At 35.3% G+C, this 57,671-nt stretch carries 55 protein-coding genes, 1 other RNA gene, 2 riboswitches and 1 other annotated feature (2 of these 59 running past the window's edge); of the genes, 16 read left to right on the top strand and 40 right to left on the bottom strand.

The annotated features are described in order from the left end of the window. Window positions 1-164, top strand: partial view of a LysM peptidoglycan-binding domain-containing protein gene (locus BJL90_RS19590; protein ID WP_070972178.1) — the final stretch only. The gene continues 718 nt to the left of window position 1, outside the view; the window shows 164 of its 882 coding nt (coding positions 719-882); its start codon lies beyond the left edge, outside the window; the stop codon is at window positions 162-164. A gap of 549 nt (window positions 165-713) precedes the next feature. Here BJL90_RS19590 and BJL90_RS19595 read toward each other — a convergent pair. The 8 genes from BJL90_RS19595 to BJL90_RS19630 form a co-directional block, all read right to left on the bottom strand. Further along, window positions 714-2,510 (bottom strand): cobaltochelatase CobT-related protein, encoded by a 1,797-nt coding sequence (locus tag BJL90_RS19595; protein ID WP_070972181.1) that lies wholly within the window; start codon window positions 2,508-2,510, stop codon window positions 714-716. Window positions 2,511-2,523: 13 nt separating this feature from the next. Beyond that, on the bottom strand, window positions 2,524-3,447 hold the full coding sequence (locus BJL90_RS19600) for an AAA family ATPase (RefSeq protein WP_070972183.1): 924 nt from the start codon (window positions 3,445-3,447) through the stop codon (window positions 2,524-2,526). Between the two features lie 376 nt (window positions 3,448-3,823). Further along, entirely contained in the window at window positions 3,824-4,114 is a 291-nt protein-coding gene (locus BJL90_RS19605) for a hypothetical protein (RefSeq protein ID WP_070972185.1), read from the bottom strand. Between the two features lie 49 nt (window positions 4,115-4,163). Then, window positions 4,164-4,853, bottom strand: coding sequence for a radical SAM protein (locus BJL90_RS19610; protein ID WP_070972188.1), 690 nt, complete (start codon window positions 4,851-4,853; stop codon window positions 4,164-4,166). An 18-nt stretch (window positions 4,854-4,871) separates the two neighbouring features. Continuing rightward, entirely contained in the window at window positions 4,872-5,579 is a 708-nt protein-coding gene (locus tag BJL90_RS19615; protein WP_070972190.1) for a B3/B4 domain-containing protein, read from the bottom strand. 65 nt (window positions 5,580-5,644) lie between these two features. Then, entirely contained in the window at window positions 5,645-6,973 is a 1,329-nt protein-coding gene (locus BJL90_RS19620; RefSeq protein ID WP_070972193.1) for an MATE family efflux transporter, read from the bottom strand. Between the two features lie 563 nt (window positions 6,974-7,536). Further along, window positions 7,537-7,836, bottom strand: coding sequence for a hypothetical protein (locus BJL90_RS19625; RefSeq protein WP_070972196.1), 300 nt, complete (start codon window positions 7,834-7,836; stop codon window positions 7,537-7,539). A 31-nt stretch (window positions 7,837-7,867) separates the two neighbouring features. After that, window positions 7,868-8,062 (bottom strand): hypothetical protein, encoded by a 195-nt coding sequence (locus tag BJL90_RS19630; protein WP_070972199.1) that lies wholly within the window; start codon window positions 8,060-8,062, stop codon window positions 7,868-7,870. A 268-nt stretch (window positions 8,063-8,330) separates the two neighbouring features. Here BJL90_RS19630 and BJL90_RS19635 point away from each other — a divergent pair, with 268 nt between their 5' ends. Both BJL90_RS19635 and BJL90_RS19640 read left to right on the top strand, forming a co-directional pair. After that, complete coding sequence (locus tag BJL90_RS19635) at window positions 8,331-8,597, top strand: type II toxin-antitoxin system Phd/YefM family antitoxin (RefSeq protein WP_070972201.1); 267 nt, start codon at window positions 8,331-8,333, stop codon at window positions 8,595-8,597. Then, on the top strand, window positions 8,590-8,901 hold the full coding sequence (locus BJL90_RS19640) for a type II toxin-antitoxin system RelE/ParE family toxin (protein ID WP_070972205.1): 312 nt from the start codon (window positions 8,590-8,592) through the stop codon (window positions 8,899-8,901). The genes BJL90_RS19635 and BJL90_RS19640 overlap by 8 nt, the downstream gene beginning before the upstream one ends. 476 nt (window positions 8,902-9,377) lie before the next feature. On the opposite strand, the gene BJL90_RS19645 is transcribed toward BJL90_RS19640, so the two are convergent. The 7 genes from BJL90_RS19645 to smpB all read right to left on the bottom strand — a co-directional run bounded on the left by BJL90_RS19645 (window position 9,378) and on the right by smpB (window position 15,682). Then, entirely contained in the window at window positions 9,378-10,406 is a 1,029-nt protein-coding gene (locus tag BJL90_RS19645) for a cation transporter (protein ID WP_081562122.1), read from the bottom strand. 267 nt (window positions 10,407-10,673) lie between these two features. Further along, window positions 10,674-11,441, bottom strand: a complete 768-nt coding sequence (locus BJL90_RS19650; RefSeq protein ID WP_236904964.1) for a transposase — start codon at window positions 11,439-11,441, stop codon at window positions 10,674-10,676. Between the two features lie 375 nt (window positions 11,442-11,816). After that, window positions 11,817-12,851: a retron St85 family RNA-directed DNA polymerase gene (locus BJL90_RS19655; protein WP_236904965.1), complete on the bottom strand. Its 1,035-nt coding sequence runs from the start codon at window positions 12,849-12,851 to the stop codon at window positions 11,817-11,819. 250 nt (window positions 12,852-13,101) lie between these two features. After that, complete coding sequence (locus BJL90_RS19660) at window positions 13,102-13,446, bottom strand: hypothetical protein (protein WP_070972211.1); 345 nt, start codon at window positions 13,444-13,446, stop codon at window positions 13,102-13,104. A gap of 2 nt (window positions 13,447-13,448) precedes the next feature. Then, complete coding sequence (locus BJL90_RS19665) at window positions 13,449-14,387, bottom strand: phosphoribosyltransferase (protein ID WP_070972214.1); 939 nt, start codon at window positions 14,385-14,387, stop codon at window positions 13,449-13,451. Between the two features lie 456 nt (window positions 14,388-14,843). Next, window positions 14,844-15,196, bottom strand: a transfer-messenger RNA (tmRNA) gene (gene ssrA / locus BJL90_RS19670). 18 nt (window positions 15,197-15,214) lie between these two features. Continuing rightward, a complete protein-coding gene (gene smpB / locus BJL90_RS19675; RefSeq protein ID WP_070972217.1) occupies window positions 15,215-15,682 on the bottom strand; it encodes an SsrA-binding protein SmpB in 468 nt (155 codons plus the stop codon). A gap of 199 nt (window positions 15,683-15,881) precedes the next feature. On the opposite strand from smpB, the gene BJL90_RS19680 reads away from it, so the two are divergent. Next, window positions 15,882-16,571 (top strand): TrkA C-terminal domain-containing protein, encoded by a 690-nt coding sequence (locus BJL90_RS19680; protein ID WP_070972219.1) that lies wholly within the window; start codon window positions 15,882-15,884, stop codon window positions 16,569-16,571. 46 nt (window positions 16,572-16,617) lie between these two features. Here BJL90_RS19680 and rnr read toward each other — a convergent pair whose 3' ends face one another. The 24 genes from rnr to BJL90_RS19810 form a co-directional block, all read right to left on the bottom strand. Continuing rightward, entirely contained in the window at window positions 16,618-18,738 is a 2,121-nt protein-coding gene (gene rnr / locus BJL90_RS19685) for a ribonuclease R (protein WP_070972222.1), read from the bottom strand. 276 nt (window positions 18,739-19,014) lie between these two features. Beyond that, window positions 19,015-19,332, bottom strand: coding sequence for a DUF1294 domain-containing protein (locus BJL90_RS19690; protein ID WP_070972225.1), 318 nt, complete (start codon window positions 19,330-19,332; stop codon window positions 19,015-19,017). Window positions 19,333-19,500: 168 nt separating this feature from the next. Next, window positions 19,501-21,513, bottom strand: coding sequence for a sodium-translocating pyrophosphatase (locus BJL90_RS19695; protein WP_070972229.1), 2,013 nt, complete (start codon window positions 21,511-21,513; stop codon window positions 19,501-19,503). 45 nt (window positions 21,514-21,558) lie between these two features. Continuing rightward, the gene (secG, locus tag BJL90_RS19700; protein ID WP_070972232.1) at window positions 21,559-21,786 is read right to left on the bottom strand and encodes a preprotein translocase subunit SecG; all 228 of its coding nucleotides are present in this window, start codon (window positions 21,784-21,786) and stop codon (window positions 21,559-21,561) included. Window positions 21,787-21,953: 167 nt separating this feature from the next. After that, window positions 21,954-23,246, bottom strand: a complete 1,293-nt coding sequence (eno, locus tag BJL90_RS19705) for a phosphopyruvate hydratase (RefSeq protein WP_070972235.1) — start codon at window positions 23,244-23,246, stop codon at window positions 21,954-21,956. 27 nt (window positions 23,247-23,273) lie between these two features. Next, complete coding sequence (gpmI, locus tag BJL90_RS19710; protein ID WP_070972238.1) at window positions 23,274-24,809, bottom strand: 2,3-bisphosphoglycerate-independent phosphoglycerate mutase; 1,536 nt, start codon at window positions 24,807-24,809, stop codon at window positions 23,274-23,276. A gap of 47 nt (window positions 24,810-24,856) precedes the next feature. Further along, window positions 24,857-25,603: a triose-phosphate isomerase gene (gene tpiA / locus BJL90_RS19715; protein WP_070972241.1), complete on the bottom strand. Its 747-nt coding sequence runs from the start codon at window positions 25,601-25,603 to the stop codon at window positions 24,857-24,859. 15 nt (window positions 25,604-25,618) lie between these two features. Then, a complete protein-coding gene (locus BJL90_RS19720) occupies window positions 25,619-26,818 on the bottom strand; it encodes a phosphoglycerate kinase (RefSeq protein ID WP_070972244.1) in 1,200 nt (399 codons plus the stop codon). Window positions 26,819-26,955: 137 nt separating this feature from the next. Further along, complete coding sequence (locus BJL90_RS19725) at window positions 26,956-27,966, bottom strand: glyceraldehyde-3-phosphate dehydrogenase (RefSeq protein WP_070972246.1); 1,011 nt, start codon at window positions 27,964-27,966, stop codon at window positions 26,956-26,958. Window positions 27,967-28,067: 101 nt separating this feature from the next. Continuing rightward, the gene (locus tag BJL90_RS19730) at window positions 28,068-29,096 is read right to left on the bottom strand and encodes a sugar-binding transcriptional regulator (protein WP_236904966.1); all 1,029 of its coding nucleotides are present in this window, start codon (window positions 29,094-29,096) and stop codon (window positions 28,068-28,070) included. A gap of 179 nt (window positions 29,097-29,275) precedes the next feature. Continuing rightward, window positions 29,276-30,664 carry an RNA polymerase factor sigma-54 gene (gene rpoN / locus BJL90_RS19735; protein ID WP_070972249.1) on the bottom strand — a complete coding sequence of 463 codons (1,389 nt, stop codon included), beginning with the start codon at window positions 30,662-30,664 and terminating at the stop codon, window positions 29,276-29,278. 156 nt (window positions 30,665-30,820) lie between these two features. After that, a complete protein-coding gene (gene grdD / locus BJL90_RS19740) occupies window positions 30,821-32,008 on the bottom strand; it encodes a glycine/sarcosine/betaine reductase complex component C subunit alpha (protein WP_070972252.1) in 1,188 nt (395 codons plus the stop codon). A 12-nt stretch (window positions 32,009-32,020) separates the two neighbouring features. Further along, window positions 32,021-33,559 (bottom strand): glycine/sarcosine/betaine reductase complex component C subunit beta, encoded by a 1,539-nt coding sequence (gene grdC, locus BJL90_RS19745; RefSeq protein ID WP_070972255.1) that lies wholly within the window; start codon window positions 33,557-33,559, stop codon window positions 32,021-32,023. Between the two features lie 93 nt (window positions 33,560-33,652). Then, the gene (grdB, locus tag BJL90_RS19755) at window positions 33,653-34,963 is read right to left on the bottom strand and encodes a glycine reductase complex selenoprotein B (protein ID WP_081562123.1); all 1,311 of its coding nucleotides are present in this window, start codon (window positions 34,961-34,963) and stop codon (window positions 33,653-33,655) included. A 41-nt stretch (window positions 34,964-35,004) separates the two neighbouring features. Beyond that, window positions 35,005-35,481, bottom strand: a complete 477-nt coding sequence (gene grdA / locus BJL90_RS19760) for a glycine/sarcosine/betaine reductase complex selenoprotein A (protein WP_081562124.1) — start codon at window positions 35,479-35,481, stop codon at window positions 35,005-35,007. Window positions 35,482-35,547: 66 nt separating this feature from the next. Continuing rightward, entirely contained in the window at window positions 35,548-36,834 is a 1,287-nt protein-coding gene (locus tag BJL90_RS19770; RefSeq protein WP_070972271.1) for a glycine/sarcosine/betaine reductase component B subunit, read from the bottom strand. A gap of 81 nt (window positions 36,835-36,915) precedes the next feature. Continuing rightward, the gene (trxA, locus tag BJL90_RS19775) at window positions 36,916-37,233 is read right to left on the bottom strand and encodes a thioredoxin TrxA (protein WP_070972274.1); all 318 of its coding nucleotides are present in this window, start codon (window positions 37,231-37,233) and stop codon (window positions 36,916-36,918) included. A 26-nt stretch (window positions 37,234-37,259) separates the two neighbouring features. Next, a complete protein-coding gene (trxB, locus tag BJL90_RS19780) occupies window positions 37,260-38,207 on the bottom strand; it encodes a thioredoxin-disulfide reductase (protein ID WP_070972277.1) in 948 nt (315 codons plus the stop codon). 68 nt (window positions 38,208-38,275) lie between these two features. Continuing rightward, window positions 38,276-38,653, bottom strand: coding sequence for a GrdX family protein (locus tag BJL90_RS19785; protein WP_070972281.1), 378 nt, complete (start codon window positions 38,651-38,653; stop codon window positions 38,276-38,278). Between the two features lie 171 nt (window positions 38,654-38,824). After that, window positions 38,825-38,900: riboswitch (glycine riboswitch) on the bottom strand. A gap of 3 nt (window positions 38,901-38,903) precedes the next feature. Next, window positions 38,904-39,025: riboswitch (glycine riboswitch) on the bottom strand. A 262-nt stretch (window positions 39,026-39,287) separates the two neighbouring features. Then, the gene (locus tag BJL90_RS19790) at window positions 39,288-40,139 is read right to left on the bottom strand and encodes a DegV family protein (RefSeq protein WP_070972284.1); all 852 of its coding nucleotides are present in this window, start codon (window positions 40,137-40,139) and stop codon (window positions 39,288-39,290) included. Window positions 40,140-40,257: 118 nt separating this feature from the next. After that, the gene (gene trmL / locus BJL90_RS19795; RefSeq protein ID WP_070972287.1) at window positions 40,258-40,728 is read right to left on the bottom strand and encodes a tRNA (uridine(34)/cytosine(34)/5-carboxymethylaminomethyluridine(34)-2'-O)-methyltransferase TrmL; all 471 of its coding nucleotides are present in this window, start codon (window positions 40,726-40,728) and stop codon (window positions 40,258-40,260) included. A 501-nt stretch (window positions 40,729-41,229) separates the two neighbouring features. Further along, window positions 41,230-42,222, bottom strand: coding sequence for a TAXI family TRAP transporter solute-binding subunit (locus BJL90_RS19800; protein ID WP_070972290.1), 993 nt, complete (start codon window positions 42,220-42,222; stop codon window positions 41,230-41,232). Between the two features lie 148 nt (window positions 42,223-42,370). Further along, entirely contained in the window at window positions 42,371-44,332 is a 1,962-nt protein-coding gene (locus BJL90_RS19805) for a TRAP transporter permease (protein ID WP_070972292.1), read from the bottom strand. 214 nt (window positions 44,333-44,546) lie between these two features. Continuing rightward, window positions 44,547-44,752 (bottom strand) — a binding site (T-box leader). A gap of 353 nt (window positions 44,753-45,105) precedes the next feature. Further along, window positions 45,106-45,804, bottom strand: coding sequence for a DUF421 domain-containing protein (locus tag BJL90_RS19810; RefSeq protein ID WP_070972295.1), 699 nt, complete (start codon window positions 45,802-45,804; stop codon window positions 45,106-45,108). Between the two features lie 271 nt (window positions 45,805-46,075). Here BJL90_RS19810 and BJL90_RS19815 point away from each other — a divergent pair, with 271 nt between their 5' ends. From BJL90_RS19815 to BJL90_RS19870, 12 genes are all read left to right on the top strand, one after another. Further along, on the top strand, window positions 46,076-46,282 hold the full coding sequence (locus tag BJL90_RS19815; RefSeq protein ID WP_070972298.1) for a spore coat protein: 207 nt from the start codon (window positions 46,076-46,078) through the stop codon (window positions 46,280-46,282). A 17-nt stretch (window positions 46,283-46,299) separates the two neighbouring features. Next, complete coding sequence (locus BJL90_RS19820) at window positions 46,300-46,701, top strand: spore coat protein (RefSeq protein ID WP_236904967.1); 402 nt, start codon at window positions 46,300-46,302, stop codon at window positions 46,699-46,701. A gap of 18 nt (window positions 46,702-46,719) precedes the next feature. Then, the gene (locus tag BJL90_RS19825; protein ID WP_070972301.1) at window positions 46,720-47,865 is read left to right on the top strand and encodes a zinc-dependent alcohol dehydrogenase; all 1,146 of its coding nucleotides are present in this window, start codon (window positions 46,720-46,722) and stop codon (window positions 47,863-47,865) included. Window positions 47,866-47,913: 48 nt separating this feature from the next. Then, window positions 47,914-48,174: a hypothetical protein gene (locus BJL90_RS19830; protein WP_070972304.1), complete on the top strand. Its 261-nt coding sequence runs from the start codon at window positions 47,914-47,916 to the stop codon at window positions 48,172-48,174. Window positions 48,175-48,212: 38 nt separating this feature from the next. Continuing rightward, window positions 48,213-48,506 carry a spore coat protein gene (locus BJL90_RS19835; protein WP_070972307.1) on the top strand — a complete coding sequence of 98 codons (294 nt, stop codon included), beginning with the start codon at window positions 48,213-48,215 and terminating at the stop codon, window positions 48,504-48,506. A 184-nt stretch (window positions 48,507-48,690) separates the two neighbouring features. Next, window positions 48,691-49,188 (top strand): YsnF/AvaK domain-containing protein, encoded by a 498-nt coding sequence (locus BJL90_RS19840; RefSeq protein WP_081562125.1) that lies wholly within the window; start codon window positions 48,691-48,693, stop codon window positions 49,186-49,188. Between the two features lie 101 nt (window positions 49,189-49,289). Then, the gene (locus tag BJL90_RS19845; protein ID WP_070972310.1) at window positions 49,290-49,802 is read left to right on the top strand and encodes a YsnF/AvaK domain-containing protein; all 513 of its coding nucleotides are present in this window, start codon (window positions 49,290-49,292) and stop codon (window positions 49,800-49,802) included. A 307-nt stretch (window positions 49,803-50,109) separates the two neighbouring features. Beyond that, complete coding sequence (locus tag BJL90_RS23165; RefSeq protein WP_070972313.1) at window positions 50,110-50,952, top strand: methyl-accepting chemotaxis protein; 843 nt, start codon at window positions 50,110-50,112, stop codon at window positions 50,950-50,952. Between the two features lie 318 nt (window positions 50,953-51,270). Beyond that, on the top strand, window positions 51,271-52,863 hold the full coding sequence (locus BJL90_RS19855) for a spore germination protein (protein WP_081562126.1): 1,593 nt from the start codon (window positions 51,271-51,273) through the stop codon (window positions 52,861-52,863). 6 nt (window positions 52,864-52,869) lie between these two features. Beyond that, on the top strand, window positions 52,870-53,970 hold the full coding sequence (locus BJL90_RS19860) for a GerAB/ArcD/ProY family transporter (protein ID WP_070972316.1): 1,101 nt from the start codon (window positions 52,870-52,872) through the stop codon (window positions 53,968-53,970). A 54-nt stretch (window positions 53,971-54,024) separates the two neighbouring features. After that, window positions 54,025-55,224, top strand: coding sequence for a Ger(x)C family spore germination protein (locus BJL90_RS19865; protein WP_070972319.1), 1,200 nt, complete (start codon window positions 54,025-54,027; stop codon window positions 55,222-55,224). 276 nt (window positions 55,225-55,500) lie between these two features. Further along, on the top strand, window positions 55,501-56,676 hold the full coding sequence (locus tag BJL90_RS19870; RefSeq protein WP_070972323.1) for an iron-containing alcohol dehydrogenase: 1,176 nt from the start codon (window positions 55,501-55,503) through the stop codon (window positions 56,674-56,676). A 74-nt stretch (window positions 56,677-56,750) separates the two neighbouring features. Here the strand turns inward: BJL90_RS19870 and BJL90_RS19875 are convergent, their stop codons facing one another. After that, window positions 56,751-57,671, bottom strand: the 3' portion of a protein-coding gene (locus BJL90_RS19875) for a GMC family oxidoreductase N-terminal domain-containing protein (RefSeq protein ID WP_236904968.1). Its footprint extends 786 nt past the window's final position; the window shows 921 of its 1,707 coding nt (coding positions 787-1,707); its start codon lies off the right edge, out of view; it ends in the stop codon at window positions 56,751-56,753.

The following is a 57,671-nucleotide window of genomic DNA, read 5'->3' on the forward strand; positions in this document are numbered from 1 at the left end:
CTCCTGGAACAGCGATCATAGTCGAACGATGGTATATTCCCAGCCCTATTGGTGAAGACTTTCCACCAGCTGGACTTGCTGTTTGGGATTATGTAAGAGTAATAGCCACAGGACAAACTGGTTTCCTTCTTCGAGTAGGTTACAACCAAACCCTACTAATATAGACTTGTATCAGGGACAAGAGGACAGATTCATCGTCCCACCATTGCTCATTTGTCAAATTATTTTGCGTATATTGATACTCCGAGTATTGAATTCTTTTAATATACTTCCTCATATTATTACAAATTTCTCCTTTTTTCTATGCCTTATTTCGACATTAGAAAATTACCATCAATATTTACGCAAAAAACAAATATCATTTTTTAAGGCATCTATTTTGGCTGGTGGAGACCACCACCACCCAATAAAACCTTTAAATGCAAAAAAGCCGCATAAAAAGCGACTTCGAAGCTATCGTAGATCTAATTGGTGGAGGCGATGCGTGGTGTGTGAAATCCACGACGATATATTTACCTCTAGACAATTCGTGAACTAGCTCTGGTCCACTTTTTCAAAACGAGTCATTCAGAACCGTCTCCTTTAGCCACCAGAATAATCAAATGCTACGCATAATTTTGAAATTTAACTAATTATGCATAGCATTTATTAATGCTAAAAAGAAAAGAGATATCTTTTCCTTGATTTAAAAAATCAGTTTAAGACAGCTCCTTTTAATAATTTTCTATAATTCTTTTTAAATAGGTTCCCACTATGTCAGAAAATTTCTCTATATTTCTAGTATATACAAAATCTTTCCCATAAATTAATTTTTCCGCCTGAAGTTCTTCTTCTTTTCCCGTAAATACACCAAAAAGTAAAATGCCATTTTTTCTAGCCTTTCTTACTTCAAGTGCAGTATCCTTTATTGCCGTCATTCCTTTATAGAATGCTTCTCCTCTTATGGTTCTTATATTATCTTTTGAGATTTTTACATCATTGGGTTTTCCATCACTTAAAACAATTAATATTTTATTTTCTTCACTTCTATTTAACAGACCTTGAGATACGGCTTGAATGGCCAACCCATCCCTATTGTTTCCAGCAGAAAAGTATTCAAATATATTTTGATTTTCACTTTGTGGAGAGGTATAATCTCTAAATCTTCTAAGAATGGTATAGTCTAAAAAATTACAAAAACTCATTACCCTATTTGGAATTCCTGCAAGGGTTAATGCCTCTGATATAATATATCCTTGAGAAGCCACTTTTCCTTGTCGTGCTATTTGAGAGCCACTTGCATCTAGTAAAATATCTACCACATATCCACCTTTTTGATTGTCTATTACTTTTGTAAATACTTTTGGTTTTTCACTTCTTCCAACTCTCCAAAGCTTATTTACAGCCAATACACCATTATCAGAAGGAACGATTGTCTTTTCTTGCTCTGCTGTTAATGTTTTTATGATCACTTCTTTTAGTTTCATAATGTTTCTTTTGTGAACTTTTATATTGTCTCTAAAATCAGACAAGTTTTTCTCCTTTTGCCTTGTCACATACTTTATTTGAAATGCATTATCGCAAGGAGATCGTAAAACCCCTTCTGTAAAATGAACTCTACACCCTTCATGTACATTTCTGCAGACTTTTTTTTCAATTTTCTTTTGCTCTTCTTTTGTAATACAGGATTTACCATGATAGTGTTCTATTTTTTTATAAATTTTCTCTACCATTTCTTGATCAATGGATAGAACTCTGTTTTCATTTGGATTGGTAGGAACCTCCTGCTTTAAGTCTCCTATAGACTCTATTAGAAGAGAAGATTGCATTCCATCTACTACCTCTGAAATGACAGTGTCTTCTTCATATAGTTCTTCATACATAAAAGAAGTAAAGCTTTGCTCTTTTGTAGATTCCTCTTCTTTATACGCTTCTTTTAATTCATTTTCTTCTTCCATTTCATATAGAAAAGTTTGATTTTCTAGCATCTCTTTAAAATGGGTAAGATATAAAGCATCTATATTTTCTAATAGTGCTAAAGTGTCCTCTACATCTTTACACTTTTTTATATCTGAAAGTAATTTTTTTACTTTTAAATCAAAACTTGCATGCTTTCCCATTTGTTCTAATACAAGGGCATACTTTACTTTTTCCATAAAGGTGTTTAGTTTTATTTTAAAATACCGCTCAAGTAGATCGTCTAGTCCTTTCTTCCTTATATCTTCTATTCCAGGTCTTTCCTTTATAAGCTTTTCTTCAACCATTACGTCAGCACACATCTCCACAAGGGGAACAATCAAGTCTTGATCTGCGCCCTTTTGTATTCTATGCTTTAAATACTTTTTTATCATGTTCCAGTCTATGTATTTTCTTCTGGCGCCTGCCTTAGCAGCATAATACACGGCTAAATCTTTAGAGGTTTTTGTAAACTTTTCTAATTCATCTAATTCCTGATCATAATCTCCGCATATGGTCCACATCAGATTTGTAAGCCTATTTTCAAGATCGTATTCTCCATATATCCACTTCATAGTACCCCCCCCATTAACTAGATGGAAAAATATCTTTTGCTTCCCATTTTTCCGGTATTCTAGTTCTTATTACATCTTCTACAATTTCTTTTTCAAATTGATCAAAGGTTTTCCCTGTTACTCCCATATTTATGGCAAGTCTAGGCCTAAGTCCTCTCTTTACGGTTTTAATACTAGCTATTATTCCTCTTAAATCAACAGCTTTTGTAGATATTTCAGAGTTTTGCGCTTTTGTTTGAAGATCTAAAAAAATCCCTGCAAACTGGTTTAATTTATCTTCATGAGCATCTTTAAATTCTAATTTTAGTATGGTCATTAATTTTTCTTCTTCTATTTGTGGTATATCTATCACCATAAACCTGGAAACCAATGCTTCATTTAATTCTTTCGTTCCTGCATACTCATAATTCATTGTTCCAATAAATCTTGTTGCTTCATGAAGCTTAATTTTTTCATAGCCTGGAACATCTATAATCTTTCTATAATCTAGCGCCGAGTGCAGTACAACAATGGCATCATTTTTTGCCATATTAATTTCATCAAATACGCCAAATCCCCCATAGGTTGCACATTCATAAACTGCACCTCTTCTTAATCTTACCTCGTTGTCGATAAATGTATCGGTTCCTATAAGACTTGAACTGTCTGTATTGACATGAAAAGATACATTCCATTGAGGTCTTGCAAATATAGCACATAAATTGTCTGAAAGGACATTTTTTCCTGTTGCTTTTGGTCCTGAAAGCAAAATGTTTTCTCCTTCTAAAATTGCAGCAATACACATAGACCATATTTCTTTTCCATAGAAGAAATTTCTAGGATCAGGAATTCTATCCTTTACCGCCTCGTCTATCTGATAATACTTTCTAAAATAAAGCACATCTTGTATCAACTTTTCCTCTATCTCTTGTTTTCTTAAAAAATCAAATATATTCATAGTAGTCCACCCTCTATATTAGTTAATTTTTTTGCTCATCTCTAGTACTTTTAAAGGCACTTTACATTTTCAAAATCCAGAAAATACTTTGCATACTCCCTATTTTAGAAAGTACATTTTCTTTAAGGTATAAGCTTACTTGCACTAACAATATTCCTATTAATATCATTACCCCTATTATTAAGGATTGAAACTCATTTACATTACCCAAAAATCTCTTGTTTTTTAATGTTATTTTTTTATCTATCTATACATAGTATATCATACCTTCTCTAATTACAGAATTCATTTTTGATAATTATTATCATCATTATTCAATACATATTTAATTAGTATAAATTTTATGGATTGTCGACATTAACTAATTACCATAGAGTCACCTACACAGAGGAACCAATACACTTTTAAAGCCAAATATTATGACTGTTGAAGCCACCCTCACCCAACAAAATCTACACATGCAAAAAAGCCGCATAAAATGCGGCTTTTTTGCTATCGTGGTTTTGAAATGAATACATACTGGTATATCCCATAATTCAGAGCTTAATAACTGATCCAACTGATCAAATGCCCATGAGTAAGAATAATAGACTTTGTCCGCCATTTTTTCTAATTGTTTTTCATTGATTGTAATAAAATCTACAGAATTTTCAATACCTGTATCCACATGTACCCATTCATATTTTTGTTATCTGGGTTTCCTACTAAACAGGCATTTACAAACTAAGCAATTCATTTAAAATCTCTTCAAATCTTTCATCAGCAATACCGAGTTTTTTCTTGAATACTTCATCTTCTAATCTTGCAATAATAACCTTGTCAAGAGATATTTCCTTAATGATGTTTTTTATCTTCTGAATTGACTCTTCATCATCGTTATAACCCTTAATGATAGTAATTTCGAATATAAATACTCCATTATACTGTTTACTAAATGAAGCCATATTTGAAATATATTCTTTCAATGTATACCCCTCAATAGGTCTTTGTATTTTACGAAAATCTTCTTCTTTAATAACTTTTATCTCTCCAACAACCTCATCACATTTATTAGCGATTCTGATATATTCATCTCTACCAAGTAAATAGCCATTGGAAAACAGTCTTACATGTAAGCCTTTTCCTTTGATAAAGTCAATAATATCACCAATTTTATCATTTACTAACGCTTCTCCTTTTGAGTTAATAAAGACTAATTCCGCCTTTGTGCTTTCTATCATTCTATCTAATTCAGCCAATGAACTCTCATATCCATCAAATGACCTTTGGACATCTACTTTATTTTGCGATTTTCCGATGGGGCAAAATATGCAATCAAAGTTGCAGTACTTTTCTGGAAGTATATTAACTTCCAACACCCTTCCTCCATCTTCAATATAAATATCTTTATAAGTGAAACCACTCATAACCTCATCCTCCTCAAATTAGCCTATCGATACTTGCTTATTATTAATATCAAGAATTGTAATCTTATATGTCCCCCCAATATGATCCTTCACTGATTTTGCTAAATCATTTAAAGCCATCTCAAGTTCTTTCAATCTTCTTTCATCAATTAATTCAATACATAAAAAAGCATTCTTTGTATTTTCAGTGAGCATTGTTCTTACTGATTCCCGCCAATTCCAACACCTGCAAATAGCCCCTTCATTGTCTTTGTATATTATTTCGCCTTCATAGGGTGGTGCACTTTCATCTGATCCCAATGTAATAAAATCTTCACCTCCAACTGCTTTAGTTAATCTTATATTACCAACAAAAGTATCTATATCCTCTCCACCGCAAGGCAATGCATATTTAAGTGAAATAGAGTTGTAGATATCAACAAGGGGATTGATAGTGCCTATAGGATCTCTCTTATGCACCCGTTTGAGTAAAGCTTCGATGGATGACCTTGCACCTTTTTTGGTTTTAAACTTTTGGAAAGCATCTCTCCATACTTTTATCACCTCATTGCTGCTGAACTCTTCATTTGTCAAGTACTTTAAAGCTTCCTTTTCTGAAGTGCAAATCATTTCCTTATACTTTTCCTTATCTTTTATAGAGTTATCTATACTGTGGAAAGTGACAACCCCAATCTTTGCTTTTGGAAACAAAGTCCAAAAGTCGTCTTCAATAATAAATTTTTTCATAAAATATGCCTCCTTGTATAATAAAATAAAAATTTATAAAAATATTATTAAACAACTCGCAAATTTCATCCACCTGTGTAGGTATCCAACTGTATGTTTTCTCTCGAACGATAGATATGGGTTAAATAGGTAAAGATAGTTACTAACAACTCTGCTACCATAAAAGATGCCCATATCCCATAAGCCTTAAAAAAGAAACTCATAAACAATATGGTAGGTATCAGGATTATACTACTTCTTAATATTGATATTACCATTGCATTGACGGTATTAGATATTGCACTTAAAAATGATATTATAACGATGTTTATTCCTGCAAAGATAAACCCAGTAAAATATATCTTTAACCCAACTCCTGCTATCCTTGCAAGTGCTTCATTGTTTTCGCTATTAAATATTAAAATAATGTTGTCTGAAAATACTAAGATTATAAAATAGATAGTTATCGATAGAAAAAACGACGTTATTAAGCTATATTTTAATATGGTCCTTAATCCACCTTTATCAGAATTGGCAAAATAATTACCTGCTAGAGGCTGTATCCCTTGAGCTAATCCTGTAAATAGTGCCGTTGCGATTGTTGCAACATTAGCAATTGCACTGTAAGCGGCAACTCCAACATTACCTGCTATTCTCAAAATAACTATATTAAAGGTAAATAGAGTAATTGATGATGCAAGCTCAGTTACAAATGAGGGCAGACCAAGAGTTATTATTCTTATTAGTCTCTTTATTTCTATTCTACACTTGCACAAATGAAAACCAATGCTATTCCTTCTAAAATGAAACGTTAAAATGCATAAACTGATTATTGGAGATAGACCTGTGGCGAATGCTGCTCCGAAGATCCCCATTGATAACGGAAACATAAAAACATAATCCAATATGATGTTAGAAAAGCTACTTACAATCATGGCTGTCATGGTTAGTCTTGGGTTTTTATCATTTCGAACAAATGCTAATCCTATATTGTTTAGAATAAAAAAGGGAGAAAATCCTAATATTGTAGTTAAGTAAGTCTTTGTTGGAGACAGTATCAACTCATCTGCACCAAGAAATAGTGATATTTGAGTTGAAAAGAAAACCCCTAACAAAATAAAAATTACAGAAAACAATGATCCAATGAATAGAGCATTCACGAAAGATTTATTACCTAAATTACTTCTTTCAGAGTCTCCGATACTAAAATCTATAGCGCCCCCTATTCCTATCATGAGTCCAACCCCTTGAATTAGTGTGAATATGACAATGCAAAAATTTAGCGCTGCAAGTCCTATTGCCCCAAGGGCTTTTGAGATAAAATAAGTGTCTGCCAGTATATAAAGCGATACTCCTACCATAGCTAAAACATTAAGTGATGTATATTTTAAAAAATCCAATCTTAATTTTTTCATGAATCCCCTCCTCCTAAATAAAAAAGTGCCAAAAGTACTTCTTCTAAGACCTAATGAAGTACTCTTGACACTTTTTATACTTACCCGGTGGCAAGTATATGTGCAATTAAATTTATTTTCTTACTAAAATACATTAATCTTTAGCTTATGTCAAGTCTTTATGAATTGTTTTAATTAATTGTTGTGTTGTTGAACTGTGATCCGCTAAAGGGTACATCTATTTAACCTAGTTCCTCATTGATAGGATGACTGGTGCTATTATCTCTTTCTCGAACAAATATAATGTACACGTTTGTCAAGACACGAAATTTAATTTTTAAAGATAAATTTCCTCCTTTCTTGTTTTACCTGCATATAGCTAAAGGGGGAAGCTAAGGGACGGCAGACTGCGCAAAAATGTTATTGGATGGTTTTTCCATGCCCACTTTTGGATGTATTTTAAATTTATTCAGGGATTCAACCTCAAACTTCGTTCAATTTGGTATAGTTTGGCTCCACTTTCAAAAAAGTCAATGATACTTTTATCCGTTTTGTCGCAGCCTGACGGTTCTCATGCTTCCTTTCTATGCTTTAAATACCAAACTAGCCGAAACTTCTAAAATCCTTGCTAACTGTCGCTGTGTTACCCCTTCTATTCCTTTTAGTCTAATGATTAGCTCATCCCGTTTTTCCTTTGGAAGGGTCTTTACCTGTGCAAGTTTTATCTGTGGCATAAACTTCTTAATTTCTTCTTTTCTTTCTTCGTCCGTTAATCTCATAGGTTTATTATCTTCATTTTTAGTTTCATTAAACTTTTTAAATCTGATTACTGCAGTATCTTTATCTTTAGAAAAAACCTCTAGTATCAACTTGCTATCTAGCAAATTTTGATAGCATGCTTTCTCACCGTAATATTCAAGACAACTGCTCTATTTCGATTCTTTTTACCGTCCCTGCTTTTAAAGGATTTTGATGTATATACCTTATCACTGTTAACAAATAATCTTCTTTCTCTATCTTCTCACTTCTAAATCTATCTTGAAATAGATGTCCTGTGGTTTTATACTTCCAATTATAATACCATACATAACTTACGCCTATTTTCTCCATAATACTAAGTATTTTGGTTCTCTACTTATTTGTACGCTTCACCTTTACTGTCGCCAGTATTGGCGCACTAACGTTTCTAGACTTAGCGATGTCAGACTTTCCCTTAAAACCCTCTTGCCGATATCTGCTAAGACTCTGTTAGATGATGATTTTCCTGTATCTTTAAACACTATAACTTTCAAGCATTTAATTGTATTAAAAATTCCATTTACTGTATATCATAATTATGATATAATTTAATCATAATAAGTATAGAAAGGTGATATTCATGCCAAAAATTCTTCCGATTTCTGACTTAAGAAATAATTTTAATGCTATATCTGAAGCATGCCATAAAGAAGCAGAACCAATATACATCACAAAAAATGGCAAAGGTGATTTGGTAGTAATGAGTTTAGCATACTTTGAGCAACTTAAAGCTAAATTAGATTTATATGAAAAACTTGCTATTGCAGAAGTTGAAAAAACAAATAATGCTTCTACTATTACTCATGAAGATTTTATTAAGTCTTTGAGGAGTAAATATCATGTCTAGCTCATATAAAATTGTATACTATTCTACTGCTACGGAGGACATCATTGGTATTTTAGACTACATCTCCATTGATGATCCTCCTTCTGCATATAAGCTTATTGACAAAATAAATACATCTATTGGAGCTTTAGCTTTATTCCCTTATAAAGGAACGGCTCCTAGAGACTTTCTTCTAAAGTCAAAAGGGTATAGAATGCTAATCATTAATTCTTACATAGTATTTTACCTCGTCAATGACTCTTCACAGTTAATAGAAATAATGAGAGTTGTTTCAAGTAAACAAAACTACAAAACCTTTCTTTAAGCCCTATAGGAATTCCCCACCTCTGGCACCCTTGCGGAAATTCTGAGTTCTACGACGTATGCTGCCCCCGGTACAGTAGCGCCACGGACGGCGCTACCTTAAATTGTCCCTTTTACTATTCCCGTATAATATGTTAAAAAAGTATGTAATTAGATATGTTATTAATAAAAATATTGTTTCTTTTAATCCCTCATCAACCTTTCTTTTTATGATTATACCTTATGGACTTTATCCTCTAGTCTTCTTGCTTTAGTTGGATATGACAATCAAAACATCCCCTTGGTTACAGTGATTGATGCCCCCGTTCAAGGCTGTAGTAGTGGATATAAGCATCAATTCCCTGGCGGAGAACCTTTGGTGTTTCATATTGCATGATGTAGAGTGCTAAAGCTGCCACTATTGTAGGGGCTTTTGGCGTATATTACTTGAATGTTTATACGCATGTGACTAGGTTACATTTAGTAATCAAGATGATATTATTTGTTTTCATTAGGCCTTTTTTCTTGAATCGGTTTACCTTCAGGGATTATATCCAGTGACAAATAGGGATGGTCCTTGGAAAGAATGCCTGTTATCTTATCCTTCGTTTCAATAATATCCTTTCTTGGATAGACTGCTTCATCGGTTGAAATATAAATCAGTACGATATATTTACTACCGTTTTTACTTATAAAGATGTCTTCGATGTTAAAAGTTTTAGGCATATTCAAATAAACAGCCCTTTCAAATGCTTCACGTTTCTCTTTATCTTGCAATGTTCCACCGGCGAGTTCAATCACTGATTCTCTAATAATTGCCAAAGGTTCTTTGATTAGTATAGATACAAGAATCAAGACGAAGAAAGAGTCTGCCAAATAAGGAATAAATCCGAATTTACTACCTGCTCCCCCTGTTGTTAAAAAGAAAATACCTGCAGCGATACCGAGAGAGAGGGTGCCATCGACAAAAGTTGCTTTCTGTTCGGTTTTCAAAAGAATACTACTATTCCCTATGGAACGATTCTGTTGATAATAGAAGAAAGAAACGCTATAACAGATGATGGAACAAACTAAAGCGTAATAGAGAATTGGGTCTGGGATTAACATTGGAATACTGTCTGTTGATCCGGTAAAGTACATGACGATACGAGCGATGGCAGTCGATAATGACATTATAAGGACACCGAGGATCATCAGTCCTTTGATAAAGCCATACAGGGATTCATAGAAAAACTGTCCAAGAGGAAACGTTTTTGTTCTACGAACTTTAACTGTTACAATTTTCAGGGCTACTATTACGCCTAAAAACATAATAAAACTGTAGTTACCGTCTAGAAGAATCGCCCCGGAATTCGACAGATAGTAAGTAAACCAAGCAAGGGCTGCCATAATAAGATTGGCCACAGCACCAATGAGAAGAGCACGATTTTCTTTGTGATCTTTTTTATTAAAAAAAAATTTTTTTATTAGTAATTCCTCCTTTTTAACGAAGCTAGGGGGACGTTTTGTTTGACTTGTCCCTATCAAGCTTTTTGTATGATGTTCCTGCCAATGCCCAGCACTCTTTCAAGTTGTCTAATGCTGGCTCCTGTCTCATTCTTTATTCTGCTTAAAACGATATTTCTTGTTTTTATCTCCATCAGTGGTAATTTTTCTATCTCTATGATTTCTAAAATTATTTGTCTTAAATCATCATCAGTATATCTTTTTTTCTCCTCATAATCTAAGCATTTATCGTGGGAAGCTAGGGGGTCGTTTGGAAGCTAGGGGGACGTTTTGTTTGACTTGTCCCTATCAAGCTTTTTGTATGATGTTCCTGCCAATGCCCAGCACTCTTTCAAGTTGTCTAATGCTGGCTCCTGTCTCATTCTTTATTCTGCTTAAAACGATATTTCTTGTTTTTATCTCCATCAGTGGTAATTTTTCTATCTCTATGATTTCTAAAATTATTTGTCTTAAATCATCATCAGTATATCTTTTTTTCTCCTCATAATCTAAGCATTTATCGTAATTTTTTTGGTTATTAAATTCTATAAAACTTTCGGTATTAATAAAATATCCTTCAAGAATATCCTTATCTGTGATAGTGTTTTTATTAATCAAATAATCATTATAACTACTCCATCTATAATCCTTAATATTCTTGACAATACCTGCTTTTAAAGGATTTTGGTGTATATACCTTGAAACTATCAACAGGTAGTTGTCATCGTCAACAGGTTCACTTTGATACCTGTTTTGAAATAAATGACCTGTTCTTCCATGAGTACTATTATGATATTGGGCATATCCCACAGCAATTCTTCTAATAAAATCTCCTATTTCTTCTTTTCCCTCTTTTAAAAGCATGTGCACATGATTAGTCATTAAGCAATATGCTAATAGAGAAATTTCACTTTTTTCTTTAGCTAATTCAATATAATGTAAGAATTTTTTATAATCATTTTGTGTCAAAAATATATCTCTTTTATCTATCCCTCTAAGCATTACATGATATATCCCTATTTGACTTTTTTCTCTAGCAGATCTTGGCATTTTTATCACCTCAATTAATTCTAACATTGGAATATTAATAAGTCAAACAAAGCGTCCCCATGGCTTACGTCCCCATGGCTTACAAGCGTCCCCATGGCTTATGCATTTCCTTGCTATTAAATAAATACTTATTAAGATGTAAATCTCTAAAGTATTTATATTGTTTTTTTAAATTTTCTTTCATTTTTCCCCCTTAACGTCAATACAATTTATAAAATTCCCTAAATAATCGTAAAATCCTCCAATTATCACTCGATTATTTTCGATAAAACTTTAAACGAAGCTTAGTAGTATTTTAAAATCTGTATTCAGAACATATTACCCTTTAACTGCGTTGCTTTTACCGAAATTTGGCGACTATCACTAAAAGTTGAATTATTCCCATGCTACTATATTTCATCCTTAATAATCCCATACTATAGTATTTAATTCTTCTAATAGACTAGTTCCATAATCATTTTCTACCATCTTAATAAAATAGGCTATTCCATAAAGATACTCCTTGTAGTTCGACCTAATAGATTTAATATGTTCTAAATGTCTGTCTACACCAAATTTCTTACAGTAATAGATTTGTTGTCTGATATATTTCTTAGTCTGAATAGGAACACTAATTTTTTCATTAACAATAATTCCAGTAACCATTTGCCTATCTGGTTTATTTTGAACTCTAAACTTTTTTTCATTTACTATGAATCTTTCATCTTGAATAATTTCTTTAAATAAAGGTACATATTTTACAATCTTTTTATCCCCTGAAACCGTTAAGTCATCTGCATATCTTGAGTAGCTGGCATTTAAATCGCTTAACTTATTTACTAAACTATTAAATCTTTTATCTAGCTTTAGACTAACTATATTAGATAAGTATGGGCTAGTTGGTGCTCCTTGTGGTAACTTACCCTCATAAGTACAGAGTTTTGCAAGTACATATGACATTTCTTTGGTATATCCATAATAATAGAATAATCTAAATATGGTCTCGAAAGAAATTGTAGGAAAGAAATTCTCAATGTCTATTGTTATCACACATTCCTTATTAACGTGGGGTCTTGCATTATCTACAATTGAAAGACCTTTAACAAAGCCTGTTGCCTGTGAAGACACTCGTATATTATAGAGAATATTATCTAATATCCATCGTTGCACATACTTTAAGTTGACAGTAGGTATCGAAATTTCTCTCTTTCCGCCAGATTTCTTTGGTATACTAATAGAATTGTATAAACTATCTGTTAAAAATATCATTTTCCCTAAGTCTTGTGTTGTCATTCCTAGCAAAAGAGAAAAGTGGATGTTATCAAATATTACAGGAAGTCCATTCTGTAATAGTCTAGTACAATACTGTTCACATAGATATATGTATCTTTTTCCATACCCTTGCTTTATTAGTTGTTCACGTAATCTTTCTATATAATCCATTCTATAACACTCCAATGCAGTTATATAGAAATGATTAAAGCCCTCTACGAAAACTATAATTGCAAACTCAGCCTAAAAAGGTTTTGCAGTTTAAACCTTTTTAGGCTGTATATTGCGATGATTTTCCGCAATATACATGGAACTAAAATTCGACCCTCGAAACCTTACTCTCAAGAAGATTTTAGTTCCATGAGATATTTAGAAACTTTAAATAACGAACAGCGATTCGCTGTTCAAATTCTAGAGGGCTTTAGTCATTAACTACTTACTCATATCCTGAAAACTTAGTTGTAAACCGTTTTGGCACATATATATCGTTAATATCTATTTTTTTATTATTAAATGTATCTTTATTAATCAATTCATCTTCATAAATACTGAATATATCAACGTTATAAAAACCATTACTTTTTAGCAATTTTATCCCTTTATCATTAATTACAATTACTTTATTTTCGTTATAACTTAGATACCCTTCAGTCATGATAGAACTCACGATGTTGTCTACTTGCTTGTAGGTTAAACCTAGCAAATCCACTAAATCTGAATAAGTATATATATCTCCTACAGTATTAAAATAAATCAACACTAAGAAATATCTGAAATCCATAATTAACACTTTCTTTCGGTTTGTTTTATTTTCTTTAACATATAGTTTGCACTGTTCTGTTTTTTCTTCTTCTGATTAATATGCTCCTTTTTCCATTTTGGCAGTTCATCTTTTCTTCTTGGGAATAAGGGATACCACTCTACATACTTACTCTCGCACCAAAAACTACTCAAAGTATTATTTGGCGTATTTGTAACAAAAGCAGTTAAAGCCTCTGTTCTTTGATACCCTAATACGTTATCTGTTTTCCCATTCCATAACATAAGTTCTCTATTTTCTACAACAGTTCTAGCTTTTTCATGTTCTCCATTCTTAAATATATGTTCTTCAAAAAATACCTTCTTAAACTTATTTACATATACTATTTCAATACTTAAGTCATTTTCTTTTCCAAAATCCATAAGTCTGTCATAAGCCTGTTCAGCAACTTCTATAACTAAAATAAATACCTTCTTGTTTTTAAGTTCTTCTACATAGTTTTTTAGATAGTTTATTATCGTTTTACCAGTTCCAATGATATCATCTATTAATACTATGTTTTTAACATAATCCCATTCTTCTTTATCAATCAACACTTTTAGGTCATCAATAACCGCTGAATAATTTACTTCGTTTATATTTCTATAATAAATTATCAATTCCTGAGAACTATTAACATGTCCATCTTTTGATTTAATTGAAGTAAATATCGAATACTCATGGCTAGGTTCACAAGTCACAAAATTTGAGTGAAGTTCAACAAAGCAATTATTCATCGTTGTTCTTGAATAATAATTAAAATTATTTAGTAGTTCAATTAGTATATTCTTTTCATACTCCTCTGAAACTGGTGATAACCATTTAAGTATGGTATTTTCTAAATTTTCAGTTCTTCTATCTTTTCCCCACTTTGCTAATAACTCATTACTAATATTTTTAATTTTTTCTTCTAAGTCACTCAAATCATCTCACCCCTTAGTAGAGCTACATATATTATTCTATTTAACTATCCAAATTCCTCTTTCTTTTTACATATTTTTAGTTTCTCGACATTGTTTTCCATTCATTATATAACTCGTTATATATCATCTTTTGTACTTCTACTTATTTTTGTACTCAATGGTACATGAAGATAGATTTATCGTTCTACTATCACCTACTTTACCAGGTTATAATACGAAAAAGATGCTCGAAATCTGGGGTCGCTATATGTATTTCCTCATATTATTACAAATTCCTTCAATGTTCGTTCATTTTATTTCAACATTCAAAATTACTAAGCACTTATCTAACAAAGCTTAATACCATTTTATATCCACTACTCTATTTCAACTGGTGGAGCCATCCTCATCATGCAAAACCCCTACAACATAAAAAAGCCGCATAAAATGCGACTTTCATTGATTCGTGGATTTAATTGGTGGAGGCGAGGGGAATCGAACCCCTGTCCGAAGGCCCTTTACCATTAGCTTCTCCGAGCGCAGTTACTGTTTTGAATCTCGTCTCCTCCATCCTCCAGCAACATAGTATGGATTCGACCAGCCCTCATTGTACAACTTAAGGTCAAGGCACCCCTTAAGACGTTCCCCACTAGTTATGACGTTTCTAGTTAGACTGTGGGAGGTCTAGTAGAAACGAGCTGCGCAATTAGGCAGCTAAAGCGTAATTATCGTTTGCGTTTATATTTAATGCCCAGTTTTTGACGTGTTACCAAGCAAAACACGGCTCGCTACTAAAGACTCCAAACCCCCGTCGAAACCTGTACGCCCCCTTATATATAGAACAAAAACTATTGTTTTTGTCTTTCACGTAATACTTTTTGTATCCTTCTGTCGGCGTCTTTTTTGGCTATGTCTTGGCGTTTGTCATACTGTGCTTTACCTCTAGCTACTCCCAATGCTATTTTTACCCTTCCATTGCTTAAATATGCACTTAAAGGAACTAGTGTAAAACCTTTTTGTTGGATATACCCAATCAGCTTTCGTATCTCTCGCTTATGCAGCAAAAGTTTCCTTACTCTAAGGGGATCTACGTTAAAGATATTTCCCTTTTCATAAGGGCTTATATGCACATTATACAGGAAAACTTCGCTGTTTTCAACTCTGGCATATCCATCACGAATATTCATCTTCCCTAAACGAATGGATTTTACTTCTGTACCCTTCAATTCAATCCCAGCTTCGTAGGTTTCTTCTATAAAATAATCGTGTCTTGCTTTATTATTGGTGGCTAAAACCTTTCGCCCTTCCTTACCCATGGCGTTCACCCTTTTAATCATTTTTTCAAAACAATAAATAAGCTTATCGCTGAATACTTATTATATCATAACAATTATCTAATGACAATATGTTATTTCTGGAAATTCATTGTTTTTTTCTTGATAAAAATTATAAAAAGTTATATCCTATAAGTCAAGGGTATGTAGTGAATAAAGTTATTTGGGGAGGTAAGTATGCATGCCCGTCACCTATGGTTTTATTATTCTTATTCTTTTAGCTTTTATCGTAGAAATATTATCTATTGCTCTAAAGATCACTGGTTTAGATATAGACAAAGCTCGGTTTCAAGTGGTGTCCATTATTACACATACAGGCTTTACCACTAGGGAATCTGAATTAATTACCCAGCACCCCATCCGCAGAAAAATTGCTATGGGATTGATGTTGATTAGCTATGTGGGGGCGGCTATCTTGATTAGTGTTATTGTCAATGCTTTTCGGACGCAGCAGGCTTTTCTTTATTTTACCTTATACTCAGCTTTAGGTCTATTCATTATCCGATTTCTTATTAGAAGAAAATATCTAATCAATAAATTTGAGAACTTTCTAGAAAAATTCCTGCGTCATCGCATGAAGGTGAACTCCAAGTATAGGTCCGTAGAAGAGGTGCTTCGTTTAACCGATGAGTACGGTGTCGTAGATTTTGTCATCGAAGAAGGTCATAGTTTAGTGGGTACCTCTCTGATGAAAGCAAAGTTAAAGGAAAACTATATTCAGGTTTTGAATATTGACCGTGGCTCTCATATCATCCACTTTCCTAAAACTGACTTTACTTTTGCTGTAGGCGATAAGGTTTTAGTTTATGGTAAAGTTGCAAAAATCAATCAATTTATTTTAAGTCAAAAACTCAATGACTTTGATCAATAAAGACCACATTTCTGTGGCCTTTGTTGATACAAGTAATTTTAACTCTTTATCCTTCTACTAAACTAAAATCAATTTCCCTCTGCTTAACATCTACTCTAGCAACTTCAATCGTTATTACATCCCCTATTCTAAATATACGCTTTTTTCGTTCTCCAATTAAGAGATGTTTTTCACTGTCATAGATATAATAATCATCTACTAAAGAGCTTAGGCGAATCATGCCTTCTATCGTATTATCTAATTCAACAAATATACCGAAGGAGGTTACACCAGATATAATTCCTTCAAAAACTTCACCAATCCGCTGTGCCACATACTCTGCTTTTTTCAAGTCTACCGTTTCTCTTTCTGCCTCATCTGCTATAGCTTCTCTTAAAGAAGACTGCTCTGCTATATAGGCTGCAGCAGCTTTTAACCTTTGGTGACGATCTTCTGTTATTTTTCCCTGTAAATGCTCTTTGATGATTCTATGAATCGCCAAGTCAGGATATCTTCTGATTGGAGAAGTAAAATGACAATAATATTTTGCTGCAAGGCCAAAGTGTCCTAGGTTATCTGAAGTATATCTAGCCTTTTTTAGTGATCGCAACATCAAGGTGCTGATCACTGTTTCTTCTTTTTGACCTTTTATTTTCTTTAGAAGATCTTGAAGCATTTTAGGATGTATTTCATTGGTCATTCCCTTTAAGTGATAGCCAAAGTTATGGACAAATTTATTAAATTCCTCTAACCTCTCCATATTTGGTTCTTCATGAACACGATAAACAAAGGGACTATTTAACCAATAAAAATGCTCTGCTATGGTTTCATTACATACCAGCATAAATTCTTCTATAATACGGTTGGCAATCCTGCGCTCATATTTTTTGACATCAATAGGCCTCCCCTTTGGATCTAAAACTACTTTTGCTTCATCAAAGTCAAAGTCTATTGCGCCACGGCTTTCTCTTCTTTCCCTTAAGATCTTAGCTAATTCTTCCATTCTTTTAAAGTCGTCTACGACATGCTGATATTTTTCAATCAAGGCTTGGTCTTGATGTTCTAATATATCCGAAACATCTTCGTAGATCATTCGTTCGTTGATATTAATCACACTTTCCATAATCTCATGGCTTACAACCTTACCGGCTTTATCTATCTCCATAAGTACCGACAATGTCAATCGATCTACCCTAGGATTCAAACTACAAATCCCGTTAGACAGCTTTTTAGGAAGCATGGGGATAACACGATCCACTAAGTACACGCTGGTAGCTCTTTTAAGTCCTTCTTTGTCTAATTCTGTGCCTTCTCGAACATAATGAGCTACATCTGCAATATGTACTCCTAGCCTATAATTACCGTTACCAAGGATTTCTACTGAAACAGCGTCATCTAGATCCTTGGCATCTGCACCATCAATGGTGACCATCTGTAGACCTCTTAAATCTCTTCTTCTTGCTATTTCTTCTTCTGTAGCTACCTCTGGAATGCTTTCAATTTCTCTTTCTACTTCCTCTGGAAACTCTGGTGTTAACTTAAACTTCCTCATGATTGCTAAAATATCGGTACCAGCATCGTACTGATTCCCTAGAATCTCAATAACTTTTCCTTCAGGATTTCTTCTTTTTTCAGGCCATTCGATAATTTCACAAACCACTTTATCTCCTTGTTTTGCACCATTTCTATCGGTCTTAGAGATAAATACATCTACATTAATTTTATTATCATCCGGCACCACAAAACCAAAGCTCTTACTATCTTCATAGGTACCTACGATTTCCTTATTGGCCCGTTCTAATATTCTTATAACTTCTCCTTCTGCCCTTCTAGTACTGGTATTGATTTGATTAATTCTTGCTATCACACGATCTTGGTGCATGGCGCCATTCATAAGATTAGAGGGGATAAATACATCCTCTACCCCTACTGTATCAGATATGATAAATCCAAAGCCTTTGGCATGTCCCTGAAGTCTTCCCACAATTAATCCCATTCTTTCTGGAACACCATATCTTTTCCTTCTGGTTTTTATAATGAGACCTTCTGATACCATTTCTTCTAATAAATTGGAAAACATTTTTTTCTGACTTGTACTTATTTCTAATGCCTCCAATAATTCCTCTTCTAGCATTGGATTATATGCGGAAGTTTTCATAAACTCAACGATTTTTTCTTTAATGACCAATACGATCCCTCCAGTTTATTCTTTTTACAGATAAATATATTTTTAAAAACTAAAAACCTGTAAATATGCATCTTATACCTAAATTTTATTATACAAAATCTATACCTTCTCCTTTAGCTAAAAAGCATAGCTAAGAATTAGAATGCTAGTCTTCCGCATACTAAAATTTTTAAACACATATGCAAAATGTTTTTAGACAAAATCTCTGCATTATCTTTTATCTATTTCTTTCGTTATATCTATTATTGTCCACTTTATGAGAAAATATGAAAATATTTAGTAATTAAGCAAATAGTGATAAGTAATGAACTGTATAATTTTATTTGCAATATATAGCAAAGGTACACCTATGTAAAATTTCTTTTTGCTTTGTTTATGATGAAAAGTAACCATACCTATCAAAGTCCCCATTGCTCCACCTAGTAGTGCTATTACCATAAAAGTTAACTCTTGAATACGCCATTGGTTTTTCTTCGCTCTTGCTTTGTCTATTCCCATCAGAACAAATGCAGTAATATTGATACATACTAAATACACATTATAAATTTTAAATATTGTAGAATAATGGTCGGTGATTCCCCTTAAGAAATCCATACATTTCCCCTCCTTTTCGTTACGTCTCCTCTTCATCTCTGTACTACACCGAAACCTCTCAAATTCTTCTATGACTCTGTTTTTTTCTAATAGGTTGTTTTAAAATACATACCCTAAAAAACGGTATAATAAAACCCCTAATCCATAGGACTAAGGGTTTTTTTCATTTTACTCAAAGAATTTAAGTAACATGCCACCCCACTGAGCAAATAGTGGAGCAAATACAACTGATACGATTGTCATTAACTTGATTAAGATATTGATAGATGGTCCAGATGTATCTTTGAAAGGATCTCCTACAGTATCCCCAACAACTGCAGCTTTATGAGGCTCACTTCCTTTACCACCATGGTTTCCTTCTTCAATATACTTTTTAGCATTGTCCCATGCACCACCAGCATTGGCCATCATGATAGCCATTAATACCCCAGCCACCAAAGCACCTGCTAATAGTCCACCCACCGCTTCAGCACCTAATAAAACGCCTGTTGCAATTGGTGCAATTACTGCTAAAACACCAGGCACAACCATTTCTTTTAGTGCTGCTGCTGTACTGATATCTACACAGGTAGCATATTCAGGCTTTGCTTTACCCTCCATGATACCAGGGATTTCTCTAAATTGTCTTCTAACTTCTTCAATCATTTGGAAAGCTGCTTTACCAACCGCTTCCATGGTTAAAGCAGAGAATAAGAAAGGTAGCATACCACCAATCAGCATTCCAGCGATAACACTTGGGCTGGTTAAGTTAATAATATCTAGTCCAACCGCTGCTGTATATGTAGCAAATAACGCTAATGCTGTTAAAGCTGCAGAACCGATAGCAAAACCTTTTCCTATAGCAGCTGTTGTGTTACCTACAGCATCTAGTTTGTCTGTAATCTTTCTAACATCCTTAGGCAGTTCGCACATCTCAGCGATACCACCTGCATTATCAGCAATTGGTCCATAGGCATCAACTGCGATGGTCATTCCAGCAGTAGCCAACATACCTACAGCTGCCAATGCAATACCATATAATCCAGCTACACCGAAAGCAATTAATATACCTGCGGCAATTAATAGAATTGGCCACGCAGTAGAAAGCATCCCTACAGCTAGCCCGCTAATAATCGTTGTGGCTGGGCCTGTTTCTGATTGTTCAGCAATCCTCTTAACATGTCCAAAATCTCCAGAAGTATAAACCTCTGTAAGTTGTCCAATAAGCATACCTACAATTAAACCTGATACAATAGCTAAGAATCCTGTGATATTTCCTAGTAAATATCTACTTAAAACAAAAGCTACTGCTACAGTAATCGCTCCACTCACCCAAGTACCTGTTTTTAAGGCCTTATGCGGATCTGCTTTTTCATCACCTTTAACAAAAAAAGTTCCTATAATGGAAGCAATAATTCCTACAGCTGATAATAGTAATGGAAATAGTGCACCATTGACGCCATGCACCAATAGTCCTAGTGCAATCGCTGAAATAATAGAACCTACATAGGATTCGAATAAATCCGCTCCCATACCAGCAACGTCACCAACATTGTCCCCCACATTGTCGGCAATAACAGCTGGGTTTCTTGGATCATCTTCAGGAATACCTGCTTCTACCTTACCAACTAAGTCTGCTCCTACGTCAGCAGCTTTTGTGTAGATTCCCCCACCTACACGACCAAATAATGCAATAGAGGATGCCCCTAAAGCAAAACCTGTTATAATTTCAGCTGCTTCTACATTAGATGTCATGTTGGATAAAATAATAAATAATCCCCCTACGCCTAAAAGGCCTAAACCTACAACAGACATCCCCATAACTGCACCGCCAGAAAAGGCAACGCTTAAAGCTTTGTTCATTCCACCCTCTTTTGCTGCATTGGCTGTTCTTACATTGGCCTTGGTTGCTACCTGCATTCCAAAGAATCCAGCTAAACCTGAGAACAATGCTCCTACTACGAAGCAAACAGCGGTCAAAGGATTAATACCTACAGCTAATACTACTGCTAGTATTACAGCAAAGATTACTAGCGTCTTATATTCACGTGTTAAAAAAGCCATCGCCCCTTCATGAATATATGAGGATATTTCCTTCATTCTTGCATTTCCAACCTCTACGCTGTTAATTCTGCCTGCAAGCATATAAGCGAAAATTAACGCTACAATACCTACAATTGGTGCTAAAACAAATAAACCCATTTTACGTACTCCTCCTTTTATTCAGTTTTATTAATAAGTAAATAATTACTGTATTGCCACCAATAAAATAGCTACAATAATAAATAGTACAGCACCAATAGCTGTCACTTTACTTAACATACCTTCATATCCTCTACCCTGTTTTCCCCATAACTGTTCTGCTCCACCTGTGATTGATCCAGAAAGCCCTGCATCTTTACCTGATTGTAATAATATACTGCCAATCAGTACAAGACTGGTAATTAATTGAAGAACCATAAGTACTATTCTCATCTGCTTTTCCACCTCCCACGCTTGTAATTGACATGAATATTGTAACATAGCACCTCTTTAAAATCAACCAAATTCTTTCAATAGAAAAGAAATAAGAGTTTATTCTACTCTTATTTCTTTTATTATTATTGGTATTTATTGTATTTTTATGCTTAAACAACTTTTACTTACTTCTTTATATTATAAAATACTTCTTCTCCTAGATACTGTGCAGTATCTCCTAAGATATCTTGAATTCTTAGAAGTTGATTGTATTTCGCTACACGATCAGTTCTTGCAGGAGCTCCCGTTTTAATTTGACCTGCATTTACAGCAACAGCGATATCTGCAATCGTAGCATCTTCACTTTCTCCTGAACGATGGGAAATAACTGCTGTATAGCCTGCTCGCTTTGCCATTTCGATAGCATCTAATGTTTCTGTAATGGTACCAATTTGGTTTAACTTGATTAAAATGGCATTCGCTGTTGAAGACTTGATACCTTTTTTCAATCTTGTTGTATTGGTTACAAATAGGTCATCTCCAACAATTTGGATTTTATCTCCTAATCTTTCTGTCATAAGCTTCCATCCATCCCAATCTTCTTCACTTAAACCGTCTTCGATAGAGATAATTGGATATTTGCCTACTAGCTCTTCATAAAAGTCTACCATTTCCTCAGCTGTCTTGGTTACACCTTCTCCAGATAACTTATATACTTTTTCCTTCTCATCATATACTTCTGTAGCCGCTACGTCTAAAGCTAACTTAATCTGCTCTCCTGGCTTATAACCAGCAGCTTCAATAGCTTCAATGATGACTTTTAATGCTGCTTCGTTGGATTCAAGGTTTGGAGCAAATCCACCTTCATCACCTACACCAGTAGCTAAACCTTTTTCTTTAAGAACAGCTTTAAGGTTGTGATAGATTTCTACACACATTCTCATACCTTCCCCATAGGTTTCAGCACCTACAGGCATAATCATAAACTCTTGGATATCTACATTGTTATCAGCATGCGCACCACCGTTTAGGATATTCATCATCGGTACAGGTAGTTGTTTTGCATTTACCCCGCCTAAGTATTGGAATAAAGGAAGGCCTAATTCTTCAGCTGCCGCCTTTGCCACCGCCATGGAAACCGCTAAGATAGCATTGGCACCTAATTTCCCTTTGTTTTCTGTTCCATCCAGATCAATCATGATTTGATCAATAAGTACTTGGTCTAGGGCATCTGCACCAACCAACTCTGGCGCAATAATTTCATTTACATTTTCTACTGCCTTTAAAACCCCTTTACCTAAAAATCTGCCCTTCTCTCCATCTCTTAATTCTACTGCTTCAAAAGCCCCAGTAGATGCACCTGATGGTACAATAGCACTACCCATTACACCACTTTCTAAATATACTTCTACCTCTACGGTTGGATTACCTCTAGAATCAAGTACCTCTCTTGCGTAAACATCACTAATAATTGTCATGTTTTTCTCTCCTTTCAGTGTTGAAGTTTATTTTAGTATTAAGGTATTTCCAGTCATTTCTGCTGGCTGCTCCAGCTCCATGAGTTCTAATAGTGTAGGAGCTATATCACATAGTTTGCCATCTTCCCTTAATTTTACACCACCGTGACCGATTAAAATCAAAGGAACAGGATTAATGGTATGAGCAGTAACAGGTGTACCATTTACCTCATCAATTAATTCCTCTGAATTTCCGTGGTCAGAAGTAACAATGGCTTTGCCGCCCTTTTCTAGGATTTTTCCCACAACTCTTCCTAGGCAATCGTCTACCTTTTCTAAAGCTTTGATTACAGCTTCCACAATTCCTGTGTGTCCTACCATGTCTGGGTTAGCATAATTTAAAACAATCAGATCATATTGATCCTTATCCAGTTCCTTGAGAAGTTCTTCTGTTACCTCTTCAGCACTCATCTCTGGTTTTAAGTCATAGGTAGCTACCTGTGGTGATTGAATGAGTTTTCGATCTTCTCCTGGATTTGGTGTCTCCACCCCACCGTTGAAGAAGTAGGTGACATGGGCATACTTTTCGGTCTCTGCGATTCTTAGCTGTTTTAAGCCCTTTGCACTTACGTACTCTCCTAATGTATTGACAAAGCTTTGCGGTTTATAGGCAATATCTACATTTTCAATACTTTTATCATATAAAGTCATAGTCACATAATGCAGCTCAAAAAAGTCTTTATCTCTAACAAACCCATCGAAATTTTTATCCATCAAAGCTCTCGTCATTTGCCTTGCTCTATCTGGTCTAAAATTGAAGAAGATAACACTATCATCTTCTTCAACTGTATCAATCAATCCTTCTGTATTAGGTATAACCGTCGGAAGAACAAATTCATCTGTTTCTTCTAGGGAATAAGCCATTTCTACAGCCGCTACAGGGTTTTCAGCCAATCTACCTTTGCCATCTACCAATGCATCGTAGGCTAGTTTTGTTCTTTCCCATCTTTTATCACGATCCATAGCATAATATCTGCCGGAAAGGGTAGCAACCCTCCCTACACCTATTTCTTTGATCTTTTCTACTAAACCTTCAATATATCCCTTTGCACTTTGCGGTGGTGTATCCCTACCATCTAGGAAGCAATGAACATAAACTTTCTCAAGCCCCTGCTGCTTTGCCATTTCCAGCAACGCATATAGATGTTCAGTATGACTATGTACGCCACCATCAGAAACTAGGCCCATCAGATGTAATTTTTTATTGTTGACTTTTGCATGGGAAATAGCATCAAGAAAGCTTTGATTTTTGAAAAACTCTCCTTCTCTTATTTCCTTGGAAATTCTCGTTAATTCTTGGTAGACAATTCTTCCTGCACCAATGTTCAAATGTCCTACCTCTGAATTTCCCATCTGTCCCTCTGGAAGGCCCACCGCCATGCCACTGGCTTCTATCTGGGTGTGAGGATAGTTGTTGATGAATTTATTAAAATTAGGTAAATTGGCTGACTTAATTGCATTTCCTAAGGTTTTTTCCCTAATGCCGAAGCCATCTAAGATAATCAGCGCTACGGGTTTTTTCATAGTAATCTTCCTTTCGTAATCAGTTCCAGTACAATGCAGTCGGGAGATTAAAAATTTACGATTGCTAAAAATTCTTCTGCTTTTAAACTAGCTCCTCCTACCAAAGCTCCATCTATATCCTCTTGATTCATGATTTCTGTCGCATTAGCAGCTTTTACGCTGCCACCGTATTGAATCGGTATGATTTCTGAGGTTTCCTCTCCGTACTTTTCCTTTAGCACCTCACGAATATATGCAATTACCGCATTAGCATCCTCTGGAGACGCAGTTTTCCCTGTGCCAATAGCCCAAATAGGCTCATAAGCGACAACTAACTTCTCTACTTCGCCTTTTTCGATATTTTCAAGAGCCTTTAGGGTTTGGCTTTTTACAATTTCGTAGGTCTTTTCGGACTCTCTCTCCTCTAAGGTTTCTCCTACACACAAAATAGGAATCAAATCCTTTGCTAAAGCTTTTTTCACTTTTTTATTTACCGTTTCATCAGTTTCGTTAAAATACTGTCTTCTCTCCGAGTGTCCAATAATAACATAGTCAACCCCATGATCTTTTAACATATCCGCAGATATTTCTCCTGTATAGGCACCAGCATCCTCCCAGTGCATATTTTGTGCTCCTAATGCTATATTGGAGCCTTCTATTGCCTTTTTCACTTCTCCTAAAACTGTAAAGGGGCAGCAAAGAACCACCTTGACATCTGTTTTGGCTACCTCATCTTTAAGGGCTTTAGCAAGGGCTACCGCTTCGTCTATGGTATTATGCATTTTCCAGTTGCCAGCTATAATTGGTATTCTCATGGGAAGACCTCCTCTCTATTTGTTTTCTAAAACATCAATCCCGGGTAAAATCTTTCCTTCTAAAAATTCTAAGGAAGCACCCCCGCCAGTAGAAATATGGGTCATTTTATCAGCAAAGCCTAACTGCTCTACAGCCGCAGCGCTGTCTCCACCACCTATGATCGTGGTAGCATTGCTTTCAGCTAACGCCTTGGCAACTTCTTTTGTTCCTATAGCGAAGGCTGGCATTTCAAAAACTCCCATCGGGCCGTTCCATAGGACTGTTTTTGCATTTTTCACCTTCTCGCTGAATAATGCCATAGTTTTCTCTCCTATATCTAAACCCATCACATCTTCATCTATATGATCAATCGTTACCGTCTTATGTTCTGCATCTGCTTTAAATTCCTTTGCCACTACTGTATCTACAGGTAAAAGCAACTCTACGTTTTTTTCCTTTGCCTTATTGATGAGATCTAAAGCTAATTGCAGCTTATCTTCCTCTAAAAGAGATTTTCCAATTTGATAACCCTGTGCCTTGAAGAAGGTATAAGCCATGCCACCACCAATTAATAGCGTATCTACTTTATCAATTAAGTTCTCAATCACACCGATTTTATCTGAAACCTTTGCTCCACCTAATATAGCTACAAAAGGTCTTTCAGGATTTTCTAGGACCTTACCCATGAAGTTTACTTCTTTTTCTATAAGGTAGCCCATAGCAGATGGTAAGAAATCTGCAACACCCGCAGTAGAACTGTGGGCACGATGGGCTGTGCCAAAGGCATCATTCACAAAAAGATCTCCTAAAGAAGCCAATTCCTTAGAAAAGTCTGTATTATTTTTTTCTTCTTCTTGTCTATAACGAACATTTTGTAGGAGCATTACTTCTCCAGCTTTTAAGTTAGCAGCCAATGCTCTCGTCTTTTCTCCTACAACCATGTCATCGTCGGCGAAAATAACATCTTTATTCAATAATTCACTGATTCTTGCAGCCACAGCTGTCAAGGAATATTTAGGATTTGCTTCCCCTTTTGGTCTTCCCAAATGAGACATCAGGATAACGGCTGCACCTTGATTCATTAAGTACTGAATCGTTGGCAGTGCGGCACGAATTCTGATATCATCAGTAATCTTTCCCTCACCATCCATTGGAACGTTAAAGTCACACCTTACTAATACTTTCTTTCCTTCAACAGCTAAGTTTTCTACTGTTTTTTTATTAAGCAATGACATGTATACCCCTCCTGATTTTTAGATTAAGATTGAGGTTTCATTTAGTTTTTATATGGGTTAACTATTATACAGGATGTAACAACAATAGGCTACATCCTGCATGGCTTGTCTTTATAATTGTTAAGTTCTCTTTCTTTTTATAAACCTTTGCTTACAATATAAGAAACAAGATCTACTACTCTTACAGAATAACCCCACTCATTGTCATACCAAGATATAACCTTTACTAAATTACCGTCCATTACCATTGTAGATAATCCATCAACGATAGAAGAGTTTGGATCTTGTCTGTAATCCATTGAAACCAATGGCTCTTCAGAAAACTCTAAAATTCCTTTTAATTCTCCTGCTGCTGCTTCCTTTAATGCTGCATTCACTTCTTCAGCAGTTGTGCTCTTTTCTAACTCAGCAACTAAGTCCACTACAGATACTGTAGGTGTTGGTACCCTCATCGCCATACCGCTTAACTTGCCCTTTAATTGTGGTAATACTAATGCTACTGCCTCTGCCGCTCCTGTTGTAGTTGGTATAATAGATTGGCCAGCTGCTCTTGCACGTCTTAAGTCTTCATGAGGTAAATCAAGAATTTTTTGGTCATTGGTGTAAGCATGAATTGTTGTCATTAGTCCTTTTTTGATGCCAAACTTTTCATCAAGAACTTTAGCAAAAGGAGCTAAGCAGTTTGTTGTGCAAGAAGCATTAGAAATGATATGGTGGTTCGCTGCATCATATTTTTCTTCATTTACACCCATTACGATAGTGATGTCTTCTTTTTTGGCAGGTGCAGTAATTACTACCTTCTTTGCTCCCGCTGTAATATGCTTTTGTGCCTTATCTTTACTTCTGAAGATTCCAGTAGCTTCTATTACAATATCTACCCCAATTTTACCCCATGGTAAATTTTCGGGATCTCTTTCAGCAAAGATTTTTATTTCTTTACCGTTTACAACGATAGCATCTTCCTTTGCTTCTATTGTTCCATTAAATTTACCATATAAGCTATCATATCTAAGTAAATGAGCTAAGGTGTTAGGATCAGTTAAATCATTGATGGCTACAATCTCCCAGTCTCTTTTCTCCTCTAAAGCTGCTTTAAAAGCATTTCTCCCAATTCTTCCAAAACCATTAATTGCTACTTTTACACTCATTGTATTACCTCCTAAATTAATTTTTGTTATAAAAATTTTAAAATATGCTAAATTTAATATTTGACTTTTAAAGGTGTATTATTACTATTTCGTAAAGGATTCTAATATTTTTGCAGTATTTCTACCGCCGCTGCCTCATCAGTCACTAAAATCATTGATTTTTTCAACTTAGACACTGCTACAATCGCTTCTGCTTTATTTTTTCCTCCTGCAACCCCTATAACAGTAGAAATTCTTTCGAAATCCTTAAAACTGATGCCAATTGTCTGCATATTATAAACAATTTCTCCCTCTCTAGTGAAATAATAGCCAAAGGCCTCTGCAACCGCCTTTAAACCTTTAAGCTTATCAATTACGGGTTTAGGGAGTTCTCTGCGCTCTGCCATCTTGTCTGCTCTGCCAATCCCAAAGACCAATAGATTTACAGACTTAATAATATCCGTAACTTTTTGTATTTCAGGATCTTTCAAAACACTTTCTAGTGCTTGCTGTCCCAGCGTATCAGACGCATGTAAAAGTTGATACTGACACTTTAACCTTCTTGCCATTTCAGCGGTAATGGTGTTGGCCTGCTTTTCAACTTCTCTTCCTATACCGCCGCGGGCAGGAACCACAGTAATATTATTGCATTTCGTAGGTTTAGTTATTCCTTTAGCAACTGCCACCATTGTACCGCCACCAGTAATACCGATAATACTATTATCTTGTATATTACTTTCTATTGCATTAGCAGCAACCATACCCATGTCCACTAGTACATATGGATTTTCAGCAAGGTCTCCTGGCACAATTTTAACTTCCAAAACCTCTAGCTTCTTTTTTAACTTTTCCTCTAGATACTTGATGCCATGTATTTTATATATGTATTCTTGAAGACTATTTATAATATGCTCCCCTTCTAGGGTTAATGACATACCTGCTGCCGTCACTTCAATCAGTCCTTGACTTTTCAAAAGATCTACCTCTGTTCTGATAATTCTTTCTCCGATGCCCAACTTATTGGCTAGTCCTCTTCTTCCAATGGGTTGCATTTCATGAATATTTCTTAAAATACTGTAGCGCTTTTCTAAGATGGTCAAAACTTCCGGCACAATTTTTTTTTGTAAGTCGATAATATTTTGCATAATCATCCTTCTTTCTGTGTAGGACTTTTAGCGTCCCCCTAAAACTTATTATGTCCCTATGACCATAAAAAAATAACGCCAATTACAGGTAAATTATATAGCATAATGTGGTATTAATCAATCCCTTTTTTGTAATTTTTATTAATAAATAATAAAAATCAAATAAACCTAGGAAAAACCTAGGTTTATTGATATCTTTTTCGCTTTGAAGAAGATGCAATTTGCATATCTTCTCTATATTTTGCAACTGTCCTCCTTGAAATCATAATGCCTCGTTCACCTAAAAGCTTAGCGATTTTATCATCGCTCCATGGTTTACAAGGATTTTCTGCCTCAATGATTTCCCTCATATGATTTTTAATACTCTCAGCAGAAATGCCATCTCCATCAGCTGCTCCTACGCCACTGGAAAAGAAATATTTTAATTCAAAGACCCCCATAGGCGTATCTACGTACTTTCCATTTGTAGCACGACTAACAGTAGATTCATGAACTTCAATTTCCTCAGCAATCTCCTTCAATGTCAAAGGCTTAAGATGCTTTTTTCCATGTTCAAAAAAGTTTTTCTGTTTTTTTACAATGACTTCTACTACTTTATAGATGGTTTGTCTTCTTTGCTCAATACTTCTAATCAACCAAACAGCAGAGTTGAGTTTATCATTTAAAAACTTTGCAGCCTCAGTATCTTCACCCTCACTGGCAATGAGTTTTTTATAATCTTCCCTAATGGTCAATGATGGCAGATTCTTATCATTTAAAATAATAAAGTATTCGCCCCCCATTTTTTTAATAGCTGCATCTGGCACAATATAATGATTACTCACAGAAGCAAACTTTCTACCGGGTTTTGGCTCTAAAGTTCTTATAAAATCACATATCTCCTGCACTTCTTTCACATCTATACCTAGCTTTTTAGCAACATAAGGGTATTTGTTCTGTGCAACTTCCTCTAGGTATTCCTCTACAACTCTGCAAACCTTATCATCATTGTTTATACCTAACTGTCTTAATTGTATCAATAAACACTCTTTTAAATTCCGTGCAGCTACACCCGCTGGATCAAAGGTTTGAATGATTTCAAGAATACTTTCCACCGTATCTACTTCTTCCCCAAGTTCCTTTGCAATCTCTTCAACCGTTCCAATCAAATAACCATTTTCATTTAAATTATCTATAATATACTCACCGATTTCCTTATATCTATAGTCTAAGACCGCAATGTTATATTGGAACAAAAGGTGTTCTTGAAGCGTTGTATTTGTAGAAACAATATTTTCATAATTAAATTGATTATCTTCATTATAACTAGGCTTGGAATACTCATAATTATTAAAATCCTCTAGATATTCCTTCCAGTTTATTTTTTCTTCCAACCGTTTCTCTACTTCAGCTGTATATTTATCTTCTTTTGGAGGAGGGGTAACTTCTAAAATGGGATTGATTTCAACCTGGTGTTGAATATATTGATCTAGTTCAAAAGTTGCTAGTTGAAGAATCTTAATAGCTTGCTTAAGCTGAGGTGTCATGATCAGCTTTTGTGACTGCTCTAGATGTAAATTATACCCCATTTTCATGGTATTCACCCTTTCATTTAAGTCTATAGACTCATTATACCATTAAGCCGCCATAAAATCAAAGATATATATAAGTTTTTGGCATAAAATTTGCATAAAAGAAACCTCAGAATTATCTGAGGCTTTTTTACTTTCTTTAATTTTTTATATCATCTGCTAACAATCGCTTTTCTCTCCTGCCACAAATCCTGCTTCCTGTAGCAGCATTAGTGCATCCTTTACCTTTGCTTCATTCACCATCAGGATCGGTCCTGTACAACCCATACCGCTTTCTGCATAAATACCCTTTTTCCATAGGGCTTTTACAGCATCCTCTAGATCCATAATATCAATCCCTGATATAGAGCCTGTCACCACTTCCTTTGGTGGTGCTGTTATCTCTTCATCAGCTTCTTTTGCTTTTTTGTTGTCTTTTGTTAGGCTCTTTAATATTTCATCCAGGTTTGCTTTTTTTGCGGCCTGGAATTCTTCTTTGGCTACTTCCTTCAGGTTACCCTTTACTAGTTCTGCTGCATATTGAAGGGCATTGGCTACCACTGGGACACCGGAGGCTCTTGATAAAATCAAGATGGTTCTTTCTTGTCCTTCTCCTATCCCTGGGCCATAGCCATAACCGATGGATTCGTAATCTCCTCCTGTTGTAAAGGCAGAGAATACCTTCATTAATACGTTGCCGCTTAAGGTGTCCTGTACCATAATGTCTGGTGTTCCTGCCAAAAGGTCATTTCCCCTCATGATACAGCCGCCGTCACTTCGCATAGATTCTGTCAGGTTGATAGCATAACCGTTAGCTTTTAGTTCTTTTAAGGCCTTTTCTACTTGTCTTGCCCCGTCTACGTTTAAGATTCCTACGGTTGGATTTTTAATACCATTGGCTTTGGCTGCTATGATGCCGTAAAGGGCATTTTTTACCATCGCTTCTGTTCTATGGGGTGAAGATGTACCGGTGGTGGTGGCAATAAACATTTCTTTTCCTTTACCAGGAGTGATGACTTTTCCTACGGTAGATACACCAATAGGGAAGCTGTAGTGCATGGTAACGCATCCGTCTATTTCTCCACTGTCCAGTAGTTCTTCCATTTTTTTGTGGGCTTCTTCTTCTGTATTGGCTTCATATTGTACTAGATCGCTTTCTACTTTAGGGCCTATTAAAACTATCTGATAACCTGTTGAGGACTTTGCTGCCATTTGTGCTGCTTTTACGAGGTTTTCTACCCCATGCTCGCTGCCTAAGGTGGTTAGGCCTATTCTTGTTTTTTTACCAAATTCGCCGGTTTCTATGGCATCGGCTATGTTGTTGAATACTTTGCCGATCATTTGTTTTACTGCTTTGTTTTCTGACATTGTATTCACTCCTTATTCTTCTAATAAGTGTGTGGCAAAGTTTCTCATGGCTTCTGCTATCATATTTTTTACATCGCCTTCTGATATACCTACTGTCGCCTCACCTTGTCCGTTGTTTTGTTCCATCACAATGGAAACACCGTCAAATTGGTTGGTCATTCTTCCTAGGAATAAGCTGCCTTTTCCTACGATCATGGCTCGATTGATTTCTTTGTTTAAAAAGGCTTCTCTAGCATGACCGATATAAGGTACACCGCTTGGAATATGCCCTTGGGTTGGTGCCCAACCTGGCATACCGTGCTTTTCTCCAAAGGTTGCTACGTCTTTTCTGTCTAATTCTCCACGTTTTACTCCTAAAGCTGCAATCATTTTGTAGTTGGCTTCTGGTACATCTCCTGCTCCTGCTGGTTTGGTGACGTCTGGGTTTTGCATTTCTACGGAGTATTTATCGATATCTGTAATTTTTAAGCCCCCACGATCTAATGGTGCTGTGATTAATGAGGTAATTACAGCTTGTGGTGATGAGCCTGTGCCTACCGTATGTCTTCCTAATAGGTCTGTTCTTAAAACTGGGTTGATGCCATCGTTTTTACTTACTAGTACGGCAAAGCCTCCTATGATATCCTCTAGGATCGGCATGTCTTTTTTTACATGGTCTTTTCCGTTCATGCCTAGTTTTGCTGTTGCTCCACCGGCTACGATCACGACATTTTCATATACGTCTGCCTTTACTAAGGCTGCTGCTTCGATTAGAGCATGTGTTGGTGCTGCACAGAAACCTCTTGTATCTGATCCTGTAGCGTTTACTGCTTCTGCCATTTCTGCTATGGATTTTGCAAAGTTTCCGCCGCCTCTTTGGTTCATGTCACCGCAGGCTTCTTCTGAACACTCTATAACATAATCAATTGCACTTGCTTCGATGTTGTTTTTGTCTAATAGATGTAGGAAGGCTAGTACCCCGGATGCCTTTACTACTAGGTTTTCATACATAATGTGGGCGTTTAAGTTGGTGTCAAATTCATGGGCTCTTTTTACGCAGCCTACTAATTCATTGTCATGGTAAATGGCTTCTGCATGAAATTCTTTAATAGCTTTGTTGATTTCTTCTATGTCATCCCCTTCTTTTAGCTTCGCTACTAGGCTTTCCTTCATAAGGGGGTGTTTTTTTAGTTCTTCTTTTACTTTGGATGTGAAACCTTTTTCTAGTTTTACTAGGTCGAAGGCGTCTACAATTTTTAGTAAGCCGATAAATTCTGCCTGTGGCATAATTTCACCGAATTTACCGTAACGATCTGCCCCTTCTACTTCCTTGTCATACCATGGCATATCATAATTTCTTAGCTCTTCTGGTTTTAGTTTTCCAATGTATACTTGGTTTGGTGGGTAGCTTACTACCGCTTCATAGCTTCTTAGATGATTAGGTAGTTTTTGTAGGTACTCGGAATTAGGGTTAGATTGTTTTTCTGTTGTTTGGGTTGTTCCATTGTGCATAATCATATCTGGTGTATGCATTAAAACATAGGATGATCCTTTTACTACTGCATAGGACATTGTTTGCACCTCCGTGGTATTTTTTAAAAACTACTTCTATTTAATCATATATTAATTAAATATGCCAGCTGTTTAACCAGCTGGCAAAATTCATTAGTCTTCAAAAACAGTTTGACCCTCTACTTCTGTAGCTAAAGCCTTAAGAGATTTTTCCACTAGCTTTCTTCTTAATACCTTTTCATCCTTTTCACTTAGTGCAGGGTTTCCTAATGGGTAAGGTATAGCCACCGCTGGGATAATTCTATTGGCACCAACTGTAAGGGAAATCGGTACGACTGTACAAATGTGAACTACTGGCATGCCTGTTCTCTCTATTTCCTTTACCATCGTTGCACCGCAACGTGTACAGGTGCCTCATGTGGAGGTTAGGATAACTGCATCCACACCATTAGCCATGAGTTCTTTTGCAATTTCTGCTGCATAAGCTTTAGAACTTGCTACTGATGTACCATTTCCTACGGTACTATAGAAATATCTAAATAATTCTCCTATTTGTCCTTCTTTTTCAAGGTCCCTTAATACATCAACTGGTAATACTCTGTCGGGGTTGGTGTTGGCATAAACAGGATCATATCCACCATGAGCTGTTTCATGATCATCACCTGTAAGTTCTGCAAAGTCTGCAATGTCATATCTACCGTATTTTGATGCACTTGAAGATTCTATTCTATCTGGATTACCCTTTGGTACGATACCTCCAGAGGTCACTAGCGCAATTTTTGCTTTAGATAAATCTTTTATTGCTGCTCCCGGCTCCACTCTATCGAAATCAGGCATTGGATACTCAGTAACGTATTCCTCACCCTTTAGCTTTTTCACTAACATATTTACAGCTCTAGTAGAACCCTTTTCCTCAGCAAAGTAATTTTTTCTAATGCCTCTTGACATATACTTATCTTCTGCTGGGGAGCCTATTTCTTCACCCTTTAATAATTTTAGAGCAAAATTCGTCATATCAGGAACTGCTTTCCTCATAGCTGCCGCTGAGTTTCCAGTTTGTATAATATAAATGCTCTTTTTATACATATCAGCTCCAGGATTTTCTGTATACATACCTGTTAATACAGGGATTCCTAGTTCATCTTGTACCGCTTTAGCTATTGTACCACAAGCAACACCATATCTTCCAGCGTTAAATGCAGGTCCTGCTATGAATAAATCAGGGTTATATTTTTTAATCATTTCAATGATTTCAGCTTGTGCTTTTTCAACATTTTCATTGAAATAAGAGTCACCGCATACAATTGTTGCTACAATTTCTGCTTCTTCTTTAAAGGCCGTGTTAAAAGCCATACCAGGCCCTATAGTTTCTTCCTTCACTTCCGGTTGAATATCAGCTTTTTCTTCACCACCAACGCCAGCGAAGAATTGATTGATATAATGAACGACTCTTTTTTTACTCATATTTTCCCCCCTCTCTAAATTTTAACGGGATAGTTTATTGATTAATCGTTGAATTTACAAAACTCGTTTCTGATGTTACTCATTTCTTCGATGATTTCATCAACATTTAACACCATTTCCATCATGCCAACTTGTTCATCATAAACTTCAGCATCTACTTCGTCTTTGAACTGTGGTTCAACTACATGATATACTCTAAGTCCTAACTGGACTCCTGCCAATGGACCCGCAAAGGTTGGATCACCTGCTGTTACAGTTTCAGCAGCAAGACCTGCTGCTTCTGCTTCCGCAGCTCCTAAAAGCACTACCATATTTTCTGCTCCGTGCTTTTCAGTTAAATCCTTTACTCTTTGTTGGTTTTCTAAGTCCATTGCTCCTGCAGCGGTTCAGACAAAGCATTCAGTAGATGAGAACACTACTTCTGCACCTGTACCCTTTAGGCATTCTTCGATGGCTGGACCAGGAATACCGTCTCTATCGCCAACAATGATAACTTTTTTATTATCATAAAATCCCATGTATATCATCCCTTCTGTATAATTTTTTATTTCATCTATTTAATGAACTCAATTGCTTGAAAAATATTAGTAACCTTTTGCTGTTAACTTTCCAAAACCTGTTTCATTGGTTGCACCTGTAATAGCTTGAATTTCTACCTCAATGCTGCCATCTTCTCTTAAGCTTCCTGCAAATCCGCCTGCAATAACATCAATATAGTCAGTTACGCCGATAATTCTCTTCATTGGAGGTAATACGATGGTTTCATTAGCATTGCCATTGGTTACTACAGCATCTGCTTTTGGATCAGCATCTGCTAAAGATTGAGATGCACCGTCTCTACCTGCATATTCATCCGTTACAATAACAGTTTTGATACCTTGATTTTCAATTTTCTTGCAGTTCATAATTAAGTCAGTATCAGGGTTACCAAAACCTTCTTGAGAAACAATTACACCATCTAATCCTAAATATTTGCATAACTTTGCTGTCCAGTTAGAAGATCTTTCTTTATCAGCAAGATAAACGTTTTCATTGGTAATGATTACCCCAACAAAATTAATTTCTTTCCCATGTTTTTCATAAAGGTCATTGATAATAGAATTATTTTGATGCACATAAGTTGGGTTTTTGTCACAAGCAGATACGCAGTTGCCGCTGATAATAGCCCCATCCATGATTTCTGTTGGATAAAGTATCGTAGGTACAATTTTCTTTGCATCTACGCCATATACGTAGGTATCATGTAATAATCCTTGTGTTTGAAGCATATATACATATCCAACCTTTGGTAAATCAGGATATTTCTTTACTGACTCCAAAATAGGCTCTGTTTCGAAATATTTCATTTCATCTGGCTCAAGGTTCTTAGCAAACTCACCAAGATATTGTGCAGCCTTTAATCCTATCATTCTCACTGCTGCTTCATGGTCATATTGATTAATACCTTCTGCAGGCTCAGCTACGATAACAATGTTATGAAGCTTAGAAAATGGAGTGTATTCAGCTCCTGGTCCTGTCATGTCGATAATTCCCTCTTGGAAACCAACGATTTTACCAGCAGTAACAACTGCAACGTTCTTTAATGCATGGGTACGACCAGTTCCAACCGTTTCAACTTTACTTAATACTCCAGGGAATATTCCACCTGGTCCCTCTACTTTAACCCTTGGTTCTATTACATCTTTTACAGGTGTGATTCTTACTTCTTCACCTGGGTGAGCTAATTCAACATCTAAACTTTTGATGTGTTCACTTCCACCAACTGCATTCAATAGTTCCTCTTTGTTAATATAGAGAATAGTATCTTCTACTTTAGTAGTTTGACCAAATTGTACATCTTTAATGAATATATTTCCTAACTCTAATCGCACAAGCTTCACCTCCCTTTATTTATGGGTGGCCTATAGCTAAATGATTTCGTTGCTGCTATAGGCCAAAATAACAGTAAAGTACTATATATGTCTTTTAATCATTGCCTCAATATTTTCCTTTGTAGCATCATCTTTAGTTACTTCCTCTATCTTTTCTCCAGCTTTATAAATAGAGATTGTAGGTAGACCTAAAACTTTTTGTTTGATGGCTAATCTTCTAGCTTGTGTTGTATTTAATTTGACAAATTTTATTTTGTCACCATAAACCCCTTCTAATTCTTCAATGTCTGGTAATAATGCTTTGCATGGCTCACAGCCATCACTCCAAAAATCTACTAATACAGTTTCTGATGCCTCTAGTACTTCTTTATCAAAAGTGTCTTTGTCAACAGATAGCATTTTTTCACCTCCTTATAAAGTAAACTTTATTCATGGAAAGCATTTTCAATATATTTTTCTGCTTGAATAGCTGCAATCGCTCCATCGGATACTGCAGTAACTACTTGTCTTAAAGATTTCACTCTACAATCACCCGCTGCAAATACGCCGGGAATCTTAGTATTCATATTGTCATCTGTAATTAAGTAACCTGTCTCATCCATTTCTAATAAACCTTTAAATAAATCTGTTTGTGGAATATATCCAACGAAGACGAAAATACCAAATGTTCCATCTTCTTCATCTGCATGATATTCTGTTAATTCTCCACTCTTAACGTTTTTAAATACAACAGATTCTACCACACCATCACCTTTGACCTCTTCGATGACAGTGTCCCACATAAAGTTCATTTTAGGGTTTTTAAAGGCTTTTTCTTGAATAGATTTTGCAGCCCTTAATTCATCTCTTCTATGTACAATCGTTACTTTTCTTGCAAACTTTGTAAGGTACATTGCTTCCTCTACAGCTGAATCTCCTCCACCTATTACAAATACTTCAAAATCTGTAAAGAAGTCAGCATCACAGGTAGCACAGTAGGATACGCCTTTGCCAGTTAGTTCCTTTTCTCCTGGTACACCCATTGGCCTTGGCACCGCTCCTGGAGCTGCAATAATTGTTCTTGCCTGATAGGTTTCTTTCTCACCTACTAAAACTTTGATTTTTTCTTCTGTTTTTATTTCTTTGATGGTATCTTTTTTTATTTCTGCCCCAAACTCTTTACATTGTTCTACCATTCTAGCAATCAAGCTTGGTCCTGTAGCATTTTGAATAGACCCTGGATAATTCGCTACCTCATGGGTTGTAACAATTTGACCACCAGTCTTATCTTTTTCTAAAATTAATGTAGACATTTTTCCTCTTGCAGCATATAATCCTGCGGCCAGCCCAGCAGGCCCAGCTCCAATAATCACCACGTCATAAATTTTTTCCATTTATCTCACTCCTTCTTGTTTTTTAGGGTTTGCATTGTTAAATTACCCTAAGTTAAATTAACTTAACACTAAATTATACTTTGTATAGCACTATCTAGCAACCTACAGTCAACTTCTCTAAAGTCTTCTAAAATATCTTCAGACCATACTGGTGTTTTTTTCATCTCCATAAACTTTTTTGCAGTATGCATGCTTTCTTCAATGATGATTAAAGAATCCATATGCATTTCTTTCTGTATATCTGAAACTAGGATGCTTTTATAAGGGGTTTCATTGGGTTTTATGCTTCCTGATAAAGGATGTGTCAGTAATTGATGTCCTTTATGTATCCAATCCCTGACAGTGACTAAAACCTCCATATAAGTTCCTTCAATGAAGAATACTTTATAAGCATCATGATATTTTTCCCAGGTTTTATTGTTATTTGTAACTATAATCGGCTTCAAACATCTACCTCCATTTAACACATTTCCTTATGAACTAAGTTTATTTTATGTAAAACTGCTTATTTCATGTAGCTGTAATTAAAATAATCTAGTTTATATTTTACACATGTTTATTGGATAGGCAAAACAAAAACAGAAGTAATTTATATGTATGCCTATACGATAAATCACCTCTGTTTATTAACCTGAGAGTTTCCTTCCAACTTTATAGAAATTGCTCCTTCGGTGCTATATTAGCTTTCCAGAGAACTGTCCAAATACGGTCCTTTTGCCTGAGATATTCACTAAAAATGGCGAGTTTTTAGTTTGTTCCTTCGGCGCCTAAATGAGTCAATTACTATCTATCATTTAGATCTCTCCCGCACTTTTCTTCCAGCGTGTATTTATTAAATTTTAAAATACTTTGTTAATAGATAATCAATTTAATCTATCTGAATCCATTATAATAGGAAATCGTTTTTTAGGCAACAGTTTTTTTGAAAAAATTTGTATTTTTTTTAACATTTCTATTTTTAAAAATCAAAGACTTCAAATTCCAACATTTATCTCAAGAGTTATACGTGGACTCGTTCCAGCAAGCTGAAACATCGAGGAATCAGGTGGAGGCCTTTACCCTAAAACAAAATCAAGATAACTATTTATGGTAAAAGATTGCTAAAGTACCAGGCCCTGCGTGGGTTCCTATGGTGCAGCCTATTTCCGTCATAATGATTTCTTTGGGTTTTAATTCATTTAACACCACTTCTTTTAACGCCTCCGCTTTTTTAGGGTCATTAGCATGAGCGATTGCTATAGTTTTACCCGTAAAGTCTCCGCCCCTCTCCTTAGCCAATGCTATCATTTTACCAATGACCTTCTTACTGCCCCTTACCTTATCTAAGGGTTCCACCAGGCCATCTACAACTGTTAGTATAGGCTTTACATTTAGTATCGTGGCTATGGTAGCCTTCATAGGATTTAATCTACCACCTTTTTTTAAGTATTCCAATGTCTCAACAGTAAAAATATGATCTATTTTTGACTTCATTTTTTTTAGCATATCAACAATTTCTTTCCTTGATTTGCCCTCTTCTATCATTTTGGCGGCTTCATATACATAAAAACCTCCTCCAAAACACAGACCCATTGTGTCAAATACATCAATTTTATTACTGTTAGCACTGTTTAATTCGTTTTTAGCTAACAGCGCCGCTTGATGGGTGCCACTGGCCTTAGAAGAGCCATTAATACAAATAACTTCTTTACCTTCCTTTAATGTTTCTTTAAAGACTTCTATAAAAGTATTTGGAGTAACCTGAGATGTCTTAGGCAATTCATTGACCTCTGTTAACTTTTGATAGAACGCCTTACCTGTTAGGTCTACACCATCACGATACTCACCATCTTCAAAATTGATGGTGAGTGGCACTACACGAATAGAATACTTATCTACTAAATACTTGGGAACATCTGTCATGCTATCGGTGATAATTTGAATATTATTCATTTTATACCTCCTCTATGGATCTCTTACTTCTTTTTGAAGAAAATTATATATGTCTACCATTAACGTTAACTCAAGCCATAATCTAGCATCCTGAATAATTTTTACCCTAATTTCATTTCTATCTCATCCCTGGATAATCCCATTGTCTTAAAACTTCATACACTGCAATAGCCACGGAGTTAGACAAGTTTAATGAACGCGCCTTTTCTATATTTAGCATAGGGATTCTTATGCAGGTTTCTGTATTTGCCTCAAGAATTGTTTTAGGAATCCCCGCGGTTTCCTTACCGAACATCACATATACCTCTTTTTCATAAGTTACATCACTATGCCTTTTTTCAGCCTTTGTGGTGGCATAATAAATTCTAGCATTAGGGTTTTTTTCAACAAATTCTTCATAATTGTTATAATATCTAAAATCCAATAAATCCCAGTAATCTAATCCTGCTCTTTTAACAGCTTTTTCATCTAAAGAAAATCCAATTGGGCCAATTACATGTAATACAGAATTGGTAATAACACAAGTTCTTGCAATATTGCCTGTGTTTTGTGGAATTTCTGGTTCTAATAATACAATATGTAATGTCATTTTTCTTCCTCCCGTTAACTTCAATATATTTATCATAATTTTTGATATTCCAGTTTGCTGAAGTCAGCTTACTATCATATGCTTTTATCCTATAATTTGAATTATATCAGAAAATAATTCTTTTCATCACTATAATTTTCACATAAATTCGCTTAAGGTATATTTCTTCTCCATGTTCAAGGCGCTTAAAAGGTACTAGTTTATCTAGTGCTATATTTCACTATTTTTTAAGATAAAATATAACGGTATAAGCCTCTGTTAAATAAAAAATACCCCCTCCATGGTAACAGTTTGTATTATTTCAACTATCTACCATCAAGGGAGTATATCAAATTCTACACTTTCTAAAGATTATATATTATATGCTATATACAACTTATCCATATTTTAACACTTACTTCCAATTTCTCTCTAAATAGGACACATACAACACGCTCTTTTTAGGCTTATTTTTTCATTGACCTCTACTCACCTTGATACTGAGTTCCATGCACCTAATTCTTATTTTAGAACCCCTACTTCTTTATAATACTTGATTGCACCATCATGCAGCGGAAGTCCCGCTAAGTCTGTAACTGCATCTTCGATAGTTAAATCTTTCAATGCATTATTAGATTGTTTTAAAGTATCTATATTTTCCCAGAAGGATTTTGTTAAATCATATACTACATCCTCTGAAAGATCTGCAGTTGTAAACATTGCCATCTTTATTGCAGTGGTTGTTACATCTTCTTCTTGTCCATCATAAGTTCCTGCTGGAATAGTATACTTTGCATACCAAGGATATTTTTCTTGTAATTTAGTAATAACATCCCCTTCAATTGAAACCAGCTTACCACCTGCAGTCGTAGTAATTTCTGTTACAGCAGCAGTAGGCAATCCCGCCATAATCCAAGCACCATCTAATTGCTTATTTCTCATAAGATCGATGGCTTCAGTAAAACCAATAAATTGTACTTTTAATCCATCTGGATAATTAATACCTGCTTCTGTTAAATGAAGATTTGTTTCTACTTCTGTAGTACTTCCAGGAGCACCAGAAGCAAAGTTTTTCCCTACTATATCCTGCAAGCTATTAATATTTGATTCTTTTCTTACAACTACTTGATTTGGGTTGTAGTATAGTCCAGAAATCACTCTTAGTTTTTCATTAGGTCTTCCTTCAAAAGTTGCTTCCCCTTTATAAGACTGATACATAACACTGGTAACAGCCATACTTACTTGAGCTTCCCCGCTTTGTAATAGGTTTAAATTATCGATTCCTCCATTAGAAGCTTGTGCGCTAGCTCTTACATAGTCTAAATCATTACTCCATAAATTAGCGATAGATGAGCCCAAAGGATAAAGTGCTCCTGTGGTTGCCGCAGTCGGAATATTAATTGTTACTGCTTCTTTTCCACCAGTCTCATTTTGGGCCATATTTTCGCTTGGTTTTGTAGCACATCCTGATAAAATCATCAGAGATATTAAGATTAACAACAATACTTTTTTCATTTAGCATTTCCCCCTATTTTATTTAATTTATATTCTATAGACACGAGCTTCTAAATTTTAAGATACTAAGGTATACTTGCAACCCATGTTTTGGGCAAAACCGCAGACTGTGTATATTAAAATTTAGCTTTTAAAGCATATGTCTATACTAAGCTGTTAAAGCATGATCTTTCCTTCTCATTTGTATCATAGTGATGGTTATTAATATTATCATCCCTAAAATATCTGTTTGTAGTTTTGGATCAATCGCTAAAAGCCCAACGATAATAAGCAAGACTCTAGTAACCACAGAACATTCTTTAATTAACATTCCCTCTGTACCTGCAGCTAAACAAAGAACCCCAACAGAAGCAGTAATTAGTGTCCTAATTGTTAATAACAGAGATACACCTTCAACACTTCCAAATAATAAAAGAGGATTATTTAAGAAGAAGAATGGTAGAATAAATCCTGTAATACCTAATTTAATGGCAATCAATGATGTCTTGGTTTGATTTGATTTAGCTATACCTGCCGCTACATAAGAACTCATAGCCACTGGTGGCGTAATATTAGATAAACAAGCATAAATTAGGCAAAACATATGTGCAGCCATTGGTGTTGCACCCACATTGATTAGTACAGGTACTGCTACTGCTGCCACAATAACATATGCAGCTACACCTGGAACCCCCATTCCTAAGATTGTACTCATAATCATTACCATAAATCCACCTAAGAAAAGTTGTCCTTCTCCTACAACTTCTAAAACCACATAACCAAAATTTAACCCCAAACTCGTTAAAGAAACGGTTCCAATAATAAGACCAATCAATACACATGATACGCCTACGCCAATAGCACCTCTAGCTCCTTCTGCTGTTGCTGCTATGATGGTCTTTAAATCCATTCTAGTTTCTTTTCTAAACCAGGATGATACTAATGTAGAAAAAATAGCAGCAACTGCTGAAAACAGTGGTGTATATCCCAACATCATCATTCCCATTAAAATCACTAAAGGAATAATTAAATGACCTCTTTCTTTTATTACATCTAAAGCAACTGGAATATTTTCTTTTGAAAGACCTTTAAGACCTAATTTTTTTGCTTCTAGATGGACAGATACTAAAATACCTAAGTAATATAAAAAAGCTGGTAAAAAGGCAGCAAGCATTACTTGCGTATAGTTTATTCCTAAAAATTCTGCCATAACAAACCCTACAGCTCCCATAATTGGTGGCGCAAATTGTCCTCCAGTAGATGCTACCGCCTCTACTGCTGCTGCAAATTCAGCTTTATATCCTGTTCTTTTCATTAGAGGTATTGTAATCGTTCCAGTAGTAGCCACATTGGCAATAGCGCTGCCATTCATCATTCCCAAAAGGGCACTTGCAAGTACCGCAACCTTTGCCGGGCCTCCAGGGGAACGTCCTACTAAGGTTAGTGCAATATCATTAATAAACTGGCTAAACCCACTATACTTTAAAAAACTTCCAAAGAGGACAAAGGTAAATATATAAGTAGCACTAACTCCTATACCTACACCAAAGATTCCTTGACTTCCCCAAAACATATGGCTTAATACTCTTCTTAAAGTAAATCCAGAATGCCCTAATGGACCTGATACAAATTTTCCAAACCAATTAAACAATAAAAAAACTACTGCTAAGATAGCTAAGTTTTTACTTGTCCTTCTTCCTGCCTCTAATACTAAGATCATGCCTATCCCTGCTATGATTAAATCAGTCTGATTTAAAAATCCACCTGACATAGCCACCCTCTGATAATTTAAAACCAAATATCCAAAAACAAGTACTGTTAAGCATATTAACAAAACATCTTGAATAGGTATAGATTTTCTTTTCCTTTTCTCTGTACTATAAGCTGGATAAAATAGGAAAGTAAATAGTAATAGAAACATCGCATGGTAAGCCCTTAAGGTAATAGCATCCATCACGCCTAAAGTATTAAAATACAGTTGAAAAATGGTCCACCCTATTAAAAGAATCACTACGCCTATACTTAAGAAACCATCATAATTTCTAATGCGCATATCCGCATCTTTTTCCTCTAATAACTCCTGAGCTTCTTTTTCTATTTGGTTGAAGTCTTTATTCTCTTGTTGGCTCAAGAAAAATCCATCCTTTCTTTGTTTATTAAGTTATGAATTACGCTTTTCCAATAGTTATCTACATAATATCCCCCCTTTAGATGTCCTTTAAATGTGTATAAAATATGTAGGTGCTATAGGAAAAATTAAGTTATATATGATTTTTCATTCAAAACTCCTTTTAAAAATTTCATTTACTAGTATCTATCAAAATAAAAAAACAAACTATTCTCTCCGCTGGAGCGAATAGTCTGTTCGCGGTACCATCCAAATTTATAACTCATTATATAACGGCATTTAACCGGCTGGGCTTAATCTCTTTAGATTTCAGCCTGCAACTCAAGGGTGAATTTCAACAACCATAGCTTATGGGCTTTCACCTTTCCCCCACTCTCTTTAAAGCATTTGCATTTGTTTACTTATCCCTATCACTGTTTTTAAATTATTCGATTTTATAAAATTTAAGTATAAATAAATTTAGCTGCAATTAAATTTATTTATACTTAAAATTATCATATTCTTCAACCAAAGTCAACATATAATAACAAAATTGTTCACGCCAACTCGTCCCAGCTAAAGCTGAACATCGGGGAATCAGGTGGAGAATCTACTCCACCTGATTGAAAATCCAAACTACGCTAACGCTTAGAGGTGGGGTCTTATACCCTAAAAGCAAAATCATGATAAAATCAAGTAAAGAAAAATCTAATTTTCCTTTACTTGATTTTAAGTCTTTAGGTAGGGCCAGAAAGATTATTGCCTCACCATAGTTATCTATGGTTCTTCTTAAAACATTAAGTTATACTATTATTTCGTGGAACTACATGAATACCTTCATTTTGTTTCCAATCTGCATAGAAAACGTCTTCTTTGTTTTTCATTCCAAACATAGATATTTGATTAAATAACCACGTTTCATCAAATCCAATAGCCTGCAAATTGTCCTTTAAGATTTCTCCGTCAAGTATTAATGTTATTGGGAGGTATACTGGCTTATACGGTAAATTTAAATCTTCTGCGACAGGTGTCTCATATTTTGATTTTTTTAATACACTAATATTTCCACTCTGTTCTAAAATTGCAAACTCAATTTCTCGTATTGAAAAAGCGTCTTTTTGTCTTAAAAGACTCAACAACTCATTTATATCTAATTTCTCTTTTTTTATTACTTCAAAGTCAATTTGACCGTTTCTAATGATAATAGCTGGTTCTCCTTCTAAAAGTTTTCTCGTTTTCCTAAACTTTTGCGTTATCTTTTCAATAATGACCATCAAAGTTCCCCATAATACTAGTGCATAAATCACACTCCATATCCTCACTTTTTCATCGTAAATTGCATTACCTAGTAGTTCTCCAAGTACAATAGCTGATATAAAATCAAAAGGAGTAATTTGATTTATTTGTGATTTTCTTGTAAATTTCGTAACAGCAAATAAAGCAAAAAATCCAATGGTTAATTCTACTGTTAATTGAAAAATTGGTAACTTAAACATATTTCCACCTACTTATACTTCTTAATCCTATTTTTGCGATATACTCCTCTCCAGTCACATTTTAGGGTAGGGACTTCTTATCGCATTAGGTTAAATGTATTCCTTTCATAGTTAGGTTATTTTTTCATAGTTATTATTTCCTATTTTTTTAGAAATTCTCCTATTACTTCCTTTAAATTAATTACTCTTTGTCTTATATTTCTTCTATAATGCATAGACCGATACTGCAAGGGAAAAATAACTGCAATATAAAAACTGGGAGGTGAAGCATATGTCACAGCAAAATTTGACTTTACATGAAACGATGGAGATTCATGAACTTCTCAACCTTAAAACGATTTGCCTAACTAAATCTAAAATGATTCAAGGTCTTGTATTTGATCAAGAGTTAAAAGTTTTGTTGGAAAAAGATGTCCAACAATCTATATCAGCAGTAAATATCCTGCAAGAACTCTTAACTAAGACTAACCCACAATAATTGGAGGTAAAAGATAAATGAATGGTAAAGAACCAATAAACGAAGTAAAAAGGCCAATGAATAATGATTATCTAGAAGTTGAAAATGCCGATGGCATGCCTGGTTTGGTGGATTCAACCATTGCCCTTGAATTTTTATTGTCTATCAAAAGCAGTATAAGAAACGCTGCTATCGCATTAACAGAAATTGAGAATCTTGAAGCAAGAACCGCCGTACGTAACCTGCTAAATGATAGCATTAATTTACATGCCGAAGTTTCAGAAGCCATGATCAAGAAAGGTTGGCTACATCCCTATGATGTAAATGAACAATTTAAACTAGATAAAATTTCAGCTCAAACAGCACTTAAAATCGCTAGTCTAGATCTCTTCCCTAAGGATACAAGCAGACTTGGGACGTTTGCAACACCAAATTATTAATGTTAGGAGGCACTCAAAATGAAAGCCGTAACTTATCAAGGCATTAAAGATATACAGGTGAAAGAAGTGGATGCCCCCACCATTCACAAACCAGATGATATTATAGTAAAAGTAACTAGCTCGGCGATTTGTGGATCAGACTTACATCTTATTCATGGTATGGTTCCTAACCTTCCTCAAAATTATATCATTGGACATGAACCTATGGGTATTGTTGAAGAAGCAGGTCCCTCTGTTACAAAGGTAAAAAAGGGAGATCGCGTAATTGTTCCATTTAATGTTAGTTGTGGAGAGTGTTATTATTGTAAACATGACCTCACCAGCCAATGCGATAACTCAAATCCCCATGGACAAAGTGGAGCATACTTTGGATATTCCGAAACTTTTGGTGGATACCCAGGGGGACAAGCTGAATATATGCGGGTTCCTTTCGCAAATTTTACACCCTTTAAAGTTCCTGATGACTGTCAAGTAGAAGATGAAAAGTTAGCTTTATTGGCAGATGCAGCTCCCACAGCATACTGGAGTGTTGACCACGCTGGCGTCAAAGCTGGAGATACAGTAATCGTTCTAGGCTGCGGCCCCGTGGGACTATTAGCACAAAAGTTTGCTTGGCTTAAGGGTGCTAAGAGAGTTATTGCAGTAGATTACATTGATTATCGATTAAACCACGCAAAACGGCATAACAAAGTGGAAATAGTGAATTTTGAAGACCACCAGAATACCGGAGAATATCTGAAAGAAATTACTCAAGGCGGAGCAGATGTAGTGATCGATTGTGTAGGCATGGATGGTAAGATGACCCCTCTTGAATTTCTAGCAACAGGCGCAAAACTCCATGGTGGAGCCATGGGGGCCATTGTTATTGCAACACAAGCTGTCCGCAAAGGAGGCACTATCCAACTTACTGGTGCTTATGGCTCTAGATATAATGCTTTCCCTCTAGGAGATATATTTAATCGCAACATTGTATTAAAAACAGGCCAGGCTCCAGTTATTCCTTATATACCCTATTTATATCAGTTAGTTGCTGAAGGAAAAGTAGATATGAGCGATATTATTACTCATACCCTACCATTAGATCAGGCAGAACGCGCCTATGAAATCTTTGATACGAAAATGGAAGAATGTATAAAAGTTATTCTTAAGCCATTTGCTCACTAAAAACTAATACTTAAAGTGAAAAAATTTTGAAACTAAGGATGTGATTTTTTGAACACAGGTAAAAAAATAACCCCTCATGAGACTTTTGATCTCCATGAATTATTAGTATTGAAAACCGTTACTGCTACAAAACTATCAGCAATGACGAAGCTGGTTAATGATGAAGCACTAAAAACCATCATGCAACAGGATTTTACTTATGCCCAACAACATATTAAGGAACTGCAAAACCTACTTCAATCATCAGTACTTGCACCATCACACATAAGAAATGCTACTTCTAGGAACGAAACTGTTACAAAACACTAGATCTTATATTTATAAACAGCGAAAGAAGGTGAATATTTATGAATATACTTCAAAATTTAGCAGGTATGGGAGATATGACAGAACAGGTTATAGCTACTGATTTTCTACTTGCTATTAAAAGCACTGTCAGAAACTATGCTATCGCCCTATCAGAAACCACAACACCAGAAGTGAGAGAGGTTCTTCGCAGACACTTGGAAGTGGCGATCAATACCCACGAGAGTATGCTCAAATACATGCAGGATAAAGGTTACTATCATGTTCATGATCCACAAGAACAAATGAAAGTTGACATGAAAAATGCCAATAATGCACTAAATTTACAACGGTAATATAAGCATAGATCAATAGTTTTAAGCAATATTGAAAGAAATATATAGCGTATCATCTATTTTTAATCTCTTCTAAAATCAAAGCATTGTTATTCCAGATTAGCTAAATGATAGATGAATATTGCCTCTCCTTAAAGTGCAAAATATAATTAGCAATAAAAATTAAGTCATTTGGGAGGTAATTATGAGTAAATTCTTTGGAATTTTTGATAATGATGATGAAAGAATAGAAAAGGAAGATGAAAGAATAGCAAAAGAAAAGGAAGATGATAGTCTTAAAAATGTTGATGACGAAAAGCTTCGTCTCCGCCAAGAGGAATTAGATATCTCTAAAAATCGCGTACAAGTAGGAGAAGTAGAACTTAGCAAAGAAATTATTGAAGAGCAAAAAATCGTTGATGTACCTGTTACTCATGAAGAAGTTGTTATAGAAAGACGAGCAATTAATAATGAGGCTAGTGACTCCCCTATTACTGATGAAGAAGCTATTCACATTCCTATCAGCGAAGAACAGGTTCAAGTGGGTAAACACACTGTAGTAACAGGAGAAATCGAAGTCCACAAACGTGAAGTAGAAGATACAAAACATATAGAAGAAACCCTTAAAAGAGAAGAAGCTCATGTAAATAAAGAGGGTAATGCTAGAATCATTGATGAGGAAGAGGATGGAGAGTTCCACTAAAATAAACATTTCACTCAATTTAAAACACCTTCAAATCAGTGGGATTTGAGGTGTTTTAAAAATTTTTTAAAATGATTCAGAAAGTATTCGGAGGATAATTTATGAAAAAAAGATCTTTGGCTGACAAAAATAAAAACTTTAATTCACAAACCCCTTCTTTGAAGCCTCAGTCAGATTACAACGACATCAAGTTACCACTTCGAGAAGAAAGTTTAGATATATCTAAAGACAAGGTGCAAATTGGATCGGTGAATATACGTAAAGAAGCTATAAAAGAAGAAAAAACCATTACAGTTCCTGTTATTAGAGAGGAGATTATCATTGAGAAGAAGTTTCTTGATGATAAAGACCATGAACATACTGATACAATCCGAATCCCCATCACCGAAGAACATATTGAAATTACTAAGCATCCTGTTGTTCTAGAAAATGTTGATATCTATAATAAAAAATCTCAAGATATTAAACAAATTGAAGTAACATTAAAGAAAGAAAAATTGCGTATACAAACTCACGGAGATGCTAAAGTCATAGATGACCAAGCAGATGATTACCACCTCTCCAAGAACTTGTTTCAGCAAACCATATCTTGCGATAACCAAAGCATGCCCTAGCCCTACCTGGAGCAACGCTCAAAAATGAGTCTTATGTCCTAAAAGAAAAATTTAGCTAAATTACATTGCTGCTAATTATCCTTATATCAACATAAACGATATTTTTTTGACAAATCTATACAAAAACTCCCATTTTTCAATTTTCTAAAATGTATAAATTTGCAGAATTTTGATTGATATTGCATGAATAATATGATATTATAGCGTTAAAATTTTAACTTTACTTAATTATTTTCATCTTTAGTTATAAAACAGCATTTTTAATAGTAAATAATAATTTTAACTGACTTAGAAAGGTAGTGAGGATATGGAAAATAATACTTCTGCTGAAGTCATTTTAAAAAGATACTGTGAACATGTTGCCCCAGCACTTCAAGAACTAGTATCTAAAGATCATTGTATGGTTGTAGTAGCTGATACAGAAAAGTATATTTTTTATCAACCTGCTAGTAAAATGGATATTGGAGACATTAATGGACAAATATTTCCTCCCGATGGTACTATGGCACAAGCGGTAAAAACAGGTAAAACAGCATCGGCATTTATCCCCCCCGAATTTTTTGGCATGCGTTTTCGCTCTACCTGTACTCCTATTAGAGATGATCACGGAAATATTATTGGTGGATTTGGTATAGGATTTAGTATGGAAAATATAGATGTTTTAAACGATGTGAGTCAAAACCTCGTTTCAAGTGTTGAAGAAATTGCAGCCACATCGGAAGAAATTTCTAATTCTGCTAACACTTTATCAGAAGCACTTGCTAGCTTAAAAGAATCCAGCACACAAGTTATGACGCATGTCAGTAAGACAGATAATATTTTGAAGTTTATTAACGAAATCTCCTCAAACACGAATCTATTAGGTTTAAATGCTGCCATTGAAGCGGCTAGAGCAGGAGAACATGGTCGAGGTTTCTCCGTTGTTGCAGAAGAAATACGAAAAATGTCAACCAACAGTGCAACCTCAGTTAAAGAAATAAGCGTAATCTTAGGTTCTATTAAAAGCGAGTTAGAACAAATATCAAAAAGGGTTATTGAATTATCTAGTCTGTCTGAATATCAAGCAACTTCAACAGAGCAAATATCCTCTGCCCTAACTGGGCTATCAACCTCTGCAGAAGAAGTTATTAGAATTTCTGAAAAGCTATGATGGCTAAAAGTATAGCAAGAAAGCATTATAAAATACTATAGGCACTATAATGAGACCACTGGTAAACTCTTCGATAGGCTCCTATCACTTATACCTCATAGATAGGAGGATAAATTTATCTTCCTATCCAATCTTTTGGAATGCTTCACCCCTCTTCATCTTCTATTTTCATCTATATTTTCTAAAAAACAATTCATAGTATGCAATAATATAACAAAATAACGAAGACAATAAATTCCTATGCTTCTGTATAAAAACTGGAAACTGCTCTAATACTATTATGAAAACATATTATGTCATTCCTTTGGAGAAATAAAGATGAAAAGATTTAAACAGCCAAAAAAAGTATCAAATAAAAAGAATAAAGATTTAAACAGCAATAATCAGAATGAATACGCAGCACAATCATCTTCTCAACTTTCAGAAGTAAGCATCTTCTCAACGATTGACAAAAATTTCGGGTTTCTAAATAGCTTTCTTGGAAAAGATATAGGCCTTATTGAAGGAAAATATGACATTTTCAATGGTAAAATACAAATCGGTGTAGTTTATATAGCGAGCATCGCCGACAACCAATTGGTAAGCAGACAGGTAATAGAACCTCTTCTTAGGGGAAGATTTGATTTAAATACGGACTTCAATGGTATCCTCACACAAATACAATCAAAATTTATCTATACACCAGACATAGAGAAAACCAGTGAAATGAAGCAGATTATAGATAATCTTTTCATCGGATCAACGGTGCTTTTCATTGATGGCATAGATTCTGCTCTTATTATCGGAAGCCGTAAAATAGAACAACGTCCTATAGAAAAACCCGACAATGAAGCAATAATATTTGGATCCAAGGAATCCTTTGTGGAAGACTTAGAAACCAATATCAGTATGGTTATTAAAAGACTTCCAACCCCCGATCTATGTTTCGAAACCTTTACGATAGGTACCCTCTCCCGTACAGAAGTAAAGTTGCTGTGGATGAAAGATATTACTAATACAAAAATTGTTGAGGAAGCCAGACGCCGTTTGAAAAGTATAGAGATAGATATGATCAGTGACTTAGGGGCTTTAGCAGAGTTGATTGAAGATAAACCATTATCCATATTTCCTAAATGGAGACAAACCCAACGTCCTGATATGGTAGCAAAATGCCTGTCAGACGGATACTTTGTTATTCTATGCAACAACACCCCTTTTGTCCTTATAGGACCAGGATTATTTTGGGATAATTTTAAAACAATGGATGATTACGCTGAAGGAAGTATTGTTTCTTCTTATTTAAGAAATACCCGTTATATAGCCTTTTTATTATCTATAATTGTTTCACCTTTATATCTGTCATTTGTAGCCTATAATCATGCCATCGTACCTCCTCCCCTTGCCATAAATATAGCGGCAGGAAGGGAAGGTGTACCCTTACCTTCTGTTGTAGAGCTGCTGATCCTGTCATTTGCCATTACCATCATCCGTGAGGCATCTATACGTATGTCAGGGGCAGTAGGTTTCTTCATAGGGGTGTTGGCAGCTTTGGTGATAGGCGATGCTGCTGTTACTGCTGGTTATGTAAGTGCCTCGGTTATTATCGTAGTGGCTATTTCAGCAATATCAGCTTATGCTATTGCCACCACAGTTATGGTAATACCCTCAAGGCTGATCAATCTTTTTCTCATTCTACTGGCGGGTGTATTGGGTATGTTTGGATTAATCAGCGGCATTATCATTATTCTTTGGCATGCAGTATCTCTAGAATCCTTTGGGGTTCCCTATTTATATCCTTTTGTGCCTTTTGACCTTGAAGGTATGAAGGATACTTTCATACGTGCCCCCATAAAGCTTTTAAAAAAACGTTTAAACATGCTGGCTCCATATAACCCCAACAAAATAAATAATGAGAAGCATGATGGAGAGTGATGATTTATGCCGGAAAATATTAAACTTACAAAAGAGCAGATTATTTTTTTATGCTTTATCGGTGTTATAGGAAATGTGGTATATAGTCATACTTGGATTGATGATTATGCAGATCGAGCCGCCTGGGTGGCAAGTTTATTGGGCGCTTTATTCACCATCCCTTTTGCAGTATGGATTTTTTATCTTGGCAAATTCTATCCAGGAAATACGATTTTCGATATTTTAGAAAGGGGTTTGGGGAAGTTTTTAGCTAAGTTTCTGAGTATCCTGTTTATATTCATCAACATTGCAGTAGCAGTTGCACATCTAAACATGTTTACACAAATGCTCAACGTGTTTTTCTTACAGTTTACCCCTGTCTGGGCTACTATGCTGTTGTTAGTATTTCTTGGGGTAATATTTTCATATGGCGGGATTCAATCCTTTGCAAGATTGGCTGAAATACTGGCTGTATTAGGTGTTCTTAATTATTTTGCTGCCTTTGTCTTTGCTTTCCCAAAATTTTTTAAAATCGAATATGTTGTTCCCATCTTTAATATGCCCTTTGCTGGATTTTTGAAGGGAACCCTATTTATCATAGGAGCTGCAGCTGAATGTCTATTGATTCTAATGATTTTAGTACGCTTTGTACCTGATCCTGCAAAACACTGTATGTGGGTTGTAAAAGGAATAGCATTAAGTGCTGTTGTTATTTCTTCAGCAATATTCGTGATTATAGGAGTGATGAGCCCTGAACTTGCAAAGGGAGTAGCATTTGGAGGTGTAAATGCAGCTAGAATTATAAAAATAGGAGATTTTTTACAGGGATTAGAAATATTTATTTTTGCAAGTTATCAAATTATTGCCGTTGGTAAAGTCACCCTGAGCATGTATTGTGCATGGACATCTGCAAAAAAAATATACAACAAAAAACCCCTATTGCTGTTGGTAATAACAGCCCTTATGATATTTATCCCTTCTGTAGGGTTAAGTTCCTATAATAAGGCCTATTTTCTTGCAGTCATGTTGGCAAACTATGTTATTTTACCCTTTTCCGTGTTTGTCCTGCTGCTTGCTTCTATTAGCATATTTAGAACAAAGTCTTCCGTTAGAAAATTTAAAGGATGACAAGGCATATCACTTTCTGATTATAAAAAATAAAAGAGTTGGAAGGGTTTCATTATGAAGAAGAAAATTGTTTTTTTGGCGTTATTTACATTCATTTCACTGATCTTGCAAGGATGCTGGGATTATATGGAATATGAAGATATGGTACAGCTTATTGCCTTAGGAATTGATTACGATAAAGATTCCAACGAAACTACCGTGACTTTTCAATATATTCCTACAGCAGAACAAAGCCACAATGGGGAAGGTTCTCAAGGTTCATCAACACAAGATGGTGTTATCTATTCTGCAACAGATAAAACACTATTCTGTGCTCTATTAAATCTTACCAACCAAACTTCTAAGTATATATTTTGGGGTTATTTAAAAATCATTATTGTTGGTGAAGAAGCAGCAAAATACAAAATGAGGGATTTAATAGAGCATTTTAACCGTACACCAGCCATACGGGATACTGCTTATCTTGTGATCACATCAGGCAAAGCAGAGGACACCTTGAATACCTATGATGTTCATTACCCCATGCCCTCTGGTGAACAAATTTACAATTTAACTGCTTTATCCAAGGACACAGCTGCTGCATATCCTGTTTCAATACAGGATTTTGCAGCAATGCTGGCTATTCCTGGGTTAGAGGCTGCTGTACCACATGTAACATCAGTAAATCCAAAACTCCAATCAGAAAAAAGTGAAGCAGCCCATAGAATTTCCAGTATTGCTGTTTTTAAAAAAGATCAATTTATGGGATTGCTTGATGAGCAAGAGAGTCTTGGATATTCATGGATCACAGGAAAACCTGCCCGCACTTTTAAAGTATCTGAAGAATCAGAGAAAGCTGATACACAAGACATATTTTATTATCGTGTGGATAGAGCAAAAAGTAAAATAAAAGCTGAAATGAATGACGGTAAACCAGTGATCCATATTCATGTAACAGTAAGTGCTGAGTTAAGGAAATACTACAGCCATAAAGGATCCAATATATTATTACCTGAAGACATCAAGATCATGGAAATGAAACTTTCCGAAAGTATACGTTCAGATATCGAAGCTGCATTAAAAAAGAGTCAAAAACAGCTTCAGTCGGATATCTTTGGATTTGGCTTCACTTTTTATAGAAAGTATACAAGGTTATGGCAAACTGAATTAGAGGATCATTGGGAAGATATTTTCCCTAACCTTGAGGTAAATGTCAAAGTTGATGCAAAAGTAGAAAATACTAATCAAAATATAAGAAGATTAATAATAAAATAGTCAGCTCCTCTAGTTAAAGCTGAACATCGGGGAATCAGACGAAAACGCTACTCCACCTGATTCAAAACCCACTTATAGAAGTAGTGGTCTTAACCCAGTAAAATATTTGACGAATTTTACCCCCGATAGTATTAGAAATTTAAGTAAAGCAACTAAATCGATATTTCTAAAAGTGGCTAATCAGAGATATTAAGATGACAATGTTACCTTGGATAAGATATTTATTTATAGTAGATACTATATTTTATACACCTTTTATAGTAGGAGGAATATAGCATGGCAGAAAACACCCACAATTTTTATATGCCAAAAACTAATCTCGTTGGCGTTGGCGCTATTAAAGATCTTCCTGATGAGATCAAACATTTAAAACTAAAAAAAGTATTAATTGTTACCGACAAAAACATAATATCTTTAGGCTATGTTGAGATGGTTGAGAGAGTCTTGAAATCTTTATTTATTTCCTACGACATATTTGATGGGGTAATTCACTCGAACCCTACAGTATCATTCGTTGAAGATGGATTGAAATATTTTCCCAATAAGCTGAATGTACTTGCAAGAGACTATGACTATCTCATATCTATTGGTGGTGGAACAAATCATGATTGTGCAAAGGCAATAGCTACTGTAGCTACTAATGGTGGTTCCATCACTGATTATGAAGGTTGGAAGAAAATCACCAAGCCTATGATTCCGGTGATCTGTATTAATACTACTTCAGGGTCTGGTGCTGAGGTAACGATGTTTGCTGTAATAACCGATAATTCCAGAAAAGTAAAAATGCTCATGGGTTCACCGAATATGATGCCCATTATGTCGGTGAATGATCCCATGTTCATGGCATCCATGCCTAAAGAATTAACAGCTGGAGTGGGATTTGACGTTATAACGCAGGCGATTGAATCATTTTTATGTACTGAAGCTTCTCCTATAACCGATGGTCTGGCCCTCCATGCTTTAAAAATTGCTATTGAATACCTGCCTAGAGCCTATGAGAATGGGAACGATTTAGAAGCAAGGGAGAAGATGATGTTTGCCAGTATGATGGCAGGGATGACCTTAAATAATGCCGGCTTGGGATATGTTCATTCCATGGCCCATCAATTAGGCGGTTTTTATAATGAATATCATGGAAATTACGATGCCATTTTATTGCCATTTGTACTAGAGTATAATGCAGTATCCATACCAGATGAAAGAATGATCAAGATCGCTGAAGCTATGCATATTAAAGCAGATAAAAAATCCCAAGCTCTTGATAAAATTATAGCTTCCCTATTAAAGATGCGGTATGATTTTAAAATGCCAGACGGACTATCTGAAATGGGTATTCAGGAAAAGGATATCCAACAAATGTCCCAAAATGCATTAAAAGATCTAACAGCTTTAGTAAATCCAAGGCAAGGTACAGTTGAAGATATTATAGATCTGTTTAAAGCAGCAATGTAAAATAATTTAGTATTTAATAATACCAAACCTCTACTTTAAAAATAAGTAGAGGTTATTTTAGATAAAATCATTTTTTAACTAAAGTATTTTTGGATTATCTTTTCTGCCGTACGTGTGGCTAAGGCTTGGGTTGTAAGGGTAGGATTTGATCCTCCTAAACTATTGTAGTGTACGCTGTTATCGGCTACAAATAGCCTTTTTACTTGATAGGCTTCACAATCAGTATTTACAACATATCCCATACGCATGGTACTTTCAATATGAGCAAACAAATTAGGCAATGCATCAGAACGCAGAATTTTTTTAGCTCCAGCTTTCTTTAACATATCAGCAGCAATGACAGCCAGCCTATCCCTCTTTTCTTTATCTTTTTTACTTGGTTGATACTTAATTACAGGTATGTGACCATATTCATCCTTTAAGATAGGATCAAGCATAATTTTATTATTTTGATTTACTTCATCATCAGTAAGTATTAATACACTTAAGGTTCTTGGATATTCCATCATATATTCTTTAAGTTCCTCGCCTACTACTCTGCCTTTAACATCCCATGGCTCATCTCGATAAGGTTTACGCAAAAAATTGTAGTCTCTGCTTAAAGCATACAGCAATGCAGCGCTTAATCCTGGACTAAGGCCAACTCCCTGAATTACGCCAAGTCCAGGATAAACAAATCTTGCTGCTGAAGTTTGTCCAACATAAGATTCTACGCCAGGGACGCCTAATATTTTCAACAAGACCTTCTCCTCAAATATTCCAGAAATAGTATCGTACCAATGATTGGTCAGCCCCTTTCCCACCCAAGGATTGTCAGGTAACTTTGAGTTCAGCCAAAGTCGAGGTGTTTCTATACTGCCTGCTGCCATGACTACCGCTTTTGCCTTGAATTCAGAGGTTTCCCCTGTCCATGTATTTTTACAACAGACGCCAACAGCCTTAAGACCTTTTTCATCACCTTCTGTCAATATTTTAGTAACAAAGGTATTTGGTTG

Source organism: Clostridium formicaceticum (genome assembly GCF_001854185.1).
Lineage (GTDB): Bacteria > Bacillota > Clostridia > Peptostreptococcales > Natronincolaceae > Andreesenella > Andreesenella formicacetica.

Coding starts and splice junctions, on each gene's coding strand:
- BJL90_RS19815 (WP_070972298.1), top strand. CDS start 46,076: ATGTCACAGCAAAATTTGACTTTACATGAAACGATGGAGATTCATGAA.
- BJL90_RS19630 (WP_070972199.1), bottom strand. CDS start 8,062: ATGGAGAAAATAGGCGTAAGTTATGTATGGTATTATAATTGGAAGTAT.
- BJL90_RS19865 (WP_070972319.1), top strand. CDS start 54,025: ATGAAGAAGAAAATTGTTTTTTTGGCGTTATTTACATTCATTTCACTG.
- trmL (WP_070972287.1), bottom strand. CDS start 40,728: ATGACATTACATATTGTATTATTAGAACCAGAAATTCCACAAAACACA.
- BJL90_RS19720 (WP_070972244.1), bottom strand. CDS start 26,818: ATGTCATTGCTTAATAAAAAAACAGTAGAAAACTTAGCTGTTGAAGGA.
- BJL90_RS19635 (WP_070972201.1), top strand. CDS start 8,331: ATGCCAAAAATTCTTCCGATTTCTGACTTAAGAAATAATTTTAATGCT.
- BJL90_RS19600 (WP_070972183.1), bottom strand. CDS start 3,447: ATGAATATATTTGATTTTTTAAGAAAACAAGAGATAGAGGAAAAGTTG.
- BJL90_RS19610 (WP_070972188.1), bottom strand. CDS start 4,853: ATGAGTGGTTTCACTTATAAAGATATTTATATTGAAGATGGAGGAAGG.
- BJL90_RS19860 (WP_070972316.1), top strand. CDS start 52,870: ATGCCGGAAAATATTAAACTTACAAAAGAGCAGATTATTTTTTTATGC.
- BJL90_RS19855 (WP_081562126.1), top strand. CDS start 51,271: ATGAAAAGATTTAAACAGCCAAAAAAAGTATCAAATAAAAAGAATAAA.
- rpoN (WP_070972249.1), bottom strand. CDS start 30,664: ATGAAAATGGGGTATAATTTACATCTAGAGCAGTCACAAAAGCTGATC.
- tpiA (WP_070972241.1), bottom strand. CDS start 25,603: ATGAGAATACCAATTATAGCTGGCAACTGGAAAATGCATAATACCATA.
- BJL90_RS23165 (WP_070972313.1), top strand. CDS start 50,110: ATGGAAAATAATACTTCTGCTGAAGTCATTTTAAAAAGATACTGTGAA.
- BJL90_RS19820 (WP_236904967.1), top strand. CDS start 46,300: ATGAATGGTAAAGAACCAATAAACGAAGTAAAAAGGCCAATGAATAAT.
- BJL90_RS19595 (WP_070972181.1), bottom strand. CDS start 2,510: ATGAAGTGGATATATGGAGAATACGATCTTGAAAATAGGCTTACAAAT.
- BJL90_RS19790 (WP_070972284.1), bottom strand. CDS start 40,139: ATGAATAATATTCAAATTATCACCGATAGCATGACAGATGTTCCCAAG.
- BJL90_RS19680 (WP_070972219.1), top strand. CDS start 15,882: ATGCCCGTCACCTATGGTTTTATTATTCTTATTCTTTTAGCTTTTATC.
- BJL90_RS19615 (WP_070972190.1), bottom strand. CDS start 5,579: ATGAAAAAATTTATTATTGAAGACGACTTTTGGACTTTGTTTCCAAAA.
- gpmI (WP_070972238.1), bottom strand. CDS start 24,809: ATGAAAAAACCCGTAGCGCTGATTATCTTAGATGGCTTCGGCATTAGG.
- trxA (WP_070972274.1), bottom strand. CDS start 37,233: ATGCTATCTGTTGACAAAGACACTTTTGATAAAGAAGTACTAGAGGCA.
- BJL90_RS19620 (WP_070972193.1), bottom strand. CDS start 6,973: ATGAAAAAATTAAGATTGGATTTTTTAAAATATACATCACTTAATGTT.
- BJL90_RS19690 (WP_070972225.1), bottom strand. CDS start 19,332: ATGGATTTCTTAAGGGGAATCACCGACCATTATTCTACAATATTTAAA.
- BJL90_RS19800 (WP_070972290.1), bottom strand. CDS start 42,222: ATGAAAAAAGTATTGTTGTTAATCTTAATATCTCTGATGATTTTATCA.
- grdC (WP_070972255.1), bottom strand. CDS start 33,559: ATGTCCTATGCAGTAGTAAAAGGATCATCCTATGTTTTAATGCATACA.
- BJL90_RS19640 (WP_070972205.1), top strand. CDS start 8,590: ATGTCTAGCTCATATAAAATTGTATACTATTCTACTGCTACGGAGGAC.
- grdD (WP_070972252.1), bottom strand. CDS start 32,008: ATGTCAGAAAACAAAGCAGTAAAACAAATGATCGGCAAAGTATTCAAC.
- BJL90_RS19650 (WP_236904964.1), bottom strand. CDS start 11,441: ATGTTAGAATTAATTGAGGTGATAAAAATGCCAAGATCTGCTAGAGAA.
- BJL90_RS19660 (WP_070972211.1), bottom strand. CDS start 13,446: ATGGATTTCAGATATTTCTTAGTGTTGATTTATTTTAATACTGTAGGA.
- BJL90_RS19825 (WP_070972301.1), top strand. CDS start 46,720: ATGAAAGCCGTAACTTATCAAGGCATTAAAGATATACAGGTGAAAGAA.
- BJL90_RS19730 (WP_236904966.1), bottom strand. CDS start 29,096: ATGATTATGCAAAATATTATCGACTTACAAAAAAAAATTGTGCCGGAA.
- BJL90_RS19695 (WP_070972229.1), bottom strand. CDS start 21,513: ATGGGTTTATTTGTTTTAGCACCAATTGTAGGTATTGTAGCGTTAATT.
- secG (WP_070972232.1), bottom strand. CDS start 21,786: ATGAGAATAGTACTTATGGTTCTTCAATTAATTACCAGTCTTGTACTG.
- BJL90_RS19870 (WP_070972323.1), top strand. CDS start 55,501: ATGGCAGAAAACACCCACAATTTTTATATGCCAAAAACTAATCTCGTT.
- BJL90_RS19845 (WP_070972310.1), top strand. CDS start 49,290: ATGAAAAAAAGATCTTTGGCTGACAAAAATAAAAACTTTAATTCACAA.
- smpB (WP_070972217.1), bottom strand. CDS start 15,682: ATGGGTAAGGAAGGGCGAAAGGTTTTAGCCACCAATAATAAAGCAAGA.
- eno (WP_070972235.1), bottom strand. CDS start 23,246: ATGACAATTATTAGTGATGTTTACGCAAGAGAGGTACTTGATTCTAGA.
- BJL90_RS19840 (WP_081562125.1), top strand. CDS start 48,691: ATGAGTAAATTCTTTGGAATTTTTGATAATGATGATGAAAGAATAGAA.
- trxB (WP_070972277.1), bottom strand. CDS start 38,207: ATGGAAAAAATTTATGACGTGGTGATTATTGGAGCTGGGCCTGCTGGG.
- BJL90_RS19725 (WP_070972246.1), bottom strand. CDS start 27,966: ATGAGTGTAAAAGTAGCAATTAATGGTTTTGGAAGAATTGGGAGAAAT.
- BJL90_RS19835 (WP_070972307.1), top strand. CDS start 48,213: ATGAATATACTTCAAAATTTAGCAGGTATGGGAGATATGACAGAACAG.
- BJL90_RS19810 (WP_070972295.1), bottom strand. CDS start 45,804: ATGTTTAAGTTACCAATTTTTCAATTAACAGTAGAATTAACCATTGGA.